This window comes from Saccharothrix isguenensis (genome assembly GCF_052936305.1).
Map to the genome: position 1 here is coordinate 3,658,860 of NZ_CP193626.1, position 57,671 is coordinate 3,716,530.

30 protein-coding genes (2 of these 30 cut by a window edge) are annotated in these 57,671 nt (G+C 71.9%); 10 read left to right on the forward strand and 20 right to left on the reverse strand.

Features of this window, described 5'->3' with window-relative positions; genetic code table 11:
• Both ACRAKI_RS16820 and ACRAKI_RS16825 read right to left on the reverse strand, forming a co-directional pair.
• Positions 1-1,466, reverse strand: partial view of a discoidin domain-containing protein gene (locus tag ACRAKI_RS16820; RefSeq protein WP_447008034.1) — the beginning only. 1,600 nt of this gene lie to the left of the window's left edge; the window shows 1,466 of its 3,066 coding nt (coding positions 1-1,466); the start codon lies at positions 1,464-1,466; its stop codon lies off the left edge, out of view.
• Between the two features lie 401 nt (positions 1,467-1,867).
• Complete coding sequence (locus ACRAKI_RS16825) at positions 1,868-2,812, reverse strand: GlxA family transcriptional regulator (RefSeq protein ID WP_447008035.1); 945 nt, start codon at positions 2,810-2,812, stop codon at positions 1,868-1,870.
• A gap of 71 nt (positions 2,813-2,883) precedes the next feature.
• Between ACRAKI_RS16825 and ACRAKI_RS16830 the strand changes: the two genes are divergently transcribed.
• Both ACRAKI_RS16830 and ACRAKI_RS16835 read left to right on the forward strand, forming a co-directional pair.
• Entirely contained in the window at positions 2,884-3,930 is a 1,047-nt protein-coding gene (locus tag ACRAKI_RS16830) for a saccharopine dehydrogenase family protein (RefSeq protein ID WP_447008036.1), read from the forward strand.
• A gap of 272 nt (positions 3,931-4,202) precedes the next feature.
• A complete protein-coding gene (locus tag ACRAKI_RS16835) occupies positions 4,203-4,535 on the forward strand; it encodes a YciI family protein (protein WP_447008037.1) in 333 nt (110 codons plus the stop codon).
• Between the two features lie 408 nt (positions 4,536-4,943).
• Here ACRAKI_RS16835 and ACRAKI_RS16840 read toward each other — a convergent pair whose 3' ends face one another.
• The 3 genes from ACRAKI_RS16840 to ACRAKI_RS16850 all read right to left on the reverse strand — a co-directional run bounded on the left by ACRAKI_RS16840 (position 4,944) and on the right by ACRAKI_RS16850 (position 8,479).
• Positions 4,944-5,804, reverse strand: coding sequence for an alpha/beta fold hydrolase (locus tag ACRAKI_RS16840; RefSeq protein WP_447008038.1), 861 nt, complete (start codon positions 5,802-5,804; stop codon positions 4,944-4,946).
• A gap of 66 nt (positions 5,805-5,870) precedes the next feature.
• A complete protein-coding gene (locus tag ACRAKI_RS16845) occupies positions 5,871-7,346 on the reverse strand; it encodes an amino acid adenylation domain-containing protein (protein WP_447008039.1) in 1,476 nt (491 codons plus the stop codon).
• Entirely contained in the window at positions 7,343-8,479 is a 1,137-nt protein-coding gene (locus tag ACRAKI_RS16850) for an acyl-CoA dehydrogenase family protein (protein WP_447008040.1), read from the reverse strand. The genes ACRAKI_RS16845 and ACRAKI_RS16850 overlap by 4 nt, the downstream gene beginning before the upstream one ends.
• 200 nt (positions 8,480-8,679) lie before the next feature.
• Here ACRAKI_RS16850 and ACRAKI_RS16855 point away from each other — a divergent pair, with 200 nt between their 5' ends.
• The 6 genes from ACRAKI_RS16855 to ACRAKI_RS16880 are packed head-to-tail and all read left to right on the forward strand — an operon-like array spanning position 8,680 to position 13,616.
• Positions 8,680-8,946 (forward strand): phosphopantetheine-binding protein, encoded by a 267-nt coding sequence (locus tag ACRAKI_RS16855; RefSeq protein ID WP_447008041.1) that lies wholly within the window; start codon positions 8,680-8,682, stop codon positions 8,944-8,946.
• A gap of 13 nt (positions 8,947-8,959) precedes the next feature.
• The gene (locus ACRAKI_RS16860) at positions 8,960-10,306 is read left to right on the forward strand and encodes an NAD(P)/FAD-dependent oxidoreductase (RefSeq protein ID WP_447008042.1); all 1,347 of its coding nucleotides are present in this window, start codon (positions 8,960-8,962) and stop codon (positions 10,304-10,306) included.
• 13 nt (positions 10,307-10,319) lie between these two features.
• Complete coding sequence (locus tag ACRAKI_RS16865) at positions 10,320-11,693, forward strand: TrpB-like pyridoxal phosphate-dependent enzyme (protein WP_447008043.1); 1,374 nt, start codon at positions 10,320-10,322, stop codon at positions 11,691-11,693.
• Positions 11,694-11,696: 3 nt separating this feature from the next.
• On the forward strand, positions 11,697-12,668 hold the full coding sequence (locus ACRAKI_RS16870; RefSeq protein WP_447008044.1) for an amidohydrolase family protein: 972 nt from the start codon (positions 11,697-11,699) through the stop codon (positions 12,666-12,668).
• Between the two features lies 1 nt (position 12,669).
• The gene (locus ACRAKI_RS16875) at positions 12,670-13,158 is read left to right on the forward strand and encodes a MaoC/PaaZ C-terminal domain-containing protein (protein WP_447008045.1); all 489 of its coding nucleotides are present in this window, start codon (positions 12,670-12,672) and stop codon (positions 13,156-13,158) included.
• Positions 13,155-13,616, forward strand: coding sequence for an aminoacyl-tRNA deacylase (locus ACRAKI_RS16880; protein ID WP_447008046.1), 462 nt, complete (start codon positions 13,155-13,157; stop codon positions 13,614-13,616). Before ACRAKI_RS16875 ends, ACRAKI_RS16880 begins: the two co-directional genes overlap by 4 nt.
• A gap of 60 nt (positions 13,617-13,676) precedes the next feature.
• Here the strand turns inward: ACRAKI_RS16880 and ACRAKI_RS16885 are convergent, their stop codons facing one another.
• From ACRAKI_RS16885 to ACRAKI_RS16900, 4 genes are all read right to left on the reverse strand, one after another.
• Entirely contained in the window at positions 13,677-14,579 is a 903-nt protein-coding gene (locus tag ACRAKI_RS16885) for a DMT family transporter (protein WP_447008047.1), read from the reverse strand.
• Positions 14,580-14,582: 3 nt separating this feature from the next.
• A complete protein-coding gene (locus ACRAKI_RS16890; protein ID WP_447008048.1) occupies positions 14,583-15,194 on the reverse strand; it encodes a LuxR C-terminal-related transcriptional regulator in 612 nt (203 codons plus the stop codon).
• 593 nt (positions 15,195-15,787) lie between these two features.
• Positions 15,788-16,384: a TetR/AcrR family transcriptional regulator gene (locus ACRAKI_RS16895; protein ID WP_447008049.1), complete on the reverse strand. Its 597-nt coding sequence runs from the start codon at positions 16,382-16,384 to the stop codon at positions 15,788-15,790.
• A gap of 127 nt (positions 16,385-16,511) precedes the next feature.
• Entirely contained in the window at positions 16,512-17,306 is a 795-nt protein-coding gene (locus tag ACRAKI_RS16900) for an SDR family NAD(P)-dependent oxidoreductase (RefSeq protein ID WP_447008050.1), read from the reverse strand.
• A 654-nt stretch (positions 17,307-17,960) separates the two neighbouring features.
• Here ACRAKI_RS16900 and ACRAKI_RS16905 point away from each other — a divergent pair.
• Complete coding sequence (locus ACRAKI_RS16905) at positions 17,961-20,186, forward strand: rhamnogalacturonan lyase family protein (protein ID WP_447008051.1); 2,226 nt, start codon at positions 17,961-17,963, stop codon at positions 20,184-20,186.
• 37 nt (positions 20,187-20,223) lie between these two features.
• Here the strand turns inward: ACRAKI_RS16905 and ACRAKI_RS16910 are convergent, their stop codons facing one another.
• From ACRAKI_RS16910 to ACRAKI_RS16925, 4 genes are all read right to left on the reverse strand, one after another.
• Positions 20,224-21,534: an RICIN domain-containing protein gene (locus ACRAKI_RS16910; protein WP_447008052.1), complete on the reverse strand. Its 1,311-nt coding sequence runs from the start codon at positions 21,532-21,534 to the stop codon at positions 20,224-20,226.
• A 35-nt stretch (positions 21,535-21,569) separates the two neighbouring features.
• Positions 21,570-23,045 carry an RICIN domain-containing protein gene (locus ACRAKI_RS16915; RefSeq protein ID WP_447008053.1) on the reverse strand — a complete coding sequence of 492 codons (1,476 nt, stop codon included), beginning with the start codon at positions 23,043-23,045 and terminating at the stop codon, positions 21,570-21,572.
• Positions 23,046-23,328: 283 nt separating this feature from the next.
• Positions 23,329-25,245, reverse strand: coding sequence for a glycosyl hydrolase 53 family protein (locus ACRAKI_RS16920; RefSeq protein ID WP_447008054.1), 1,917 nt, complete (start codon positions 25,243-25,245; stop codon positions 23,329-23,331).
• 50 nt (positions 25,246-25,295) lie between these two features.
• On the reverse strand, positions 25,296-27,503 hold the full coding sequence (locus tag ACRAKI_RS16925; RefSeq protein WP_447008055.1) for a carbohydrate-binding protein: 2,208 nt from the start codon (positions 27,501-27,503) through the stop codon (positions 25,296-25,298).
• 884 nt (positions 27,504-28,387) lie between these two features.
• Between ACRAKI_RS16925 and ACRAKI_RS16930 the strand changes: the two genes are divergently transcribed.
• Positions 28,388-29,695, forward strand: a complete 1,308-nt coding sequence (locus ACRAKI_RS16930; protein WP_447008056.1) for an RICIN domain-containing protein — start codon at positions 28,388-28,390, stop codon at positions 29,693-29,695.
• A 68-nt stretch (positions 29,696-29,763) separates the two neighbouring features.
• Here ACRAKI_RS16930 and ACRAKI_RS16935 read toward each other — a convergent pair whose 3' ends face one another.
• The 7 genes from ACRAKI_RS16935 to ACRAKI_RS16965 all read right to left on the reverse strand — a co-directional run.
• Complete coding sequence (locus ACRAKI_RS16935; RefSeq protein ID WP_447008057.1) at positions 29,764-30,726, reverse strand: alpha/beta fold hydrolase; 963 nt, start codon at positions 30,724-30,726, stop codon at positions 29,764-29,766.
• Positions 30,727-30,837: 111 nt separating this feature from the next.
• On the reverse strand, positions 30,838-31,416 hold the full coding sequence (locus tag ACRAKI_RS16940; RefSeq protein WP_447008058.1) for a TetR/AcrR family transcriptional regulator: 579 nt from the start codon (positions 31,414-31,416) through the stop codon (positions 30,838-30,840).
• Between the two features lie 111 nt (positions 31,417-31,527).
• On the reverse strand, positions 31,528-33,129 hold the full coding sequence (locus ACRAKI_RS16945) for an aminotransferase class I/II-fold pyridoxal phosphate-dependent enzyme (RefSeq protein ID WP_447008059.1): 1,602 nt from the start codon (positions 33,127-33,129) through the stop codon (positions 31,528-31,530).
• The gene (locus tag ACRAKI_RS16950; protein ID WP_447008060.1) at positions 33,126-34,460 is read right to left on the reverse strand and encodes an NAD(P)/FAD-dependent oxidoreductase; all 1,335 of its coding nucleotides are present in this window, start codon (positions 34,458-34,460) and stop codon (positions 33,126-33,128) included. Before ACRAKI_RS16950 ends, ACRAKI_RS16945 begins: the two co-directional genes overlap by 4 nt.
• A gap of 270 nt (positions 34,461-34,730) precedes the next feature.
• On the reverse strand, positions 34,731-36,176 hold the full coding sequence (locus ACRAKI_RS16955; RefSeq protein ID WP_447008061.1) for an NAD(P)/FAD-dependent oxidoreductase: 1,446 nt from the start codon (positions 36,174-36,176) through the stop codon (positions 34,731-34,733).
• Between the two features lie 47 nt (positions 36,177-36,223).
• Positions 36,224-52,108: an SDR family NAD(P)-dependent oxidoreductase gene (locus ACRAKI_RS16960; protein ID WP_447008062.1), complete on the reverse strand. Its 15,885-nt coding sequence runs from the start codon at positions 52,106-52,108 to the stop codon at positions 36,224-36,226.
• A gap of 50 nt (positions 52,109-52,158) precedes the next feature.
• A protein-coding gene (locus ACRAKI_RS16965; protein WP_447008063.1) for an SDR family NAD(P)-dependent oxidoreductase crosses the window boundary here: on the reverse strand, positions 52,159-57,671 show its 3' portion. The gene runs 4,957 nt beyond the window's last position; the window shows 5,513 of its 10,470 coding nt (coding positions 4,958-10,470); its start codon lies beyond the right edge, outside the window — the gene reads right to left on this strand; its stop codon occupies positions 52,159-52,161.

Here is a 57,671-nt window from a genome sequence, read left to right on the forward strand (position 1 = left end):
CACCCCGACCGGGGGAACGCTTGGGCGTTGTAGAACATCTGGTACGCCTTCTCTTCGAGCGTCATCCGCCCGAGCAGGTCGTTCACCCGCGTCTCCACGGGCTGCCGCCAGTCCTCGTACGGCTCGATCGTGCCGTTCCTGTTCAGGTCACGGCTGCCGTTCACCACCCGCACGCCGTCGTCCACGGTCGTCAACGTCGGCAGGTAGAGGCTGAACGTCCGGATGTTCGACGCGGTGGTCGTCCCCGAGCCGTCCACCGCGACCACGAACCAGCGGTACGTCCACCGGTCCGCGATGTCCCACGACGGGGTGTAGTTGGTGCCGGTGGGCTCGGCGACCTTGGTGTACAGGTCGATCAGGTTGCCCGGTGCGGCGAAGTCGTAGTCGGTGCGGCTGATGTTGAGCCAGACCTGGTAGCGCACCGCGCCCGGCACGGTGGCCCACGAGAACGCCGGACGACGGGTGCCGGTGATCATCGCGTTGTCGGCCGGGGCGGCCAGCGCGAACCGACCCGTCACCGCCGGTGCCCTCGTCGGCGGCGACAGCAGCGGCGGCGTGTTCGCGGAGGTGTCGACGGTGCCGAAGACCTGGAACTCCCAGAGCGAGACGCCGTAGCCGGTGGCGCGTGTGGTGGCGAACAAGCGCAGGTAGCGGCCCGTGCCGCCGACGGTGAGGCGTTCCGTGCCGCCCGCGCCGGTGGTGGTCGCGTAGACCTGGGTCCACTTCACCGCGTCGTCGGACAACTCGATCCGGTAGCCCTTGGCGTACGCGCCTTCCCAGGTCAGCTCGACCCGGTTCACGGTGGCGACGCCGCCGAAGTCCACGCGCAGCCACTGGTTGTCGGAGAACTGGCTGGACCAGCGGGTGTTCGCGCGACCGTCGAGCGCCGCGGCGGGCGCGTTGCCGCCCTCCCACGTGGAGGCCGCGACCTGCTTGTACTGGGAGATGGGCGTGCCGGTGCCGGTGTCCGTCGTGCCGTAGACCTGGAACTCCCACAGCGAGTAGCCGTAGCCCGTGGCGCGGGCGGTGCCCACCAGACGCACGTGCCGGCCGGTGCCCGTGACGGGGATGTCCTGCGTGCCACCGGCTCCGTTGGCAGTGGTGTGGACGGTGGTCCACGTAGTGCCGTCGGCGGAGGTCTGGAGCTGGAAGGCGGTCGCGTACGCGGCCTCCCACCTCAGCACCACGCGGTCCAGCGTCGCGGTGCCGCCCAAGTCGACGCTCAACCACTGCGGGTCGGTGAACGCGCTGGACCAGCGGGTGCCGGTGTCGCCGTCGGTGGCGGCGGACGCCGGGGTGCCGCCGTTCTCGACGGAGGACGCGGTGGTCGCCTTGCCCTGGGACAGCAGGACTCCGGCCGCCCGCGCCTCGGACGAGACCGCGGTGATCTGCCCCGCGATCAGCGCGGCGAGGATGGCGAGCAGGGGCAGGACCCGGCGGCGTTGCCGGGCGAGCGCTTCGGGCATGACGACTCCAGGCAGGGTTGGACCCGACGACCGGTGTGCCACCGGCCGCGGATCGTCGACATCCGGGAGAGCGCTCTCCCCCTAGCGAACTTCACCGGCCGTTCCACGGTCAAGAGGCAGGGGGACCGGTTCTGCCGGCCGAGCGGACCTGGTTCCGGTCAGGCCCGGGAGCCGGTGCGCCTGTCTGCTGAATCTCGGCGTTCCCGCGCCGGACTGCCGGCACGGCCATCTCCCGCAAGCGTCGGTAGTACACGAATGCGCCGCCTTCGTCGATGGCCCGACCGTGAGAGGGTAGAGGGAACGGCGCACGAACACCATGGCGGCACGGGGTGCGCTCGCGGGTGGTCGGTCTGCGGCGGATCCGGTCGTTGCTGCCCGGTGTCGCTTGGGGGCGCTTGGAGTCACTTGAGGCGGAACGTTGCCCGGTAGGCCGTGGGGGTGACGCCGAGGACGCGGTGGAAGTGGCGGCGCAGGGTGGTGGCGGTCCCCATCCCGCAGCTGGTGGCGATCTGGTCGATCGGGGCGTCGGTGCGTTCGAGGAGTTCCTGGGCGCGGGCGATCCGCTGGTGGTGGAGCCAGTCGAGCGGCCCGGCCTGGAGTTCCGCGTGCATCCGGCGGGCGAGTTGGCGGCTGCTGAGGTTGGCGTGTGCGGCGAGGTCGCGCACGGTCAGGGGTTGGTCGAGGCGGGCACGTGCCCATTCGAGGGTGGGTGCGAGACCGTCCGGGCTCCGCGGCTCGGCGGGCGGGGTGATGAACTGCGCTTGACCGCCGCTTCGGTGGGCCGGCACGACGAGCCGCCTCGCGATCCCGTTGGCGGCGGCGGCGCCGAGGTCGAGCCGCACCAGGTGCAGGCAGAGGTCGAGCGCCGCCGTCTTGCCTGCCGAGGTGAGCACGTCGCCCTCGTCGACGTAGAGCACGTCCGGCCGGACGTCGACCTGCGGGTAGCGGCGGGCGAGGTCTTCGGCGTGCATCCAGTGCGTCGTCGCGATCCGACCGTCGAGCACTCCGGCCGCCGCCAGGACGAACGCGCCGGTGCACAGGGAGGCGATGCGGGCGCCCCGGTGGTGGGCGGCGCGTAGCGCGTCGAGGAGTTCGTGGTCGGGGTTGTCGTCGAGGTCGTCGGACGACGGCACGACGACGGTGTCGACCTGGGCGATCGCGGCGTACGAGGTGGTCGGCAGGTGGGCCAGCCAGGGGTGCGGAGCGCCGTCGGCGGTGCAGACCACGAGGTCGTACCACGTGCCGGTGGGGGACAGGTCCGAACGGTCGACGCCGAAGACCTCGGAGGCGATGGCGATCTCGTAGAGCATCGCGGAGCCGTGCAGGACGAGGGCGACCCTGGGCATGTCGCATAGTGTACGGCCGACGTCGTTTCGGACACTCGTCGTGGACCGGCGTCGCGTCCGACGATGGTCTGGTGAACGCAACCGATCGAGTTCTCGTCTACGGCGCCACCGGTCACACGGGGCGCTTCGTCGTCGACGAGCTGCTGCGGCGAGGGCTCGTTCCCGTGCTTGCCGGCCGCAGCGCCGAGCGCCTGGCCGCCGTCCCGCCCCGACACGCGGGCCTCGACCACCGGGTGGTGGGCGTCGATGATCCCGACCTGCTCCGGCGGGCGGTGGCGGGTACCGGCGCGGTCGTCAACTGCGCCGGGCCGTTCCTCGACACGGCACTGCCGCTCGCCCACGCTGCGGTCGAGGCCGGAGCGCACTACCTCGACGTCACCGCCGAGCAGCCGGCCGTGCAGGCGCTCTACCGCGACCTCGACGCTCCCGCTCGGGCCGCCGGTGTCGCCGTCGTCCCCGCCATGGCCTTCTACGGCGGTCTCGCCGACCTGCTGGTCACGGCCGCGCTCGACGGTGGTTCGCGAGCCGACGAGGTCGAGGTCGCGATCGGTCTCGACCGCTGGTGGCCGACCGCCGGCACCCGGGTCACCGGGGAGCGCAACACCGCGACCCGCCTGGTGATCCGAGGCGGCGCGCTGACCGCGTTGGAGAGTCCCGCGCCGTCCGGTACGTGGTCCTACCCGTCGCCGTTGGGCGACCAGTCGGTCGTGCGGCTGCCGTTCTCCGAGGTGATCACGATCGATCGCCACCTCGACATCGGCGAGCTCCGTTCGTACCTCAACACCGCTCCGCTCGCGGATCTCCGTGACGCCGCGACGCCGGCACCGCCCTCGACCGACGAGTACGGACGATCGGCACAGCGGTTCGTCGTGGACGTCGTGGTGCGCCACGGCGTGGACACCCGGCGGATCAGTGCGTCCGGGCGCGACATCTACGCCGTCACCGCGCCGATCGTCGTGGAAGGCGCCGTCCGACTCCTCGACGGACGCCACCGGGGCGCGGGCGCTGCGGCTCCCGGCGAAGCGTTCGACGCCGCCGACGTCCTCGCCGTGCTGGAGCGGGAGGCGCGTGCCATCGACATCCGGTCCGACCTGACCGCGATGGCGACGAAGCGGTAGCCGGCTGCGCACGTTGGTCGGTGGTTCCGCGAACCATCAGCGGCAGCAGCGGATGTTCCGGTTCCCTGGTCATCCGGGCAGTGGCAAGCCCGACACCACGTGGGGACGGTCGTGTTGAGCTGTCCGGTGCGACGTCGGGTTCAGGAGCGACGGAGGTCCGTGCGTCCACGTGCCCTCGGCGCGAGCGCACGTTCGCCGCCTGCGACGAATCGCCGGAACGACTTGAGGTCAGTACCGTCGAGCACTTCGCACCAACGGGGAGAGGTTGCTCCATGCCGAAGTTCGTGACCATCGGGTACGGCGACCAGGAGGGGTACGACCGCACCGACGCGGTGGTGCGCGACGAGGCGCACGAGCACGACGCTCGCTTGCGTGCGAGGGGAGTCGTCATGGGGATCGCCGGCGCGCCCGTGCAGGTGCGGAACCACGCCGGTGCCGGCATGACCGTGGAGAGCGGAGCGTTCATGTCCTCGGCTCTCCCGGTCGCCGGGTTCGCGATCATCGAAGCCGCCACGATCGAAGAGGCCGTCCGACTCGCCTCGGCGAGCCCATGCGCAGTCGCGCACGGCGTCGTCGAGGTCTGGCCCTTGCAGGAGGCGTTGTAGGCCATGGGCTTGGTACGTCAAGACATCAGCCTTCCCTGAGGTCACGCCACCAGTCTGCGTCGGTGATCAACTGTCGTGCCGCCCGCACTGTCGCCGCGTTCCGCTGAGGTCGGTCGGCACCGGCGGAACTGCTTGGCGTGCGGTGATCGCGCATGCCACGGGCGGCGGTGATGCGTTGTGCGCGGTCTCTCGGGAGTCGGGGTTGGGTCGTGTCACCGGGTCCGGTGTTCCTGCGGGAAGAACCAGTCGTCGACCGGGTCACCGAAGCGGGCCCATCCTAAGTCGAGCAGGGCCGTGACGCTTCGACCGTGTGCGAGCCAGTTGCCCCAGTGACCGCCCGCTGAGCGGCACCTCGGGTGGTGGCTCGTCAGGGCGGTCGACGGTGCAACCGTGGGCAACGCTCGGCGGTCACCCGCTCGGCGGGATGGTGGGCAGGTCGAGCATCGCTGCGGCGACTTCGTCGGCTGCCGCGTCGGGAAGGGCTGTGGCCATGTCGTCGAGGACGAGCAGCCGCGCGCCGGGGATCTCGGCGGCGAGCGCTTCGCCGTTGCCCACTGGGAAGAACAGGTTCGCGCGGCCGTGCACGACGAGGGTCGGCACGGTCAGGTCGCCGAGCCTCTCGCGCCACCGCGGCGTGCAGTCGAGTCGGGCGAACACCATTCCGAGCTGGTTCGCCGCGTGCGCCGAAGGGGCGCTCGACGGTGTGCGGTCCCACGTCCGCGCCGCGGTCGTGCGCGCTTGCCCAGGGTCGTCACCGAGCAGCGCCGCCCGGTCGGCGGCGTACGCGGCGACGGCGGCCCGGTCGCTCCAATCAGGCGCCGGGAGTGAGAACAGCGCTCCCATCGCCTTCGCGTCGTGATCGGGCAGGTCGTCATCTACCGGCCCCGGCGCGACCGGGCGCGTCCCGATCAGCGTCAGCGCCGAGAACACCCCCGGGTGGTCGAGTGCGGCGACCTGGGCGACCATGCCGCCGATGCCGAGGCCGCCGAGGTGGGCGGTGGTGGCGCCGAGCGCGCCGACGAGCGCCGCCGCGTCGGTGGCGAGATCGCGGAGCGTGTAGCCGGGCGCCTCCGGGTCGACGGTCGTGGAGGCCCCGCAGTCGCGCAGGTCGTAACGGACCACTCGACGTCCGCCGGCCGCGAGCCGTTCGCACAGCGCGTCCGGCCAGGAGAGCATCGTGGCGCCGCCGGCCAGCAGCACGAGGGGATCGGCATCGCGACCGAAGACCTCGACACCGAGTTCGACACCGTTGGCGTGTGCGGAAAGCATGCGTCACCGTAGCAAGGGCGGACCTCGAACCGGCCTGGCCGGACCCGATCAACGAGCCGTTCGAGATCAGTCCGGTGCCGGACGGTCGAGATCAGGCGGTGGGGACGCCAGCGCTCGCCGGTCCACCTTGCCGTTCGCCGTGCGCGGCAGGTGGGGGAGCAGGTGCACCCGGTCCACGATCATGTGGTGGGGGAGCAGGGCGGCGCAGTGGCGTTTCGCGTCCAGGATGGTGAACGGGTGGCCTTCGGCCGGCACGACGTAGGCCACCAGCCTGGCTTCCACGCCGGTCCCGGTGATCGCCGCGGCCACTTCGCTCACGGCCGGGTGGGACTGGAGGGCCGCCTCCACGTCGCCGAGCTCCACCCGGTTCCCGCGGATCTTGACCATGTTGTCCCGGCGGCCGAGGTAGTGGTAGCCGTTGTCCCGCAGGACGACCCGGTCACCGGTCGCGTACGGCCCGGTGTGGGGTGGGGAACCGTGGTAGCCGAGCATCACCGTGGGTCCGTCCACGACCAGTTCGCCCTCCTCGCCCGGTGACGCGGGGGTGCCGTCGTCGCGGACCGCCCACACCCGGTCGCCGGAGCAGGCTTCGCCGATCGGCGCGGGGCGGGTCCAGTGGTCGGGGACGTCGGTGACCTCGTAGTAGGTGCACACGTTGGTTTCCGTCGGCCCGTAGAGGTTCAGCAGGCGCACGTCGGGGAAGTGGGCCCGCACCGCGCGCAGGTGGTCGACGGGGTAGGGCTCCCCGGCGAACAGCAGGGCGCGCAGGTGCGGCAGGTCGGTGGTGAGCAGGCCACCGTCGCGGGCCATCAGGATCAGCACGGACGGGACGGAGTACCAGACCGTGATCCGTTCCCGGACCAGGAACTCCACCAGCAGGGTCGGCGCGTAGGCGGTCTCCTGCGGGACGAGGTGGACCGACGCGCCGGCCAGGAACGACACGTACAGGTCGAGCACCGACAGGTCGAAGTGCAGCGGGGCGTGGTTGGCGAAGCGGTCCGCCGCCTCGGCCTTCAGCTCTTCCGCCGCCCACTCCACGAAGGCCAGCGCGTTGCGGTGGGAGATGCGGACGCCCTTCGGCACGCCGGTGGAGCCCGAGGTGTAGAGGATGTACGCCAGGTCGTCGGGTGACAGCCGGACGTCCGGCAACGGCTCCGCGGACCCACCACCCAGCTCCACGCCCATCGTGGTGAACTCGCCGCCCAGTGCCTCCGCTCCGTCGGCAGAAGTGATCACCACCGTCGGCGCGCAGTCGCGGATCACCCGCACGGCCCGGTCGACGGGACTCAGCGGATCGACCGGCACGTAAGCCGCACCGAGTCGGAGCACGGCTTGCATCCCGACCACGGCCGCGGTCGACTTCGGCAGCCACAGGACGACCCGGTCGTCCACGCCGACGCCCGCGGACGACAGCCGTCGCGCCAGCCGATCCGCCTCGGCGTCCAGCTCCGCGTACGTCAGCACGCCATCGGCGGCGGTCACCGCGATCGAGGAGCCGCTCTCCCGGGCGACCGACCGGACCGCATCGTGCAGGAGCCTCACAGCCCCAACTCCTTCGCGACCTGTTCGAGCTGCATCTCCGACGTCCCGGAGAACGTGGTGGACGCCATGGCGTCCAGCAACTCGTGCGACACCCCGGACGACACCCCGGACCCGCCGCGCACCCCGGCGCCGCCCAGCACCCGCATCGCGAGCGCCGCCGTGTCCACGGCCACTTCGCTGATCGCGAGCTTCGCGGCGGCCACGTCCAGCGTCGCCCGTTCCGCCCGGTCCAGCTTCCAGCACGCTTGCCACAGCAGCAGGCGTGCCGCCTCCAACCGGACGCGCAGGCGTGCCACCGCGTGCGAGACCGCCTGGTTGCGCCCGATCGGCCGGCCGAACTGCCGACGTCGCCGGGCGTGGTCCACGCACCGGTCGAGCAGGCGCGCCGCCTGTCCGAGGTAGGCGGCGAACAGGCAGGTTCGCTCCCACCGCATGGACGACTGGAAGATCGCCGCGCCCTGCCCCGGTCGGCCCAGCACGTGGTCCGCCGGCACGCGGCACTCCACCAACCGGACCTCACCGGCCGGGCAGCTCGCCAGCACGGTCTTGTCGAACGGCTCGACGGTCAGCCCCGGCGTTCCCGCCTCCACCACGAACGCGGTGACGCCGAGGTGGCCGAAGCCCGGGTCGGTGGAGGCGTACAGCACGAACACGTCGGCCACGGGGGCGTTGCTCACGAACGACTTCACGCCGTCGAGCACGTAGTCGTCGCCGTCACGGCGGGCCGTCGCGCGCATCGCCGTGACGTCGGACCCGGCGTCCTCCTCGGTGATGGCGTTCGCCCCGACCCACTCGCCCGACGACAGCAGCGGCAGCACCCGTTCGCGGAGCCGGTCGTCGCCGTGCTCGGCGATCGGCATGGCGCACGCGAACAGGTGGGCCAGCGAGGCGAACACCAGCCCCATGTCGTCGCAGCCCAGGCCGTACGCCTCCATGGTCCGCGCGGTGTCGAGGAACCCGCGTCCCGACCCGCCGAACCCGGTCGGCACGCTGTAGCCCAGCAACCCGGCGGCGCCGCAGCGCAGCCACCGGTCCCGGGTGAGGGTCGCCGGTCGGTCGTCCGGCCAGGTCCCGGTTTCCGCCAGGACGCGGTCGTAGTCGGCCTGCGCGGCCGGGAGCCATCCGAAGTCCACGCGACGAGAGCGTAAGCAGCCCCGGACGTCCTGTCCTCCGCCGGAATGCCGGTCCGGACCTGGCCGCACGGACGGGTCCACGTCACGCCGAACGGACGGCACCGCCCGCCATTCCGAAGGAAGACAGCAGTCTTCCACGCCTCATAGCATCCGATGGCACGTCCGGTGATGCGGACGCGGGACGGTTACGGGAGACGTCGATGGAACACGCTGAGGTCCTCGGCACGCTGACGGAGTTCATCCGGGAGAAGGTGCTCGACTCCACCGAGGTGGAGATCCTCCCGGACACCCCGCTGCTCGAATGGGGAATCCTGAACAGCCTGTCCACGACCGGTCTCGTCGTGTTCATCGGTCAGCGGTTCGGCGTGGACATCCCCGCCGAGCGGATGGTCGGCCGGAACTTCCGCGACCTGGACAGCATCACGCGGCTCGTGCTGGAGCTGGAGAAGGACATCCGGAGAGTCTGAGCTGGGAGCATCAGTGGTCGCAGACGTTGACTTCGACATCGGCATCATCGGCGGTGGGCCCGCCGGCTCCACGATCGCCTCGTACCTCGCCAAAGCGGGGCTGTCGTGCGTGCTCCTGGAAGGCGAGCTGTTCCCCCGCCCGCACGTCGGCGAGTCGCTGATCCCCGCGACCACTCCGGTGCTGGCGGACATCGGCGCGCTGGCCAAGGTGGACGAGGGCGGGTTCCCGCGCAAGTACGGCGCGGCCTGGACCTCGGCGACGCGCGGCAACATCTCGGCCATGGGCTTCCAGCTCTCCCACGGCTTCAAAGCCGCGGAGGTCGAGTTCCGCGAGCGCGACCAGAAGGGCGTGGACCAGGACTACACCTACCACGTGGACCGCGGCCAGTTCGACCTGCTGCTGTTGCAGCACAGCGAATCCCTGGGCGCCAAGGTCTACGAGGGCGTGCGCGTGCAGCGCGTGGAGCTGGAAGACGAGATCAAGCGGATCGTCTTCACCATGGGGCGGCGCGAGGTCGGCGTCCGGGTGCGGATGGTGGTGGACGCCAGCGGGCGCAGCACGCTGCTCGGCCGCCAGCTCAAGCTCAAGGTGCCCGACCCCGTGTTCAACCAGTACGCCATCCACACCTGGTTCGACGGCCTCGACCGGTCGGCGCTCGCCGTCGACCAGAAGCAGGCCGACTTCATCTTCATCCACTTCCTGCCCATCACCGACACGTGGGTGTGGCAGATCCCGATCACGGACAGCATCACCAGCGTCGGCGTGGTCACCCAGAAGAAGCACTTCACCGCCGCGAAGCAGGAGTGGGGCCCGTTCTTCGACCAGGCCATGGGATCCCGGCCCGAGCTGGCCGACGCGTTGCGCAAGAGCGAGCGCGTGCGGCCGTTCAAGCCGGAGGGCGACTACAGCTACGCGATGAAGCAGGTCTGCGGCGACGGCTGGATGCTGGTCGGCGACGCGGCCCGGTTCGTGGACCCGATCTTCTCCAGCGGCGTCAGCGTCGCCATGAACAGCGCGCGGATCGCGTCCTACGACATCCTCCAAGCGGCGGAGACCGGGAACTTCGGCAAGTCGTCGTTCGACCGGTACGAGACCAAGCTGCGCCGCGCGGTCGGCAACTGGTACGAGTTCATCTCCATCTACTACCGGCTCAACATCCTGTTCACCGCGTTCGTCGCGGACCCCCGCTACCGGCTGGACGTGCTGCGGATGCTCCAGGGTGACGTCTGGGACGGCGGCGAGCCGGTGGCGCTGACCAGGATGCGCGAGATCACCCGGGAAGTGGAGGAGAACCCGGACCACCTGTGGCACCAGCACCTGGGCACCTTGCGCGCGCCCAGCCAGGCGCCGATGTTCTGAGGGGACTTGTGACGTGAAGAAGTTGCTGCTGTCCGAAGACGAGATGCCCACGCAGTGGTACAACATCCTGCCGGACCTGCCCAGGCCGCTGCTGCCGCCGCTGCACCCGGTGACGCACGAGCCGATGCGCGCGGAAGACCTCCAGCCGCTGTTGCCGGACGAGGTCATCGCGCAGGAGTTCAGCCCCGAGCGCTGGATCGACATCCCCGACGAGGTCAGGGACGTCTACCGGATCTGGCGGCCGTCCCCGCTGTACCGGGCGGACCGGCTGGAGAAGGCGCTCGACACGCCCGCCAAGATCTACTTCAAGTACGAGGCGGTGTCGCCCGCCGGGTCGCACAAGCCGAACACGGCGGTGCCACAGGTGTTCTACAACGCCCGGCAGGGCGTGAAGCGGGTGACCACGGAGACCGGCGCGGGCCAGTGGGGGTCGGCGCTGTCGTTCGCGGGCAGCCTGTTCGGCGTAGAGGTCACGGTCTACATGGTGAAGGCGTCGTTCACCCAGAAGCCGCACCGCCGGTCGCTCATGGAGACGTGGGGCGGCGAGGTCTTCCCGTCGCCGAGCACCCGCACCCAGGCCGGGCGCGAGGTCCTGGAGCGCGACCCGGAATCACCGGGCAGCCTCGGCATCGCGATCAGCGAGGCCGTCGAAGACGCCTTGGCCCACGACGACACGAAGTTCGCGCTCGGTTCGGCGATGAACCACGTGGTGCTGCACCAGACCGTCATCGGCCTGGAGGCGAAGCGGCAGCTGGAGATGGCGGGTGACTACCCGGACGTCGTGGTCGGCTGCGTCGGCGGCGGCTCCAACTACTCGGGCCTCACCTTCCCGTTCCTCGCCGACACCCTCGCCGGCAAGCGCACCGGCACCCGGTTCATCGCCGCGGAACCGGCCGCCTGCCCGACCCTGACCAGGGGCGAGTACGCCTACGACTACCCCGACACCGCCGGCCTCGGCCCGCTGCTGCACATGCGCACCATGGGCCACGGCTTCATGCCGCAGCCCATCCACGCGGGCGGCCTGCGGTTCCACGGCGACGCGCCGACGTTGTGCCTGCTGCACGACGAGGGTTTCGTGGAGGCGCGGGCGTACAACCAGAACGAGGTGTTCACGGAGGCGGTGCGGTTCGCCCGCACCGAGGGCTTCGTGATGGCGCCCGAGTCGTCGCACGCGCTGCGCGGCGCGATCGTGGAGGCGCTGGCGGCGAAGGAGGCGGGGGAGGCGCGCACGATCCTGTTCGGGTTCTCCGGGCACGGCCACTTCGACATGGGCGCGTTCGACTCGTTCCTGGCGGGGACGTTGCAGGACTACGAGCTGCCGCAGGAGGAGATCGACGCGGCGTTGGCCGATCTCCCGCGCGTCGGCGTCGACGCGAGGACGGTCTGAGCAGTGGACTGGATCGACGTGCACCACCACGCTTACCACGGGCGGCTGGCCGACGCGCTGGCCGCCCGCGGCGTGACGCACATGGCGCCCGGCGTGCCGGTGCCGCGCTGGGAGGTCGGCGACACGGTGCGGGTGCTGGAGGACTGCGGACTGGACGCCGCGGTGCTGTCGGTGCTCATGCCCGACGCCGCCCTCCGGCTCCCGGACGCGGCGGACCTGGTGCGCCGGACCAACGGGTGGACCGCCGAGCTGGTGCGCGACGACCCGCACCGGCTCGGCCTGCTGGCGACCCTGCCGCTACCCGACCTCGACGCCTCCCTCGCCGAGGTCGGGCACGCGTTCGACGTGCTCGCCGCGGACGGGGTGGTGCTGCCGGCGAGCCTCGCCGACGGCGCGCTGCTCGGCGACCCCCAGCTCGACCCGCTGCTGGCGGAGCTGGATCGGCGCAACGCCGTGGCGTTCGTGCACCCCAACCCCCACTACCGGTGCTCGTGCACCGGCGCACCCGACTCCGCCGCGGTCGTGCCGCCGCCGCTGGTCGACTTCGTCATGGACACCACGCGGGCGGTGGCGAACCTGCTGTTCCGGGGCGCGCTGCGGCGGTTCCCCGGCATCCGGTTCGTGCTGGCCCACGGCGGTGGCACCATCCCGTTCCTGGCCGGACGGCTGGAGCTGGCCAAGACCTGGGTGTTGGCCGACCGCGACGGCGCGGGTGGGCACCCACCAGGGGACGACTCGGTGCGCGGCGAGCTGGGAAGGCTGTACTACGAGACCGCGCAGGCGTCCTCGCCGGGTGCGTTGACGTGCGTGGACTCGGTGGCCGAGCCAGGACACGTGCTGTTCGGCACGGACTTCCCGTTCATGACCGCCGCGGTGGTCGCGGCAACCCGCCGCGAAGTGGCGGAACACCGCCCGGACATCGGCGCGGCCGGGCTGGCGCTGTTCCCCCGCCTGCGGGCGGGGGCGAGGAGGTAGCGTGCGCTATTTCGAGGATTTTCGGATCGGCGACGTGCACGAATTGGGTGGCCACCGGATTTCCGAGGACGAGATCCGCGCATTCGCCGAGCAGTACGACCCGCAACCACTCCACATCGGCCGATCGGGTGAACCGCCCATCGCCAGCGGGTGGCACGTCGCGGCCACGTTCATGCGGCTGTACGTGAATTCCGTGATGAGCGGGACCGCCGCCGACGTGTCACCCGGGATCGACGAACTGCGCTGGCTGCGCCCGGTGCGCCCGGGTGATCTGCTGGTCGGCCGGATGACCGTGCTGGGCACGATCCCGTCACTGACGCGCTCGGACTGCGGCATCGTGCGGCAGCGCGGCGAAGTCCTGGACGAATCGGGCCTTCCGGTCATGCGGTTCGTGTTCTACGGTCTGATGCGCAGGCGTTCCGCCGATTCCGGCCCCGATCCGGACCCCGCCGTGGTGGGTGGTGCCAGGCCCGATACTCTCGCGCCATGAGCGGACCGACTCCCGCGCAAATCCTCGAAGCCGCCGGCGTGCGCTTCTCGTCTTTCACGCACGTGCCGATCCGGACGTACGAGGACATCGAACGCGAATTGCGGCTGCCCGCGGACCGATTGCTCAAGACCCTCGCGTTCCGCACCGACGAGGGGTTCGTGCTCGTGTCGATGCCGATGGTGATGCCCGCCGGCTACGGCAAGATCGCCAAGGCCGCCGGGGTGTCCCGGTCGAAGCTGCGCCGTGCGGGTGACGACGACCTCGCGGTGCTGGGCATGGAGCCGGGCGGTATCAGCCCGTTGACCACGCTGGACGGCACCACGGTCCTCTTCCACTCCACCGTCGCCGACATGGGCACCGTCTACTGCGGCAGCGGCCGTGCCGACGAGACCGTCGAGGTGGACGCGGCGAGCCTGGTGGACGTCGTGCGCCCGGTCGTCACCGACGTCGCGGCCTGACGCCCACCGAGACCCGGCTCGGTCAGGCCGCGCCCGAGGGCGAACGGCGTCAGCGCGAGTTCACGGGGCACTCGACCGTTCCGGGACGCGGACGCGCGCCGGGCGCAACCCGATCGCCAGCCCGATCAGCACCAGGCCCGCGCCGAGCAGGTCCGCGAGACGCGGCTGGCCGGTGCCCAGGACGACCGTGGACACCACCGCGCCGACCGGGATGAAACCCGAGAACAGGCCGGCTTTGTCCGCGCCGAGCTTGGGCAGGGCGTTGTACCAGCACAGGAACGCGAACACGGTGACCACCACCGCCAGGTAGCCCAGCGCCAGGGCCTCGGACGCGGTGGGCACCCGCAGCATGTCCGACCCGTCCACGAGGAGCCCGACGAGCACGAGTTGCGGCACGGCCAGCGCGGCGGAGTAGGCGGACACGCGGATCGCGCCGAGCCGGGTCAGCACCGGCAGCGCCAGCAGGGAGAACCCCGCCTCGCAGGCCAGCGCCCCGAACGCGAGCAGCAGCCCCAACGGCGTGCCGCCGCCGAACCCCGTGGTGATCGCGACGCCGATGACGACGATCACGGCGGCGAGCAGCACGCGCGGCGCCGGCTTGCGGCGTTCCATCATCGGCCCCGCCAGGGCGAGCAGGATCGGCACCGCGGCGACCACCGTGCCGACGGTCGCCGGGTCGGCGAACCGGGTGCTCTCGACGATCAGCACGTTGAACGCGGTCAGACCGGTCAACGCCAGCATGAGCAGGAAGAACACCTCACGCCCGCTGAGCCGGACGAAGCCCTTGCCGAACGCCTGCGCCAGCACGAGCAGCAGCAGGGCGCCGACGAGGTAGCGCACCGCCTGCCCGCCGTAGACGGGGAAGTCGTGCAGCGCGGGCGAGACGCCGGTGAGCGTGCCGACGCAGAACATGGCGGTAGCGGCGCCCAGCGCGCCACGCTGGGAGTTGGTCAGGGCGAGCACTGGTCAGGGCCTCCGTGCGGTCTCGGACAGTTCGCCCACGTTGATCAACCCGGTCTCGTAGGCGTAGGCGACGGCGCTCGCGCGGTTCGGCATGCGCAGCTTGCGCAGCAGGTTCTGCACGTGGAACTTGACCGTGCTCTCCGTCAGCGACAGCCCGCGCGCCATCTCCGAGTTGGTCTGCCCGCACACCAGCAGCCGCAGCACGTCGGCTTCCCGCCTGGTGATCCGCTCCACCGGGAGCCGGCCGCGTTCGGCGGTCCTGGGCTCGGGCAGCCTCGGGTGGTCCGGACGGGCGAAGAAGGCGTAGCCGGCGGCGAGCATCCGGATCGCGCTGAGGAACTCGTCGGGCCCGGACGACAACGGGAGGATGCCGACCCGCGGCGCGTCCGACTGCACGCGACTCGCCGTGTCCGGGCTGTCGTCCACGACGAGGACGCTCGCCGAGGGGTTGCCGTCCAGGAATCGGCGGGCCGCGACCGGCGGGCGCGTCACGTCGGCGAGGCAGCCGATCACGACCACGTCCGGCAGCTCACGGGTGTGCCGGACGAGATCCTGGTAGGTGTCGACCTGATTGGTCACCCTGATGCCGGGAGCCTCGTCGAGCACTGTGCGCATGCCGATCAGGAAAAGCGGCCTCCGTTCAGCGAGCACAATCCGCGTGCAGTTGCCGATGGGCACGTTACCCACAAGACCTTCCCCCAAGCGTGGTCTGCGTGCGATGGCGCCGGTGCCAGGCGAGGTGATCAGCGGAGGAATGCGTCCGCGGGCGGACTGAACCGGCCTCGGCGTTCAGTGCCGAAAACGCCCGGAGCAGGGCAGATCCTGCTGGCTCGCTCATGCATTCCCAGATCCCCCCAAGAATCACCAGGACTGTCCAAATTGGACGTATTCCCCCTTGCGAGTCAATAATTCATGAATACCACGATCAACTCAACCTGCAACCCTGGTATTGAGCCGAACGGTGGACAGGTCTGCCCCCTCCCCGGCCACTTCGCGATGCGGTTCCCCGATGTGCGTTGAGCCTTTTTCACCGTTGGTGTAGGGAAAGCGCGGTCGAGGACTGGCACGGCAGGGGCGACGACCTGACCGTGACGTGCGCCGACCTCGCCCGCCGGTCGCGCGGTCGGACCCCACGTGCCTGCCGCCGCCCTGCCCGGCGACATCCGCGTCCCCCGGTAAGGGCCTCGCACTGCTGAGCAACGCCGGTGTCAACCGCGGACGGCGGCGAGCATCTCTTCGTACAGGGCGAAGGGGTCTGCCTTGCCGCCGTGGCGCACCCACAGTTCCGACGCGGCGTCGACGCACGCGAACACCGTGGCGATGATGCCCACCGCGCGCGGGTCGGGCGCCGAACCCGGCTCGATGCCCATCCGGGCCTCGACGACGGGCACCAGCGCGGCCTGCCACTTCAGCCGCTTCTCGTGGTACCGCGACCGCAACGGCGGGTTGTCGAAGATCAGCGTGGTGATCTCCAGCACCCGTTCCGGCGTGTGGTTCGCCGACGAGATGGCGGCGAACCCGGCGCGCAGCGCGTCCCACGGCGACATCTCGGCGGGCTGGGCGTCGACGGTGTCGACCAGCAGCTGCCCGAGGCCGTCCTGGTCGCCGCAGACCAGGTCCTCCTTGGTGCCGAAGTAGCGGAAGAACGACCGCTGGGACACGCCCGCCTGCTTGGCGATCTGCCCGACGGTAACGGCTTCGTAGCCGTGCTCGGCGAACAGCGCCAGTGCGGTGTCGACGATTTCCGCGACGACGGCCTGTCGCGACCGGTCCCACAGCGTGGTCGGCTGGCGCGATGTGTCCATTGCTCTCAATCGTGGTCGACGGCAGTGGCAGCCCTGTCCCGCTCGCCAGGGCGAGTAGATGATGTCTTGGCCGGCGGTTGAAGTCGAGCGCGCCGTGGCACGGGCCGTCGGCGCGGGGGAGTCCGGCTCAGGTGGCGGGTGCGACCATGCGCGCGATGATCTTCGCGACGAAGGCGCGGGACATGAAGTGGCGGGTCACGAAGGCCGTCACCCTGTTGCCCCGGCCCACGATGACACTCGCCGGGGTGGTCTTGCGGTCGAGCGCCTTCAACGCGGTCGTCACGACCTCCTCCGCAGTTCGCAGGCGGGTGCCGCCGGCGGCTTTCCCGGTGCCGACGACGTCGAAGAACTCGGTGCGGGTGGCGCCTGGCGACAGAGCCATGACGCGCAGTCCGGTGCCGCGCGACTCCACCGACAGCGCTTCGGTGAAGCTCAGCACGAACGCCTTGGTCGCGCCGTAGACCGACATCAGGGGACTGGGCGCGTAGGCGGCCATGCTCGCGACGTTGACCAGGAACCCGTCACCCCCGGTGCGCAGCTGCCCGATGAACGCACGGCTGATGTCCACGACCGCGCTGACGTCGACCGCGATCTCCTGCCGGAGGCGTTCGGGGTCCTCCTCGTGGAACGGGCCGTACGTGGCGAAGCCCGCGTTGTTGACGACACCGGTGACCGTCACCCCGAGCCGGCGGACTTCCTCTGCCAGCCACGTTCCGACCCCTCGCCGGCTGAGGTCTGCGGCGATCACGTGCACCTGCACGCCGTGGGAAGCGCGCAAGCGGGACGCCAGCTCCTCCAGGCGAGCCTTGCGACGGGCGACCAGCACCAGATGGGCTCCTCGGCGGGCGAGGCGGTGGGCGAACTCTGAGCCGATGCCCGCGCTCGCACCGGTGACCAGCACTGTCTGCTTCTCGTAGTCCACGATCGGCACTGTACGCCACACTGGCAGTCACTGCCTGCGCGTCGTTCGATGCCTTGTGGAAGTGCGCCGAGCGGTAACGATATGGACGCTCTGAAGGTGCGATGACTTCAGTATTCGCTAAGATCGATCAGCTCTGCCCGCCGTGGTGCTGCGGAAAGCGCTTACCGCACTGCTGGTCAAGCGGTGGCCGTCGGGTCCGATTTCCGGTAGCGCTCCCGGAGCGAACGTCTGAGCACACTCGACCATTCGGAGGTAGAGCAGTTCGCCTTACCTGTCAGTACCATTCTGGCGGGGGATTCGTGACCTCCTGGTATCCCGCTGCGCGGGTCGAAAGTTTTTCGGCGAGACTGTTGACACCGGGACAGCGCCGTTCGTACGGTCTAGCTCACTGCCGTTGATGCTCCGAAGCGCCTGAGCACCAACAAGATGCGGCAGCAGCAAGGCACAATCGAGCAGCCGTACCGACTATGGGTTCGTCATCTGGATAGCGCTTTCCGTGGAGGCATCCAGACGGCCGATTGAATCGTTTCAGCGATGGTGTCAGCGTCATCGTCAGACCTCCGCGCCCAAGGGACACACCAGACCATTTCTGGGAGCGCTCCCAGGAATGCACTAGCGAATGGAGCAACGGTGCTCATAAACTCGCGGGTGCGCATGGTCGCCGCCGCTACGGCGATCAGCGCACTGACCGGCGGCCTCGTAGTGGCGGGAGTGGCCTCGGCCGCTCCGGGCTGCAAGGTCGACTACACGGTGCAGCACAAGTGGCAGGGCGGGTTCACCGCCAACGTGGCCATCACCAACCTCGGCGACCCGGTGGACGGGTGGCGACTCGCCTGGGCGTTCCCCGGCTCGGAGCGCTTCGGCCAGGGGTGGAACGCGACGTTCGACGCCTCCGGCGCGAGCGTGACCGCGTCCAATGTGGACTACAACCGGCAGATCCCCACCGGTGGCACGACGTCGTTCGGTTTCAACGGAACGATGAGCGGCAGCGATGTCGGCACGCCGTCGACGTTCACCCTCAACGGCACGGCCTGCACGGGTGGTGTCGACCCGACCACCACCACCACTACCACCACGACAACCACAACGACGACAACGACGACAACGACGACAACGACGGACCCAGGTCCCGGTCCGGAACCGGGTGATCCGACCGGCCGCAAGCAGGTCGAGCGGTTGGACCGGGGTGTGGTCAGCGTCCGCTCCGGGTCCGGCAACCTGGTCAGCTGGCGGCTGCTGGCGGGCGACCCGCAGAACGTCGGCTTCAACGTCTACCGGGGCAGCGCCAAGCTGAACTCCTCCCCGATCACGTCCTCCACGAACTACCTCGACGGTGGCGCGGCGGCGGATGCCTCCTACACCGTGCGCGCTGTGGTGAACGGGTCCGAGCTGGCGGCGTCCCCGGCGTCGCTGTCGTTCGGCTCCGGCTACCGGGACGTGCCGATCCAGCCGCCGGGCAGCACCTACGTGGCCAACGACGCGAGCGTGGGCGACCTGGACGGCGACGGCGACTACGAGTTCATCCTCAAGTGGGACCCGAACAACGCCAAGGACAACTCGCAGTCGGGTGTGACCGGCAACGTGTTCATCGACGCCTACACCCTCCAGGGCACGCGGTTGTGGCGCATCGACCTGGGTCGCAACATCCGTGCGGGTGCGCATTACACGCAGTTCCAGGTGTACGACTACGACGGTGACGGCAAGGCCGAGGTGGCGATGAAGACCGCCGACGGCACGCGTGACGGTCGCGGCACGGTGATCGGCAACGCGAACGCCGACCACCGCAACTCCGGTGGTTACATCCTGTCGGGTCCGGAGTTCCTGACCATGTTCAACGGTCAGACCGGTGCGGCGATGTCGACGGTGAACTACGACCCGCCGCGTGGCAACGTCTCCTCCTGGGGTGACAGCTACGGCAACCGGGTCGACCGCTTCCTGGCGGGCACCGCCTACCTCGACGGCGTCCGCCCGTCGCTGATCATGGCCAGGGGTTACTACACCCGTGCGGTGATCGCGGCCTGGGACTTCCGCAACGGCACGTTGACCAAGCGGTGGACGTTCGACTCCAACGCGTCGGGCAACGGCACCTACGCCGGGCAGGGCAACCACTCGCTGACCATCGGCGACGTGGACCAGGACGGTCGGGACGAGATCGTCTACGGCGCGGCCACCATCGACGACAACGGCCGTGGCCTGTGGAACACCCGGTTCGGTCACGGCGACGCCGGCCACCTGGGCGACCTCGACCCGTCCCGACCCGGCCTGGAGTACTACAAGATCTCCGAGAACGGCAGCCAACCCGGCACGTGGTTCGCCGATGCCCGCACCGGCCAGGTGCTGTGGCGGACCGCGCCGGCCGGTGACAACGGCCGTGGCGTGTCGGCCGACATCTACGCCGGCAGCCCCGGCGCGGAGTCCTGGTCCAGCGCGGACAGCCAGATCCGCAACACGAGGGGCACCGGTATCGCCCGCAAGCCGTCCTCGGCGAACTTCCTGAGCTGGTGGGACGGCGACCCGTCGCGCGAGCTGCTCGACGGCACCCGCATCGACAAGTACGGCACCGCCGGTGACACCCGGCTGCTCACCGGCAGCGGGGTCGCCTCCAACAACGGCAGCAAGTCCACGCCGGCGGTGAGCGCGGACCTGTTCGGCGACTGGCGGGAGGAGGTCGTCTGGCGCACCACCGACAACCGGGCCCTGCGCATCTACTCCACCCCGCACCAGACGGACCGGCGCATCCCGACGCTGATGCACGACACCATGTACCGGGTCGCCATCGCCTGGCAGAACACCGCCTACAACCAGCCGCCGCACCCGAGCTTCCACATCGGCGGCGGCATGGTCACCCCGCCGTGGCCGGACGTGCACTACGCCGGCTGACCGGCGCGAAAGCATCACCCAGTCCTCGACCGGCGCTTCAGCCACGCAGGCGGCTGAAGCGCCGGTTGGGGCTGCCGGTGTAGGTGTACTGGGAGATCCGCGCGCCGTCGGCGGTCGACTTCTCCCACACGTCGAGGGCGAGGCCGGACTGCCGGTTGACGAGGCTGATCACGTCGCCGCCGTGGTCGACGACGCGCCAGTGCTGGTTCGTGGCGCCGGTGTCGGGTTGCTGGGTGATGTCGGCGCCGTTGCCGTTGCCGGAGACCTGGAGGACGAGTCCGCTGTGCCGGGCTTTGACCCGGACGTGGCCGTCCCCGGAGTCGATGAACTCGAACTGCTGGTTGGGTCGGCTGGTGGCGGTCCACTGGACGAGCCCGGCCCCGGCGGCGGTGGACGCTTCGGCGATGTCAGCCGCTTTGCCGCTGTGCTGCGCGACCAGGCTGTAGGCGGCGGAGGTCGAACGCAGGGAGGAGGCGAGGCCGATGCCCTGGTCGCGCAGCGCCCCGGCGACGACCTCGGCGATGCGGGCCGCGCCGGCGGCTTCGAAGTGGGTGTGGTCGTTGCAGAAGAAGGCTCCGACGGCGCCTTGGCTGTAGTCGCCGTTGTTGGGGCACAGGCGCAGCGAGTTGTAGAGCGCGACGCTGCGCTGGTGCAGGTCGATGACGGGGACCTGGTCGGCCTGCGCTTGGGCGATCGTCTCGTTCACGAACCCGCGGTTGCCCACGGCGGTCGAGCCGGAGCACCTGATCGCGGCGACGGGTGTGGCGTACACCGGCTTGACGCCCCGCGCCTTGGCCTCGCGGGCCATGGTGGACAGCAGTTCGCGGTAGCGGGCGGCGCCGACGTGGCGGGGGCAGTTGGGGTCGCCGTCGTTGATGCCGAACTGGATGATCAGCCAGTCGCCGGCCCGCATGCCGTTGGTGGAGAGCATGCCGGCCCAGCGTGGGGCGTAGGTGCGGGGGCTGACCACGCACTCGCCGGCGGAGTCCTTGGTGCTCTTGACGTTCGACTCGTAGAGCCAGGTCTGGATGCTCCGGCCGCCGACGGCGTTGTTGACGACGGTGACGTCGTCGGTGAACAGCCGGTCGAACTCCCTGCCCCAGCCGACCGGGCAGGTGCTGCTGCCGTTGGCCATGGTCGAGTCACCGGCCAGCCACACCGTGAAGGGCGCGACGACGGCCGACGCCGCCGAGTCGTGCTGCGGTGCGGCGCACGGCGCGGGTGCCGGTGCTGCCTGTGCCGGTGCTGCCTGCGCGGGTGTTGCCTGCGCCGGCACGACCACGGCCGCCATCGCGGCGAAGATGGCCGCCGTGACCGCCAGGTACCGGTTCCGCGGTGATGTCCTCATCGGTCCTCCATGTCGTCTTCGGCGGAATCGCGGCGTCAGCGGACCTGCGTCGACCGGAGGACGCCCAACCGGAGGGCCTCGTCCAGCACCAGGTTCGACATGGTGGTCGCGCCGTGCTCGGAGAAGTGGGTGTTGTCGCCCTTCTCCCGGGTCAGGAACAGCTGTTCGGACGGCGTGGGGCCGAGTTGCTGGACGAGGGCGGCGGAGAGGGCGGTCAGGTCGATCAATGGTGCGCCCTGTGCCCGCGAGACGGTCTTCATCTCGTCGGGCAGGTTGACGCCGATCTCGTTGACGTGCCAGGCGGTGCCGGTGAGGCGTCCGGCCGAGTCGAACAACCGGCGGACCGGTGGCGTCACCAGCACGGGTGCGCCGCCCGCCGCGCGCACGTCGCGCACCATGCGGGTGAGGTTGTCGCGGAACGCGGCGGCCGAGGTCTGCTTGTCGTTGTGGCCGACCTGGATCATGACGGTGTCGCCCGCGCGGGTCTGCGACCGCACTGCGGGGAACAGCGCCGCGTTGGACAGCACCGAGCCGGAGCTCTCGCCGGAGTCGGCGTAGTTGGCCACCGACAGGCCTTCGCGCAGCAGGCGGGGGAGGGCTTGGCCCCAGCCGGTGTAGGGGGCGGTGGGTTGGTCGCACACGGTGGAGTCGCCGACCAGGAACAGCGCCGGCGGCCTGACCTGCCTGATCGTGATCGCCACGACCGCCGGCGAGCGGCCGTCGAACACGAGGGTCAACCCCGGCGTTCCGGTGCCGCCCTGACCCGTCGGCTGTCCCTCGGGCTGGCGCACGTTGACGGTGATGGTCCGCTCGGCGGTCTGGCCCGCGCCGGTGTCGACAGCGGTGAGCACCCGGCGGCGTGCCTCGGCGGTGATGCCGGTGCCGGCCGCGCGGGAGGAGCTGCCCAGCCGCACCGTCACGTCGTAGTGGCCCGGCGCCACGTCGTAGCGGCAGGTGATCGGGCCGGTTCCGGTGCAGCCGGCCGGCACGGGGTCGCCCGGGACGGCGCCGAGCCGGATGAGCTGCCACTGCTGGTTGGCGCCGCCGTTGACGTCGTACTGGGAGATCCGCGCGCCGTCTGCGGTGGACCTCTCCCACACGTCCAGCGCCTTGCCGCTGTTGCGGTTGACGATGCCGACGTGGCCGCTGTCGGTGTCGACCAGGCTGAACTGCTGGTTGGTGGCGTTCCGGTCGGTCCACTGCACGACGTTCGCGCCGTTGGCCGTGGAGGCGGAGGCGATGTCCACGACCTTGCCGCTGTAGCGGGACTTCAGCCGGTAGAACCCGCCGCCGGAGTCGACGAACTGGAACTGCTGCGCGGCCGAGTCCGTCCTGGTCGCCTGCACCAGGGCGCCACCGTCGGCCGTGGACTGCACCTGCATGGCCTTGCCGCTGTGCCGGGCGACCGCGACGTACGTGGCCGTGGTGTCGACGGTGGCGGCTTGAGCCGGGGGTGCGGTCGGCGCGAGCGCCGCGACCGCACCGATGACGAGCACCAGTGCCGATCGCATGATCGCACCGCATGACGACAATGGCATGTGCGTGCCTTTCGCCCGAGTGTGACGCAGCGGCCGGTCCGCCAGGTCGAGAGGTCGTTTCCAGCGAAAGAGTTGCGGCGTTCTCGGCGTGTGGTCAACGGTTGCATCTCGTATGGGAGTGCCCGTCGAACACATTCGAAAGAAGTGGCGCACACCGGATTGACCGGTATTCGAAGTACGCCGGGCATGGCGAACTCGCGTGTGCCCGAGCCGGTGTGAGGCTCGGGCACACGCGAGTGCTCGCGTCAGGACTTGGTCAGTGGTCGCCGCGTCTGGGGACGACGTCGACGACCGCGGTGACCGGTCCCGCGTCGGTCGTGCCGGTGACCGTCACCTCACCCGGCTCGTCAGTGGCGCCGGGTGGCAGCGGTTGCCAGCGGACGGGGATGTCGGTGGTGTTGTCGTCGGCGGTGGTGAGCAGGCGGACGGAGGAGGGCAGTTTCGGCGCGGTGCGCACTGCGGTGGCGGTGTGGACGGTGTCCTGGAGGATGTGCTTGGCGCGGCTGGCGTTGAAGACGTTGATGGACGCGTGCGGCTCCCAGGTGTTCGCCAGTCCGGGGACGGCTCGGAACATCGTCTGGTAGCCGGCCGGCTCCCACACCAGCACGCCGACGCCCTTGTTGTCGACCACGTCGTTCGCGGCCTGGAAGACCCGCTGGATGGCGTCCGCCTGCCCCTGGATCGTCCGGGGGAAGGGCGAGTTGGGCATCGGCGAGCCGTCGCCGCCCGAGGCGGGGTAGGCGGTCTCGGCGATGTCGATCTTGTAGTCGGGGTAGGTGGTGGCCATGGTGTTCAGGTTGACGTCCAGCGCCTCGGGCGTGCCGTGCCACTCCGAGTAGTACGAGATGGCGAGCACGTCGGGGTTCTGGCCCTTCGCCTTCACCCGGGTGAGGAACTGGTGCCAGAACTCCATGGTCTTGGCGAGCCGGTCCTTCGCGACGATCACGTGGATCTCGACCTCGGACGTCGGCGACGCCTCGCGGACCGCCTTGATCCCGGACGCGGCGAGGGTCGTGAACCGGTCCCACGCCTGGTCGTAGAGCTGCTGTTCGACCGGGTCGGTCGACCCCCAGTACTGCCACAGCAGGCCACCGCCGGGCTTCGACTGGTAGACGTCGGCCTGGTCCACGAAGTACTGCGGGCTCGTCGTGCCGATGAGGGCGGCCTCGCTGCCGTACAGGAAGCCGTTGATGATCTCGTTGCCGACGGCGACCTTGTCCGGAGTGGTGCCCTGCCGGACCAGTTGGCGGAGGTGGTCGGCGGTGAAGTCGTGCACCGCCCGGTTGAGGTCCTCGAAGTCCAACTCGGCCCAGGCACGGGGTTTCGGCTGCTTGCCGGGGTCCGCCCACGAGTCCGCGTAGTGGTAGTCGATGCCCAGGCCCATGTCGCGCTGCTTGATCCACTGGGCCGAGGTCAGGGTGCGCTGCGGACCCTGGCGCGGCACGGCGGTCGGGTGGCCGGTGCTCTCGCTGCGCGGCTCGTTCCACACCCGCAGCCGGGCGTGCTGCATGCCCCGGTCCTTGACCACGTCCAGCTGGTGCGGCCCGGCGCCCCGGTCCGCCGCCAGGGGGTCGACCCAGTACTCCCGGGACTGGTGGTCGTCCACCCAGGACAGGTCGGCGCCGAGGACCACGTCGTCGCGCAGGTAGTTCATGACCTGGATCTCGCTGACACCAGCCCGCGCACGGCCCGGCACACCGGTGAACGTCAGCCGGACGTAGCGCGTCCCGGGGCGGGTGAACAGGTGCACCTCGCCCCGCGACGCGATCCTGTTGTGGGACCTGTCGGCGATCGTCTTCCACCGGCTGCCGTCGGACGAAACCTCGACGACGTACCGGTGGACCACGCCCCGCTCGGGGAACACGACCTTGACCTTGCGCAGGTTGTCGTAGGCGCCACCGAGGTCGACGGTGAGCCACTGCCGGGCGCCGGCGCGATCGGGGTTCCAGGATGTCGTCGGGTCACCGTCGATGGCCAGTGCGGCGGTCGACGTGCCGCTGCCCGCCGTCGCCGAGGACCAGGGCTTGGCGGCGATGTTGCTCTCGATCGGCTTGATGTCGGCGGTCCCGAACGTCGCACCGGCCGGCGCGGCGACCGCGAGCAGACCCGCGGACACCATGGTGGCGACCGTTGTCAGGCCCGTGATCACCCGGGCCGGACGCTTGTTGTCCATCTCTTCTCCTGACCTCGTCCCGAGAACGCGATTCGCTCCCCGACGGAGGGCTAGCGGGCTGGTGCTCCGACGTCGAGGTGGTCGATGTTGGGCAGGCCGTCCGCGGTGGTCGGTTCGAGGCGGACGGTGTTGCTGCCGGCGTTCAGCGACGCGGTGAGGGCCTTGGTGGTCCAGGTCGTCCACGCGCCGGTGGACTCGAACGACACCGTGCCCACCACGGACCCGTTGACCACGAGGTTCGCCGGTCGCGCGGTCCCGCTGCTGTGGCCGTTGGCGAACCGGACGCCCAACGCCGCCGTGCCCGACTGCGTCGCGTTGACGGTGAACTGGGCGTACGCGCCCACGGCGGAGTTGCCGTTGCAGAACCCGGAACCGGTGAAACCGGCCTGGTTCGAGTCGATGGTGCCCTGGCACACGGCGGGCGCGTTCTCCGCTTCGTAGCGCTGCCCCACCGGCGTCCCGCCGTCGGTCCTGACGAGGGCGAGCTGGTCGACGGCGAGGTAGCCGTTGCCGCCGGCCGCGCGGATGGTGACGGTGGCGGTTCCGGCGGAGAGCGGGATGTTCGCCAGTTCGCGGCGGGTCCAGCCGCTGGAGGCGGGGACGGTGAGCGTGCGGGAGCTGCCGGCGGCGTCGGTGACCGTCACCTGGGCGGCGCTGAGCGACCCGGAAGTCCTCGCGAACAGGGACAGCTTGTAGGTTCCGGTGGGGACCGTGATCCGCTGCCGCACGCCACCGGCGTAGGACTGCGCGGCGCCGATCTGCAGCGCGAAGCGCGAACCGTTGGCACCGCCGACGTTGGTCACGAACGACGACGGTCCGGACTCGCGGAAGTTGGTCCAGCCGGTCAGCGTGGAGGTGGTGATGCGGTCGGCCTGGAAGTCGGGGTTGAGGATGTGGTTGTTGTCCGGGCCGACGCGCCACTCACCGGTGGTGGCGTTGAACTGCCACTGGCTGAGGGAGTGGAACTGGGGCCGTGCGCCGGTCTTGGTGATCGGCAGCCACTGGTTGTAGCCGATGCCGTTCCAGGCGAAGTCGGCCCAGCGGTCGCCCGCGTAGATCACCGTGTTCTGCTTGGTGCCCTTGACGGTGACGAAGAACCCGGTCTGGGTCACGTGGCTGTAGTCCATCTCGGTGCCGGGCAGGACGTACTCGCCCGAGTAGGATCCCTGGACGGTGCCGCCGGTCGATTCCAGGACGTAGTTGACCGAGGTGTTCCAGCCGTGCAGGTCCGACGCGGCGTGGTAGTACCTGCCGTCGAGCTTGAACATGGCGTTGCCCTCGCGGCCGGAGGGGTTGCGGCCGATCTCCACCCCGGGCTCGATCCGCAGCGAGTCGGACTCGCGGAACTTGCCGACGAAGGCGCGGGAACGTCCTTCGCGGTTGGAGAAGATCAGGTAGTCCTTGCCGTCGTCGTCGGTGAAGACGGTCTGGTCACCGGTGCCGGTGGTCGGTGAGTTGACGATCTGGGTCTGGAAGTAGCCGTAGGTGAAGGTGCTGGTGGGGGTGTTGCCCTGGAGGAACAGGACCCCGTGCCCGCCGCCGACGTAGGCCTGGGTGGCGAGCACGTACTTGCCGGTGTTCTCGTTGTAGGAGACCCCGAGCCGCCCGACCCAACCGGCCTGGCCGAGGGTGGCGCCGTTGTTGATCGGGGTCGAGCGCGTCGCGACGCGGTTCTCGAACTTCCAGTTCACCAGGTCCCGGGACGAGTACACCGGGATGGAGACGAAGGAGACCTCGTTGTCGTACTTGCGCGTCGGGTTGGCGCGGTAGCTCTCGGCGCCGAGGTAGTGCACGCCGTACCAGTAGTAGGTGTCGCCGAACTTGAAGACCCCGCCGCCCTGCGAGTAGATCGGGTTGCCGCTGGTGTCGTTCCAGAACGTGTTGTTGGTGATGGTCTGGAACGTGCCCTCGTCGGCGGCCTCCAGGTCGGCGGCGGCGGTGATCAGGGCCGTCTTCGCCGCGGTGACTTCCGCCTCGGACGCCGTGGCCGCCTTGGTGACGTCGTCCGCCTTGGTCAGCGCCTTGGCGAAGGGCTTCCAGGAGTCGGCGGTGTACTTGGAGGGGACACGCGTGCGGTAGTCGGCGACCGTCGTCTTGAGGCCGTGGGGATCGGCCGCCGCGGCTTCGGCGACCGGGGCGGCTCCGGCGACGGGCTGCGCGGCGGCCGCCACCGATTGCGGCGCCAGCACCGACGCGAACAGCAGTGCGGCCACGGTCAGCGCGCGCCGCTTCGGCGAGGTGCGCGGTATACGGGTCATCTTGGTGCCTTCCGCAGGGGGAGGTGATCGATGTCGGGCGGGCGGGTTGTCGCCGCGTCGACGGTGAACTGGGCGCAGGCGCCTACGGCGGCGTCGCTGGGGTCACGCGTTGAGGAGTGCAAGGACGTGCCGAGGTCACCGGCCCGTGCGACCTGCGCCGCAGTGGACCGGTCGTCTCGTCCGACCGGAGCTGCTGGTGAGGTAGCGTGTTAAAACGCTTTCACGCTGGCTGCCAGCTTAGAGGTTCGGCCGCTTCTGTCAACGTGCTGGCAAGTGACCATATCCGTGCTGCCGGATGGCGGCATCACCGGTGACTCGTCCCGGTTTGAGCACTTGCGAGTAAACGTTTCCACAGCGGGCCGCCGGGTTGCGGTTCGCTGGGTGTGCTGGAGGCGTTGGCGACTGTCGCGTCGCTGCGCCGACGATGCTGGGGGAGACCGTACGAACGCCGCCGTCCCGGTGTCAACGGCCTCGGCGAAAGAGTCCGCCGTGCGGCGGGGTTGTCGCCCGAATGGTCGAGTCGGGCCTCGGGGCACTGTGGACAGTGGTGGGATCGGGGGACCTGGATCGGTCAATGTACCGGCGTCCAGGCCTGGGCGCTCGTCCGTCGAACATTCGACGCAGGACGCCGTTCACCACGGCGGGACCCTGTCGAACGCCGATCGAATGGGAACGTGCACAGCTATGTGCTCCGCTGTTATCACGCAATATCCGCGAAGTCGGCGTGTTTACATCCCAGATGTAGCGAGCTACTGTGCACGTTCACAGCCCTTCGAGAGCTATCCGCCTGCCGCACATCCCCGTTCGGCTCCGCCTCGATCGGGTTCGTCGCGACACCGCGGTCGGGCAGTCCTCTGTAGATCCCTGCATCGAAGGAGTCATCCATGACCATGCAACGGCGGACGTTCCTCAGGGCGGGCACGGCCGGAGCGGCGGGCGTAGGCCTGTCCCTGCTCGGCGTGGGGCAGGGGCTCGCGGCCATCGGACCGCTGGGAACGTCGCCGACGACGCCGTTCGCGGTCGGTGTGCGCCGGTACGACTGGACTCGTGGCAGCCGCCCGTGCACCACCTACGTCTACTACCCGGCCGCCGGCGCCTCCGGCGGCAACCCGGTGACGAACGCCCCGGCCGCCGACGGGGTCTTCCCCGTCTACAACTTCACCCACGGCTTCCAGAGCAGCCCGCAGGGCTCCCTGTTCATCATCCGGGCACTGGCCGCGGCGGGCTTCATCGTCCCAGCCCCGCACTTCAACCACAGCTTCGAGGACGTCAACAACGGCAACACCTCCAGGGACGTCTCGCAGGTCCTCACCAACACCCTCGCGCTCAACGCGAGCGGCCCGCTGGCCGGGCGCGTCAACACCGGGATCGGCGTCGGCGTCTCCGGTCACTCGCTGGGCGGCATGATCACCCACGGCCTGCTGACCTCCTGGCCGGACAGCCGGATCATCTCCGCCAACCCGCAGTCGTGCACCGACATGGGCAACCCGTCGAGTTCGGTCTCGGCCAAGGTCCTGTTCGTCCACGGCGACCGGGACTCGACCACGCAGTACTCCTCGGCCCGCCAGGCGTACGCGGAAATGACCTGGCCCAAGGCGTTCCTCACGTTCGTGGGCGGCAGCCACACCAGCTTCTGGAGCGACAACCGCTTCCCGAGGACCGTCGTCGACTGGGCCCGCTGGACCATGTACGACGACACCGCCGCGCGCGACCGCCTCCCCACCGACGCCGCCGGCTCCAACACCAGGTGGGAGGCCCAGCTGGGCGGCTCGCCCGGCGGTCCGGCCGCCTACACCCTCACCGCCCAGCACAGCGGCAAGGCCGCCGACGTCAACGAGGCCTCCACCGCCGCCGGCGCGCGGCTCATCCAGTGGACCGCCGGCAGTCGCCCCAACCAGCAGTTCGAGTTCGTGGACGCCGGCGATGGCCACGTCCGCGTCAAGGCCCGCCACAGCGGGTTGTTCCTCCAGGCCGCCGGCAGCGGCTCCGACGTCACGCAGCAGGCCGACACCGGCGCGACCAGCCAGCAGTGGCGCGTGGTCGACCACGGTGGTGACGTGATCAGCCTCGTCAACCGGGGGTCCGGCCTGGCCATGGACGTCTGGGAGCACTCGACCGCCGACGGCGCGCGCATCGCCCAGTGGACCTACACCGGTGGTCCCAACCAGCGCTTCACCCGCCGCCGGGTCTGACACGAGGCCTGACGGGTCACCGCCCGGGAAGGGGGCGGTGACCCGTCAGTCCACTGTGGATCGAGGTGTCAGATCAGGTGCGGGATGATGTGGGCGAGGGCTTGGGCGGGTTGTTCCTCGATGAGGTAGTGGCCGGTGTCGTCCACCTCGATCAGTCGGTGGTCGGTGGCCCTGGTGGGGAGCAGCTGGGCGAGGTAGGGGTGGTTGGGCTCGGCGGCCAGGGCCAGGAGCGGCGCTGTGACCGGGGCGTACGTGTCGTCGTCGGCGATGTCCTGTCCGAACGTCTGGTACCAGCCGTTGCCGGCGCGGATGGCGTCCGGGGTGTCGTAGGCACGGGCGAAGATCCCGCGGTCCTGTTCGGACACCGCGTCCTGGTCGACCAGCGCGTTCTCGCACAGGTAGTCGATCAGCGCGCGGGAGCGGCCGGCGAGCAGCTGCTCCGGTAGGCCGCGCACCTGGTTGAACGCGAACCACCACAGGTGGGACGTCTGGCCGGGCTGGGGTAGCAGCGGCAGCCGGTACATGCCCTGTTCCGGGTGCGCGACGTCGAGCAGCACGACTCGGCGGAGCAGGTCCCGGTGGTTGGCGGCGAAGCTGAACGCGACCATCGCGCCGATGTCCGAGCCGATCACGTCCACCTGGTCGTAGCCGAACCACCGCACCAGCGCCGCGATGTCCGCCGCCATCGTCTTCTTGTCGTAGCCGTCGGCCGGCTTGTCGGATCGGCCCATGCCGCGCATGTCCACGGCGATCACCCGGTGGTCGCGCGCCAACTCCGGCATCACCTTGCGGAACTCCCACCAGGTGCGCGGCCAACCGGGCAGCAGCACCACCGGCCTGCCCCGGCCACCGACCACGAAGTGCAGTCGCACCCCGTTGACCGTGGCGTAGCCGTCCCGGAACCCGCTGCCCAGCGAGTTCACCAAGGCGCGGTCGTCGGGTGCCGAACCGGCGGAAGCGGCCGGCGGCGAACCACCCGCCACCAACAGCCCACCGACAGCACTCGCGCCGAGGACCGTCCTCCTGCGCATCGTCATGCTTCCCCCAAATATTGAATGATCATTCCAGTATGACCGCAGCCGACCAGGGGACCGGAAGTGTGGAAGCTCGGGAGCCCCGGGGTGGCGGTACGGCGGCGTGGCTCAGTCGAGCAGGGTCAACGCCTGGTCGACGGCGTCCCGCACCCTGTTCGGGTCCGGCACCTTGGACAGCACCTTGAGCCCCTGCACCAGGGTGACGATGAGCCTGGCCAGCGTGCGCGGGTTCTTGTCCTCGGCCAGCTCACCCTGGCTGCGGGCCCGGACGAGCGCGCCGGCGATGGCCGTCTCGAGCCCGTCCAGGCTGGACTGGACGCGCCGGGTGAGCGCCGCGTCTCCCGGCAGGCACTCCACCGCCGTGTTGGTGACCAGGCAACCCCTGCGCTCCGTGTCGGACAGCGCGTGCTCCGCGAAGGACCGCACCAGTGCCCGCACCGCGGGCAGTGCCGGGCCACCCCGGGAGAACTGTTCCAGCACGTCATGGTCGGTCTGCTCGGCGTACCGGTCGAGCGCGAGCAGGTACAGCTCGTACTTGCTGCCGAACGTGCCGTAGATGCTTCCCCTGCCGATGCCCAGGTGGTCGACCAGGTCCTGCATCGACGTGGCCTCGTACCCCTTGCGCCAGAACAGCTCCATCGCCGCGCGCACCGCGACGTCCGGGTCGAACTCCTTGGTCCTGGCCACGGGGCAACCCTAGCCGTTAATGGAACGGCCGGTCAAGAAATGGGGTCGGTGCGACCGGGCGCTGCTGCGCGGGGAGGGGCGCTCGTGTTCGCCGCGAGCGCCCCGTCCCGGCTAGAACGAGTTGCCGAACGCGCTGGACAGGTGCGCCTTCGCGTCCCGGAGGGCCTCGTCGATGATGCGGGCCGCTTCCCTCGCCTGCTCCGGCTCGTGGGCGGCCTGGACCTGCAACCGGAAGCGCGAGGCGCCGGTCGGGGTGACGGGGAACTCGACCATGAACGCGAGAACCCCCCGGTCGAACAGCAGGCGGTTGACCGTCCGGGCGAGCTTCTCGTTCCCGATCAGGACCGGCACGATCGCGCTCGGCGAGCCCATGCAGGTCAACCCGCGGGTCGTCAGCTCGTCGCGCAGGGCGTGGATGGCGGAGAACAGCCGCCCGCGCAGGGCGTCGCCCTCGTCGGTGCGGATGATCTGGGCCGCCTTGAGCACCACCGCGGTCTGCATGGGGGACAGGGCGTTGGAGAAGAAGTGCGGCCCGGCGAACATCTTGATGTACTGCTTCACCGCGGGCGACCTGGCCGCGACGAAGCCGCCGTTGGAGGCGAAGGTCTTGGAGAACGCGCCCATGACCAGGTCCACCTTGCCCAGCATGTCCTGCATGCCGAGGACGCCGGTGCCGCCGGGGCCCATCGAGCCGAGGTCGTGGGCGACGTCGACCAGCAGGGTCGCGTCGTGGGCGTGGCAGACCTCCTGCAGGGCGACGACGTCCGGCCAGTCGGAGTCCACCGAGAACAGGCCGTCGGTGATGACCATGATGCCGTTGTGGGTGTCGGTGGCCCGGATCCGGGCCAGGTGGGTCCGCACGGCCTCGACGTCGAGGTGGGTGTAGCGGGTGATGTTCCTGGTCGCCGCGCGCGCTCCGGACTGCAGGCACGAGTGGGCGAGGCGGTCGATGACGATGTGGTCCTCCTGGCGGACCAGACCGGTGACGGTGCCGAAGCCCGCCGACCACCCGTTCGAGAACAGCGTCACGTGCTCCAGGCCGACCAGCTCGCCGAGGGCGGCCTCCAGGTCGTCGGAGATGCGGGTGTTGCCCAGCACCATCGGCGACCCGGCGCTGTGCGGGCCGAAGTCGCGCATCGCCTTGACCGCCGCCTCCCGGATCTCCGGGTGGGCGTTGAACGACAGGTAGTCCTGGGAGTTGAAGTTGATGCCCCGGGCGGGCTTGCTCAGGTCGTTGGTGATGGTCGCGACCCCGCCGGGCGCCGCCTCCAGGACCCGGGAGTACTGCCAGGTCTCGGTGCGCCTGCGCGCCTCCACCCAGCCGTGGAACTCCTCGGTCCGGTCGAGCAGGTTGGCCCCGACGGGCCGGAAGAAGTCGTAGGCGTTCTTGTCCAGCGCGTAGTCCTCGTCGGGGTCGATCGCGGGCGCGGCCGTCGTCGCCGGTTCCCACATCGGTTCCAGGTCGGCCCGGACCGCCGGGTAGTCCTCGCGGAAGAAGCGGACCACCTCGTCCGCCGGGAGGGCGTCCAGCTCCTCCAGGTCCTCCCACGGGATGTGGCTCGCCCAGTTCCGCATCATGTCCGACACCTCGCGCGCGGCCTCGGCGACCGCCTTGGCGGCGGTGCTCGGGTCCGCGCCGGCCGCGTCGGCCGCGGCGATGAGCGCGGCGACGACCTCGCCGTCCTCGCGCTGGTGTGCCAGGGTGCCGGTCATCGGGTCGCCTCCACTGCCACGCGCAGGAACGGGTTCTGCTGGTGCTCGCGGTAGGTGGCCTCGAAGTCGGTGAACGCGCTGTGGTCGAGCGAGGACTCCTTGGCCGTGTCGTTGAGCAGGTACACGTTGGACGGGTCGAAGAACTCCGACACCGGCGCCACGTCGACGTGGGTGGCGATGAACCGGTCGATCTCGGCCTGGTTGCCCCGCAGGATCGCGAACAGCTGCAGCTCGTCGTGCCGCAGCGGCTTCATCTCCGCGAGCGTGCACACGTAGTCGTAGTAGGCCGCGGCGGTCTGGCTGCGCCGCTTGGCGGCGTACCCGGCCATGGCGGTGTCCCGGTCGGTCTCGCCGCCGAGCCACCGGCCGACCGCCTCCGCGGCCAGCTCCGCGTCGCGCAGGGCGTGGGTGATCCCGAGCGCCGTGCACTGGTCCTTGAACGACGCGGCGTCGCCGACCAGCACCCAGCCGGGCCCGTGCAGCTGCCTCAGGTACGCGGCCTGGTCGAGCGTCCCGTAGAAGCGCTCCTCGCGGCGCGCCCCCGCCACGGTGTCCGCCACGTCCTCGCTGATGAGCCCGAGGGCGCGGTGGAAGTTGCCCTCGACGTCGGCCCGGAACTCCGCGGCCCACTCGCTCGGACCCCACGTCAGCACCATGGTCTGCCCGTTGTTGGTCGAGGCCATCGCCATGCCGAGCCTGCCCCGCCGGTGGATCTGCGCGTCGGCGTCGGGGATGCCGCTGAAGTAGCTCCAGTAGGCGAAGGTGCACCGTGGCCGTTCGTCGAACTTCTCGACCCCGAGAGCGCGCGCTACGAAAGAGTTTCGCCCGTCGGCCCCGATCACCACCTGCGCGTGTTCGACCGTGCCGTCCCGTCCCTTGATGCCGATGACAGTTCCGTTTTCGTCCTGCAGGAGTTCTTTGACGGTGTATCCCTCGCGGAACTCGACACCGGCCCGCACCGCGTTGTCGACCAGGATCTTGTCCAGCACGTGCCGGCGAACGGAGAAGTAGTCGGTGGTGATGCCGCTGTCGTCGTCGTGCAGCAACCGGAACTGGTTTCGCAGCAGCTCATCGGGGACGCTGCCGCGCAACACGATCCCGTTGTTGACCATTGTGACCTCGGTGTGCGCGGGCGTCACGGCCCTCACCTCGTCCAACACGCCCAACCGGTTCAGGTAGGAAGCCCCGTGCGGCCACACGAAGTGCGTCGACAGCACATCGCTGGGGAACCGCGACCGGTCCACCACCAACACACGGAGCCCGCGCCGGGCCAGGTGCGTGCCGAGAGCCGCCCCGGCACACCGACCGCCTATCACAATGGCGTTGTACATGCGGGCATCCCAACAGGACTCCCAGACCCTGTACAGAGCCGAACGGCCGAGCAATGCCTTATGCCCACGGCGCTGACCACTTCCGACAGTGATTGGGCAAAAGTGGGTGTCTGAATCAGGTGGACGTTTCATAGATCCCTGATCGGCGTACTCTTCCCCGCCCGCCGTCCTTTGTGGAGTGGTGCGTGCGGCTGCGGTGTCGTGGTCGAGGTCCGCCGTCGTGTCCGTCCGGGTCGGCGACGGACACGACGGCACTTCGGGACCTCACGCTCAGGAGGACGCGTCCTCGCTCTGCGACGCGGCGGGGACGGTGGCCCCACCGCCCGCGCGCGGCGCCAGGGCCGCCTTCTCCTCGGGGGTGAACGGGGGCTCGGTGAGGGCGGGGGCGGGCTTGGCCCGCCGCGCGTCCAGGAGGATCCCCGGCTTCACCAGCTCCGTCGCCGGGGCCGACAGCGTGATCACCGCCATCTGCGCGTCCGCGACCTTGCGGCGGGTCGCCCCGGCGCGGCCCAGCCAGTCCTGGAGGCGGTAGGCGAGCTTCGCCGCGGCGCCGCCCCGCTTGCCGGTGGTCTGCGGGTAGCGCAGGTCCTCGCCGGTGGCGATCGCCCAGGCGTCGTCGGCGGTCTTGCCGATGGCGCGCTGGATGGCCCGCGTCCCCTCCGGGCCGGACTTGAGCAGGCCGTCGCGCAGGACGACCGCGGACTTGGCCGCGACCGCCATGCCGTGACCGAAGATCGGGTTCAGCGTGGTCTGGGCGTCCCCCAGGACGATGAGCCCCGTCGGCCACGACGGCAGCCGCTCGAAGTGGCGCCGGCGGTTGGCGTGCGCGGCGAAGCCGAGGACCGGGCCGACGGGCTCGGCGTGGGCGATGGCCTCGGCGATCACCGGGTGCGGCAGGCCCGCGGCGAACTCGCGGAAGCCCTCGTCGTCGACCGGGGGGTGCCCGCCGGGCGCCCCCGACAGGGTCACGCTCCACAGGCCGTCCTCGATCGGGAGGAGCATGCCGGTGGCGCGCACCCGCTCCGCCCACGGGTTGCCCTGGATGTTCACGGCGGGGAAGTTCTCCCCGACGCCCTCCACCGCCCGGAAGACGCGGGTCGCGTAGAAGATCCCCGGATCCACCGTGACCTCGGGGGTCTCCGGCAGGCCCAGCGCGGTGAGCCACTCGGTGATCGACGAGCCCCGGCCGGTGGCGTCCACCACGAGGTCGGCCTCGACCGTCGAGACCGCCTTGGTGGCGCGGTCGCGCAGCCGCGCCCCGGTGACCCGCTCCGCGTCACCGGTGAGGCCGAGCACGTCGGTGCCCTCCAGGTGCGTCACGTTCGTCGCGGCGGCGAGCCGCGCGCGCAGCGTCCAGTCGAGCAGGGCACGGCTGCACCCGACGACGTAGTGCCCGCTGTCGTAGCGCGGGAACCAGCCGTTCGGACCGAGCGCCATGTACCGGCCGGGGATGTCCAGGCGCTGGGCGCCGGCCCGGTACAGGTCGGCGGCGACGCCCGGCATCAGGTCCTCCAGGGCGAGGATGCCGCCGGACACCATGGCGTGGGTGTGGCGCGCCTGCGGCACGCCCTTGCGGACGCCCGGCCCGTCGGGGAAGTGGTCGCGGTCGACGACGGTGACGGTGTCGGCGAGCCTGCTCGCGACCGCGGCGGCCAGCGTGCCCGCCAGTCCGCCGCCCAGGATCAGCGCGTGCCGGACCGGTCCGGAGTCAGTCATGGTCGAGGTGTCCTTTTCGGAGGTCAGGGGTGGTCGTCCGGTGCGGTTCACGAGATCCCGTACCGCTTGTCGAGCAGGTCGAACATCTCCTCGTCGGAGACGCCCGCGAGGTCGGCGGAGCCGTTGGAGCCGTTGGAGCCGTTGGCACCGTGGGAACTCCCGGCCGTGCGCACGGTCTCGTGCCAGGTTGCGAGCAGTGCCTGGAGCCGTTCGGTGATCTCGTCGCCGACGGCCCCGTCGAGCTGAGCCCGGTGCAGGCCCGCCTCCAGCCGGTCGATCTCGGCGAGCAGCGGCGAGACCTGCGCGGTGGCCGACTCGCTCAGCTCGTCGTGCAGGAACCGGGCCATCGCCTCCGGCGTGGGGTAGTCGAACAGCAGGGTGACCGGAAGCCGGGTGCCGGTCAGCGCGCCCAGCCGGTTGCGCAGCTCGACCGCGGTCAGCGAGTCGAACCCGACGTCGAGGAAGCCGCGGTCGGCGCTGACCGCCTGCGTCTCCCGGTGGCCGAGCACGGTGGCCGCCGCCGACAGCACGAGGTCGAGCAGCACCCGGTACCGGTCGGCCTCGCCGAGCGCCGCCAACCGGGTCCGCAGCGCGCCGGCGGAGTCCTGCTCGCCGGCGTCGGCCGCCGCGGCCCGCCGGCTCTGGCCCTGCGCCAGGTCGCGGAACAGTGCCCGCACCCCGGTCGGCTGCGACCGCAGCGCCGCGAAGTCCAGCCGGGTCGGCAGGACGACGGCCTCGCCGAGCGCGCACCCGACGTCGAACAGCTCCAGCGCCTCGGAGGTGGACAGCGGCACCACGCCCTCGCGGGCCATCCGCCGCAGCAGCGCCCCGTCGAGCTTGGCGGTCATGCCGCTGGGGTCGGACCACAGGCCCCACGCCAGCGACACCGCCGGCAGGCCGAGCGACCGCCGGTGCTGGGCCAGCGCGTCCAGCGCCGCGTTGGCCGCCGCGTAGTTGGCCTGCCCCGCGCTGCCGAACGTCCCGGAGAACGAGGAGAACAGCACGAACGCCGACAGGTCCAGCCCGCGGGTCAGCTCGTCCAGGTGCACCGCCGAGTCCACCTTGGACCGCAGCACCCGGTCGAGCCGTTCCGGGGTCATCTCCGCCAGCATCCCGTCGTCGAGCAGCCCGGTGGCGTGCACGACGGCGGTCAGCGGCCGGCCGGCCGGGACGCGTCCCAGCAGGCCCGCCACCGCGTCCCGGTCCGCGACGTCGCAGGACTCGACCACGACGTCCGCCCCGGCCGCGACCAGCTCGGCGCGCAGCTCGTCGGCGCCCTCGGCGTCGAGCCCGCTGCGGCTGGCCAGCACCAGGTGCCGCACACCGCGCTCGGCGACCAGGTGCCGGGCGAGCGAGGCGCCCAGCCTGCCGGTGCCGCCGGTGATCAGCACGGTGCCCTCGGCGTCCCACACCGGTCCGCTGTCGGCGGCCTGCGCGGACGCCACCCGTGCCAACCGGGCCTGGAACGCGCTGCCGGCCCGGAAGGCCAGCTGCGGTTCCCCGGTGGCCAGCGCCCCCGGCAGGTGGCGGAAGAAGCGGGCCTCGTCGTCGAGGTCGAGCAGCGCGAACCGCTCGGGGTGCTCGGCCTGCGCGGACCGCACCAGGCCCCACACCGACGCGAGCGCGGCGTCCGGTGCGCTGTCCCCGTCCCGCACCGACACGGCGCCCCTGGTCGTGAACACCAGCAGCGACCCGTCGAACCGGTCGTCGGCGAGCCATTCCCGCAGCAGCGCGAGCGCCCGCCCCGAGGCCGAACGGACCCGGTCGGGCAGGTCGCCCGTCCCCGGGTCGACCAGCGCCAGCACCACGTCCGGCACGTCCGCACCGTCGTCGACGGCCTCGACGAGCGACCGCAGGTCGAGGAACTCGGAGGGCTTGACCCCCGCGGCCCCCACCCCGGCGCCGAGGTCGCCGGTGTCGGTGCCGAGCACCGCCCAGGACCCGGACCCGGCGCCGGCGATGTCGACCGGCTGCCACCGCACCTGGAACAGCGAATCCCGCTGCCCGACCCGGGCCCGGCCGAGCGCGTCCGCCGAGAGCGGGCGCAGGAACAGCGAGTCCACCGTGGCCACCGGCTGCCCGTGCCCGTCGGCGACGGCCAGCTCGATGCTGTCCGGTCCGGTCGGGCGGACCCGCACCCGCAGCCTGGTCGCGCCCGTGCGGTGCAGCCGCGCCCCGGTCCAGGAGAACGGCAGCAGGCCCTTGTCCGCCTCGCGCAGCCCGCTGAACGGGAACGCGTGCAGCGCGGCGTCCATCAGCGCCGGGTGCACCCCGAACAGGCTGGCGTCGGACTGGAAGTCCGCCGGCAGGACCACCTCGGCGAAGGTCTCCTCACCGCGCCGCCACAGCGACCGCAGGCCCTGGAAAGCGGGCCCGTACGCGAACCCGTTGCGCGCGAAGAACTCGTACACGTCGCCGACGTCCACCGGCTCCGCGCCCGTGGGCGGCCACACGCCCAGGTCCGGCGCGGGCGAGGTGGCACCCGTCGACAGCACGCCGTCGGCGTGCCTGGTCCACTCCCGGTCGGCCGGTCCACCGTCGAGCCGGGAGTTCACCGTGACCCGCCGCCGGTCGGACGCGTCGGGCGCGCCCACCCACACCTGGACGGACACGGAACCCTTCTCCGGCAGCAGGAGCGGCGCCTCGATGGTCAGCTCCTCCACCACCTGGTGGTCGGTGTGACCACCGGCGTGCAGCGCCAGCTCCAGGTAGGCCGTGCCGGGCAGGAGCACCGTGCCGTTCACGGCGTGGTCGGCCAGCCACGGGTGGGTGGCCGGGGACAGCCTGCCGGTGAGCAGCAGGCCGTCGGCGTCGACCAGGTCGACCACCGCGCCGAGCAGCGGGTGGTCCGCCGTGCGCAGGCCCGCCGACGCCACGTCCGCGCCCTCGGTCCGGTTCTCCAGCCAGTACCGCTCCCGCTGGAAGGCGTAGGTCGGCAGGTCGGCCGGACGGGTGGAGTGGCCGAACATCCCCGCCCAGTCCACCTCGACCCCGGCGGCGAACAGCTCACCCGCCGACGTGAGCAGCCGGTCGAGACCGCCCTCGTCGCGGCGCAGGCTCCCCACCACGGTCAGGTCGGCGTCCTCACCGGTCTGCTCGACGCCCATGGTCAGCACCGGGTGCGGGCTGACCTCCAGGAAAGCGGTGTGGCCCTGCTCGACCAGCGCCGACGTGGCCTCCGCGAAGCGCACGGTCTCGCGCAGGTTCCGGTACCAGTAGTCGGCGTCCACGGCGGTGGTGTCCAGCCAGGACGCGGTGACCGTGGAGAAGAACGGCACCCGGGACCCGACCGGTGTGATGCCCTCGGCCGCGGCCAGCACGTGCTCGCGGATGCCCTCGACGGCGGGGGAGTGCGACGCGTAGTCGACCGCGATCCGCTGCACGCGGACCCCGTCCCCGGAGAGCCGCTCCGCCCACGCGTCCAGGACGTCCCCGTCGCCCGCGACGACCACCGAGCCCGTGCTGTTCCGGGCGGCCACGGACAGGTCGACGCCGTCGCGCCGCATCCACTCCGCGACCTGCTCGGCGGACGCGACGACGGACATCATCCCGCCCGGTCCGGCCAGGTGCTCCGCGATCGCCTGCGACCGACGCGCGACGACCTGCGCGCCGTCGGCGAGCGACAGCGCACCGGCCACGACGGCGGCGGCGATCTCACCCTGCGAGTGGCCCACGACGGCGTCGGGCTCCACACCCCAGGAGCGCCACACGGCGGCCAACGACACCATCACCGCGAACAGTGCGGGCTGCACCACGTCCACCCGGCTCAGCGCGGCCGGATCGGACGACGTCACGACGTCGCGCAACGACCAGGACACCCACTGCCCCAACGCCTGCTCGCACTCGGCGAACCGCTCGGCGAAGGCGGGCGAGGTCTCCAGCAGCTCGCGGGCCATGCCGGTCCACTGCGAACCCTGGCCCGGGAACACCCACACCACCCGCGGCTGCCCGGCGCTGCCGGGAACCGAAGCGGTGGTGAGCCCGTCGAGCCCGTCCAGCAGCCCCTCACGGGTGCTGCCGACGACCACCGCGCGGTGGTCGTGCACCGCCCGGGTAGCGACCAGCGCCGCGCCCACGTCCGCGGGTCCGGCGTCCGGCCTGCGCTCCAGGAAGTCCCGCAGCCGCGCCGCCTGCTCGCGCAACGCGGACTCGCTGCGCGCCGACAGCACCCACGGCACCACCGGCGACGCGCTCGACGCGGGCGGTGCGGACGGCTCGTCCGGTGCCTGCTCCAGGATCACGTGGGCGTTCGTCCCGCTCACGCCGAACGACGACACCCCGGCGCGGCGAGGCCGCCCCGTCTCCGGCCACGCCACCGTGTCCGTCAGCAGCGACACCGCGCCCGAGGACCAGTCGACGTGCGAGCTGGGCTCGTCCACGTGCAGCGTCGCGGGCAGCACCCCGTGCCGCATCGCCATCACCATCTTGATCAGGCCCGCCACGCCGGACGCGCCCTGGGCGTGGCCGATGTTCGACTTCACCGACCCCAGCCACAGCGGGTCGCCGCCGTCGGCGCGGTCCTGGCCGTAGGTGGCGAGCAGCGCCCCAGCCTCGATCGGGTCGCCCAGCTTGGTGCCGGTGCCGTGCGCCTCGACCGCGTCCACCTCGCTCGGCGCCAGCCGGGCGTCGGCCAGCGCGGCCCGGATGACCCGCTGCTGCGACGGCCCGTTCGGCGCGGAGATGCCGTTGGACGCGCCGTCCTGGTTGATCGCCGAGCCGCGCACCACGCCGAGCACCCGGTGCCCGTTGCGCTTCGCGTCCGACAGCCGCTCCAGCAGCAGCACGCCGACGCCCTCGGACCAGCCCGTGCCGTCCGCGGCCTCGGCGAACGGCTTGCACCGCGCGTCGGGCGCCAGCACGCCCTGGCGGCTGAACTGGCTGAACGCGTTCATGGTCGACATCACGACCACACCGCCGGCCACCGCCATGGAGCACTCCCCGCTGCGCAGCGACTGCACCGCGAGGTGGGTGGCCACCAGCGACGACGAGCACGCCGTGTCCACCGTGACCGCAGGACCCTCCAAGCCGAACACGTAGGACACCCGGCCGGAGATCACGCTCGCCGCGCGGCTGGTCAACAGGTAGATCTCCAGGTCCTCGGGCACCGCGTAGGACGAGTAGTCCTGCCCGTTGGAGCCGATGAACACCCCGGTCCGGCTGCCGTGCAGGGTGGCCGGGTCGATGCCCGCCCGTTCGAACACCTCCCACGAGGTCTCCAGCAGCACCCGCTGCTGCGGGTCCATCGCCAGGGCCTCGCGCGGGGAGATCCCGAAGAACGCGGCGTCGAACTCGTCGAAGTCGTGCACGAACCCGCCCTCGCGGACGTAGGTCCGGCCCGAGGCGCCCGTGTCGGCGGCGAACAGGCTGTCGGGGTCCCAGCCGCGGTTGGTCGGGAACGGCGACATCGCGTCGCCCCCGTTCGACACCAGCTCCCAGTAGTCCTCGGGCGACCGGACGCCGCCGGGGAAGCGGCACGCCATCGCCACGATCGCGATCGGCTCGTCGTCGGTGACGGACGCGACCGCCACGGCGGGCTGACCGGTGTCGGCCTTGCCGAGCAGCTCCTCGCGGAGGAACCCGGCCAGGACGGTCGGCGTCGGGTAGTCGAACACCGCCGTGGTGGCGAGCTTGAGCCCGGTGGCGCGGTTGAGCCGGTTGCGCAGCTCCACCGCGGTCAGCGAGTCGAACCCGACGTCGCGGAACGCCCGGGTGGCGGCGATCCCGCCCGCCGAGTCGTGCCCGAGCACGGCGGCAGCCTCGGTTCGGACCACGTCGACCAGGGCGCGCAGCTGCTCGCCCTCGGCCAGGCCCAGCAACCGCTGGACCAGTGCCGCGTCACCGCTCCCGGCGTCCGCCGCCGCGGCCCGCCGGGTGGGCACCCGGACGAGGCCGTGCAGCATCGGCGGGACGAGACCGGCCTGGGCCTGGACCCGCAGACCGGGCAGGTCCAGCCGCACCGCCGCGACCACGGCGGGTTCGTCGCGCACCGCCGCGTCGAACAGCGCCAGCCCGTCCTCCGAGCTGAGCGCGCCGACCCCGGCCCGGGAGATGCGCTGGATGTCGACGGCGTCGAGCGCGCCGGTCATGCCGCTGCGCTCGGCCCACAGGCCCCACGCCAGCGAGTGCGCGGGGCGCCCCTGGGCGCGCCGGAACTCGGCGAGCGCGTTGAGGAAGGTGTTCGCCGCCGCGTAGCTGCCCTGGCCGGGGTTGCCCAAGGTGCCGGAGTAGGACGAGAACACCACGAACGCCGTCAGGTCCGCGTCGGCGGTGAGCCGGTGCAGGTTCCAGGCCGCGTCGACCTTCGGGTGCAGCACCGGGTCGACCCGCTCCGGGGTCAGCGACTCGATCACGCCGTCGTCGACCACGCCCGCCGTGTGCACGACCGCAGTGAGCGGGTGCTCGGCCGGGACCGCCGCCAGCAGCGCGGCCAGGGCGTCCCGGTCGGCCGCGTCGCAGGCCACCACGGACACCTCGGCGCCCAGGGCCGTGAGTTCGGCTCGCAGTTCCGCCGCGCCTGGGGCCGACGGGCCGCTGCGGCTGGTGAGCAGCAGGTGCCGGACGCCGTGCTCGGTGACCAGGTGCCGGGCGAGCAGCGAGCCGAGGCCGCCGGTCGCGCCGGTGACCAGGACGGTGCCGCCCGGCGTGAAGACCGGCGCCTCCGTCTCGACGACCCGAGGGTCGCGGCGCACCAGGCGCGGCACGTGGAGCCCGCCGTCGCGGACGGCGACCTGGGGTTCACCGCACGCGGCGGCATCGGCCACCGCGGCGCCCGACCCGCCGTCCACGTCGACCAGCACGAACCGGCCGGGGTTCTCCGACTGCGCGGACCGCAGCAGACCCCACACCGGCGCGACGACCAGACCGCCGGCGTCGGTCGGGTCGACCGCGCCACGCGTGACCACGACCAGTCGCGAGTCGGCGAACCGCTCGTCGGCCAGCCACCGCTGGACCAGGTCCAGCGCCTCGTGCACGACGGTGTGGGCGACGCCCGGGACCTCGTCCGGGGAGTCCACGCGCCGCAGGAAGGCCGCCACGACCACGTCGGGCACGTCGGGCACGTCGGGGGCGTCGGCGAGGTCGGCCCAGGTCTCGACCACACCACCGGCCGTCCGGAGCGAGGACGCCACGTCGAGGTCGTCGGCGCCCAGTACCGCCCACTTCGCCGGCAGCGCGGTGGTGGTCTTGGGCAGGGCGGGCCAGGTCAGCGTGAACAGCGAACCCCGCCGGCCGGGGCTCGCGGTGTCGCCCGCCTCGGCCGCCCGCAGGGTGACGCCGTCGATCGAGGCGACCGGCTGACCGGTGCCGTCCGCGGCGGCCACCGCCACGTCCGACCCGGTCACCACCAAGCGCACCCGCAGCTCCGTGCTCGCCGCCGCGTGGAGCGCAAAACCCTTCCACACCACCGGGACCACGCGCTCGCCGGTGTCGAGGACGGCGGCGTGCAGCGCGGTGTCGAGCAGCGCCGGGTGCAGACCGTAGGCCTCGGCCTCACCGCGCAGGTCCTCCGGTAGCGCCACCTCGGCGAAGACCTCGCCGTCGCGCCGCCAGACGGCGGTCAGGCCCAGGAACGCGGGCCCGTGCTGCACGTCGTGGTCGGCGAACCGGCGGCGGACCTCCTCGACGTCGACCGCCTGCGCGCCCGCCGGCGGCCACTCGGTGAAGTCGAACGAGGGAGGTGGCAGCACCGCCGTCACCACGCCGGTCGCGTGCCGGGTCCACGGTTGCTCGGAACCCGCGTCCCTGGCGTAGATGTGCACCAGGCGCCGCCCGGACCCGTCGGTCGACTCGGCCACCACCTGCACCTGCACGGCGCCGTGCTCCGGCAGCACCAGCGGCGACTCGACGGTCAACTGCTCGACGTACTGGTGGTCGGTCCGCATCGCCAGTTCGACGAACGCGCTGCCGGGCACCACGACCGTGCCCGCCACGGCGTTGTCCGCCAGCCACGGGTGGGTGGCCGCTGACAGCCTGCCGGTGAACAGCACGCCATCGCCATCGGCGAGCCCGACCGTGGCGCCGAGCAACGGGTGGTCGATCGACCCCATGCCCGCCGACGTGACGTCGGCGACCGAGGTACCCGGCTCCAACCAGTAGCGCTGCCGCTGGAAGGGGTAGGTGGGCAGGTCGAGCGTTGTGGTGGATGGGGTGAACAGGTTTGTCCAGTTGACGGGTACGCCTGCGGTGAAGAGGTGTCCGGCTGAGGTGAGGAGTCTGTGGAGTCCGCCTTCGTCGCGTCGGAGGCTGCCGGTGATGGTGAGGTCGGTGTTGCTGGTTTCGGCGGTTTGTTCGATGGCCATGGTGAGCACCGGGTGCGGGCTGATCTCGACGAACGTGGTGTGGCCCTGGTCGATCAGCGCCTCGGTGGCCTCGGCGAAGCGGACGGTCTGGCGCAGGTTCCGGTACCAGTAGTCGGCGTTCATGTCGGTGGTGTCGGCCCAGGTGTTCGACACGGTGGAGTAGAACGGGATCGCCGAGTGCCGCGGCGTGATGCCGTGGGCGGCGGCGAGGACGTGGTCGCGGATGCTTTCGACGGCGGGGGAGTGGGAGGCGTAGTCGACGGCGATGCGGCGGACTCGGATGTCCTGTGTGGACAGTTGTTCGCCCCAGGAGTCGAGCGCCGCGCCGTCGCCGGAGACGATGACGGTGGCGGGTCCGTTGATGGCGGCGATGGAGAGTTCGACGTTGTCCCGTGCGATCCACTCCGAGACGTGGGTGGGTGAGGCGGCGACGGACATCATGCCGCCGGGTCCGGCCAGGTGCTGTGCGATGGCTTGGGATCGTCGGGCGACGACCTGTGCGCCATCGGCGAGGGACAGTGCTCCGGCGACGACGGCGGCGGCGATCTCGCCTTGGGAGTGGCCCACGACGGCGGCCGGTTCCACGCCGAGCGACCGCCAGACGGCGGCCAGCGACACCATCACCGCGAACAGCACGGGCTGGATGACGTCGACCTTGTCCCAGACCTCGGGGTTGCCGGTGGTGACCACTTCGCGCAGTGACCACGAGACCCACGGCTCCAAGGCCAGCTCGCACTCGGTGAACCGCTCGGCGAAGACAGGGGAGGTCTCCAGCAGCTCCCGGGCCATGCCGATCCACTGCGAGCCCTGACCCGGGAACACCCACACCACCCGTGGCGCCCCGCCCGCGACACCGCCGGTCAACTCGGACAGCCCGGCCAGCAACTCGTCCCGGCTCCCGCCGACGACAACGGCCCGGTGGTCCAGCACGGCGCGGCGCGTCACCAGGGCGGCACCGATGTCGGCCACCCCGACCTCGGGCGACTGCTCCACGAACGCCCGCAGCCGCTCGGCCTGCTCCGCCAACGCCGCCTCGCTGCGGGCGGACAGCACCCACGGCACCACTCCGGTGTGCTCCGACACCGGAGTGTCCTCTTCGGGCGGTGCCTGTTCGACGATCACGTGCGCGTTGGTCCCGCTGACGCCGAACGACGACACCGCCGCCCGGCGCGGACGCCCCGTGTCAGGCCAGTCCCGGGTGTCGGTCAGCAGCTCGACCGCGCCCTCGGTCCAGTCCACGTGTGGTGTCGGTTCGTCGACGTGGAGCGTGCGGGGCAGCACCCCGTGGCGCATCGCCATGATCATCTTGATCACACCGGCGACGCCCGCGGCGGCCTGCGTGTGGCCGATGTTGGACTTGACCGAGCCGAGCCACAACGGCTCGTCGCGGTCCTGGCCGTAGGTGGCCAAGAGCGCCTGAGCTTCGATCGGGTCGCCGAGCCTGGTGCCGGTGCCGTGCGCTTCGACGGCGTCCACGTCCTGCGTCCGCAACCGCGCGTTGGCCAGCGCCGACCGGATCACCCGCTGCTGCGACGGCCCGTTCGGGGCCGAGAGGCCGTTGGAGGCGCCGTCCTGGTTCACCGCCGAGCCGCGGATCACCCCCAGCACCCGGTGCCCGTTGCGCCGCGCGTCCGACAGCCGCTCCAGCAGCACCACGCCGACGCCCTCGCTGAACCCGGCGCCATCGGCGGCACCCGCGAACGACTTGCACCGGCCGTCCGGGGACAGCCCGCGCTGCCGCGAGAAGTCCACGAACAGCCCCGGCGTCGCCATCACGGTCACACCACCGGCCAGCGCCAGCGAGCACTCACCCGAGCGCAGCGCCTGCGCGGCCAGGTGCATGCCGACCAGCGACGACGAGCACGCCGTGTCCACGGTGACCGCCGGCCCCTCCAGCCCGAACACGTAGGACACGCGGCCGGACAGGACGCTGGCCGAGTTCCCCATGCCGACGAAGCTCTCGACCTCCTCCGGCACCGACCCCGGCTGGGCGGCGTAGTCGCGGTACATCACCCCCGCGAACACGCCGGTCTGGCTGCCGCGCAACGAGGTCGGGTCGATGCCGGCCCGCTCGAACGCCTCCCAGGACACTTCCAGCATCAGCCGCTGCTGCGGGTCCATGGCCAGCGCCTCGCGCGGGGAGATGCCGAAGAACGCCGGGTCGAAGTCGGCGGCGTCGTGCAGGAAGCCGCCGTGCCGGGTGTAGGAGGTGCCACGGCCCGTCAACTCCGGGTCGTAGAGCGCATCGGTGTCCCAGCCGCGGTCGGCGGGGAAGTCCGAGATCGCGTCGCCCCCGTCCGTGACGATCCGCCACAGGTCCTCCGGGGAGCGCACGCCGCCCGGGTAGCGGCAGCTCATCGCGACGATCGCGATCGGCTCGTCCGCCGGGGCGGTCCGCGCCACCGGGACCTGGGCCACCGCCCGCGACGGGTCCAGCAGCTCCTCCCGCAGCAGCCTGGCCAGCGCCAGGGCGTCCGGGTAGTCGAACACCAAGGTCGGGGGCAACCGCAGCCCGGTCGCGGCGTTGAGCCGGTTGCGCAGCTCGACGGCGGTCAGCGAGTCGAAACCGAGGTCCTTGAACGAACGCCGCTCCTCCACCGCCTCGGTCGAACCGTGCCCGAGGACGGTGGCGACCTGGGCCCGGATCAGCCCTAGCAGCGCGCGGTCCTGCTCCTCCGGCGACAGCCCGGCCAGTCGGGAGACCAGCGCCGAGACCTCCTGCCCGCGTGCCGCGGACCGGGCGGTGGGCCGCACCAGCGCCCGGAACAGCGAGGGCACCGTTCCCTGCCCGAGGGTGGCGCGCAGGGCGGCCAGGTCCAGCCCGATGGGCAGGACGACCGCACCCCCGGACGCGGCGGTGTCGAACAGGGCCAGCGCGTCCGCGGACGCCAGCGGGGTGATGCCGCTGCGGGCCATGCGCCGCAGGTCGGCTTCGTCGAGGTGGGCGGTCATGCCGCTGCGCTCGGCCCAGAAGCCCCAGGCCATCGACACGGCGGGCAGGCCTTGACCGCGCCGCCGCTGGGCCAGGGCGTCCAGGATCGCGTTGGCCGCGGCGTAGTTGCCCTGGCCCGACCCGCCCAGCGTCGCCGAGGCGGAGGAGAACAGCACGAACGCCGAGAGCCCGAGGTCGCGGGTGAGGTCGTGCAGTGCGAGCGCGGCGGCGGCCTTGGGCCGGAACACCCGCTCCACCTGCTCCGCCGTCAGCGACTCGACCACACCGTCGTCCAGCACGCCCGCCGAGTGCACGACCGCGGTCAGCGGGTGCTCGGCCGGGATGTCCGCGAGCACGGCGGCCAAGGCGTCGCGGTCGGCGGCGTCGCAGGCCACGGCGGTCGCCGACGCACCGAGGCCCGCCAGCTCGTCCACCAGCTCCGCCGCGCCCGACGCCGCCGGGCCGCCGCGGCTGACCAGCAGCAGGTGCCGGACGCCGTGCCCGGTGACCAGGTGCCGGGCGATGGCCCCGCCGACCGTGCCGGTCCCGCCGGTGACGAGGACCGTGCCCTCGGGGTCGACGGTGAAGTCCGGTCCCGCCGGAGCGGTGGTCCGGACCAGCCGGGGCGCGAGGACGTGGCCGTCGCGCACCGCCACCTGGTCCTCGGCGGACAGGGTGGCGACGTCGGCCAGGTCGCCCCGGCCGTCCCAGTCGAGCAGGGTGAACCGGCCGGGGTGCTCCGACTGCGCGGACCGGAGCAGGCCCCACAGCGACGCCTGCACCAGGTCCACCCGGTCCTCGGGCGCGGCCACCACGGCGTCCCGCGTCACGAGGACCAGCCGGGAGTCGGCGAACCGCTCGTCGGCCAGCCACTCCTGGACCAGGCCGAGCACCCGCGTCACGGCGGCGGTCGCGTCGTCGCCGGCCGGTGCGGCGACCAGGACCACGGACGGCACGGCGTCCACCGACGCGAGGTCGGGGTGGTGGGTCGCGCCGAGCGCGGTCTCACCCACGGACGCCCAGTCCGAAGCCGGGGCGGAAATCTCCAGGCCGGGAACCCACTCCACCGCGAACAGCCCGCCCCGGGCCGGTCCCGCGGTGCGGATCTCCTTGTCGTCCACCGGTCTGACCGCGAGCGCCCCGACCGAGACCACCGGCTGCCCGGATCCGTCGGCCGCGCTGATCGCGACGGACTCGCCGAGCACGAGCCGCACCCGCAGGTCGGTCGCGCCGGACGCGTGCAGGCTGACCCGGCCCCACGAGAACGGCAGGCTCCTCGGCGCGTCCGCGTCGAGCATGCCGAGCGCGGCGGCGTGCAGCGCGGCGTCGAACAGCGCCGGGTGCAGGCCGTAGGACGCGGCGTCGGCGCGCTGGTCCTCCGGCAGCCGGACGTCGGCGAACACCTCGTCGCCGCGCCGCCACACCGCGCGCACGCCCTGGAACGCCGGGCCGTAGGCGAAACCGATCTCCGCGAACCGCTCGTACAGCCGGTCGGTGTCGACCGGGTCGGCGTCGGCGGGCGGCCACTGGGTGAGGTCGAACGGAGCGACCGGCGTCTCGGGGGCGAGCGCCCCGGCGGCGTGCCGGGTCCACGGCGCGTCGAGCGCGGCGTCCTCGGGCTGCGAGAACACCCCGACCGAGCGGCGTCCGCCGTGGTCGGGCGCGCCCACGGCGAGCTGCACCACGACCGCGCCCCGCTCGGGCAGCACCAGCGGCGCCTCCAGGGTCAGGTCCTCGACCTGGTGGAAGCCGATGTGGTGGTTGGTCTGGAGGGCGAGTTCGAGGAAGGCGGTGCCGGGCAGGATGACCGTGCCGTTCACGGCGTGGTCGGCCAGCCACGGGTGCGTGGTCAGCGAGAGCCTGCCGGTGAAGAGGACACCGTCGCCGTCTGCGAGGCCGACCGTGGCGCCGAGCAGGGGGTGGTTGGCAGCGGCCAGGCCCGCGGACGACACGTCGCCGGTCTCGGCGGGCAGGTCCAGCCAGTAGTGCTGCCGCTGGAACGGGTAGGTCGGGAGGTCGAGCGCCCGCGTCGGCGTGGTGAACACGGTCGTCCAGTCGACCCGCACACCGGACGCGAACAGCTCGGCGGCGGACGTGAGCAGCCTTGGCACGCCGCCGTCGTCGCGCCGGAGGCTGCCCACGACGGTCAGCTCCGCCCCGGTCGTCCCACCGGTCTCCTCGATGCCCATGGTGAGCACCGGGTGCGGGCTGATCTCGACGAACGTGGTGTGGCCCTGGGCGATCAGCGCCTCGGTGGCCTCGGCGAAGCGGACGGTCTGGCGCAGGTTCCGGTACCAGTAGTCGGCGTCCATGCCGGTCGTGTCGCACCAGGAGTTCGACACGGTGGAGTAGAACGCGATCGCCGAGTGCCGCGGCCTGATGCCCTCGGCGGCGGCGAGGACGTGCTCGCGGATGCCTTCGACGGCGGGGGAGTGCGAGGCGTAGTCCACCGCGATCCGGCGCACGCGGACGTCGTCGGCGGTCAGCCGCTCCGCCCAGGCGTCCAGCACGGCGCCGTCCCCGGCGACCGCCACGCTGCCCGGACCGTTGACCGCGGCCACGGACACCGCGACCCCGTCCCGCGCGATCCACTCCACGACCTGGGCGGGGGAGGCGGCGACGGACATCATGCCGCCGGGTCCGGCCAGGTGCTGTGCGATGGCCTGGGATCGTCGGGCGACGACCTGTGCGCCATCGGCCAACGACAGCGCCCCGGCGACGACGGCGGCGGCGATCTCACCCTGCGAGTGGCCCACGACGGCGGCGGGTTCCACGCCGAGGGAGCGCCATGCTGCGGCGAGGGAGACCATGACCGAGAACAGCACGGGCTGGATGACGTCGACCTTGTCCCAGACCTCGGGGTCGCCGGTGGTGACCACTTCGCGCAGTGACCACGACACCCATGGCTCCAAGGCCAGCTCGCACTCGGTGAACCGCTCGGCGAAGACAGGGGAGGTCTCCAGCAGCTCCCGGGCCATGCCGATCCACTGCGAGCCCTGACCCGGGAACACCCACACCACCCGCGACGGGGACGCGGTGCCCGTGATCGCGGCCGTGCCCTCGGTCAACGCGCCCTCGGCCACCGCGCCGAGCCCGTCGAGCAGGTCTTCCCGGGTGTCGCCGAGCACCACGGCCCGGTGGTCGAGCACGGCGCGGGACCGCACCAGCGAGGCGCCCACCTCCGCCGCCGACACCTCGGGCGACTGCTCCACGAACGCCCGCAGCCGCTCGGCCTGCTCCGCCAACGCCGCCTCGCTGCGGGCGGACAGCACCCACGGCACCACTCCGGTGTGCTCCGACACCGGAGTGTCCTCTTCGGGCGGTGCCTGTTCGACGATCACGTGCGCGTTGGTCCCGCTGACGCCGAACGACGACACCGCCGCCCGGCGCGGACGCCCCGTGTCAGGCCAGTCCCGCCTGCCGGTCAGCAGCTCGACCGCGCCCTCGGTCCAGTCCACGTGGGGAGTGGGCTCGTCCACGTGCAGGGTCTTGGGCAGGACGCCGTGGCGCATCGCCATGACCATCTTGATCACACCGGCGACGCCCGCGGCGGCCTGCGTGTGGCCGATGTTCGACTTGATCGACCCAAGCCACAGCGGATCGCCCTCGGACCGGTCCCGCCCGTAGGTGGCCAGCAGCGCCTGAGCCTCGATCGGGTCACCGAGCCTGGTGCCGGTGCCGTGGGCCTCGATGGCGTCCACGTCCTGCGCCTTGAGACGCGCGTTGGCCAGGGCGGCGCGGATCACCCGCTGCTGCGACGGCCCGTTCGGGGCGGTCAACCCGCTGCTCGCGCCGTCCTGGTTCACCGCGGAACCGCGCACCAGGCCCAGCACCCGGTGCCCGTTGCGCCGGGCGTCGGACAGCTTCTCCAGCAGCAGCACACCGACGCCCTCGGACCAGCCGGTGCCGTCAGCCGCTCCGGCGAAGGACTTGCAGCGCCCGTCCGCCGCCAGACCCCGCTGGCGGGAGAACTCGACGAACAGGCCCGGCGTCGCCATCACGGTCACACCACCGGCCAGCGCCAGCGAGCACTCACCGGCGCGCAGCGCCTGCGCGGCCAGGTGCAGCCCCACCAAGGAGGACGAGCAGGCGGTGTCGACGGTGACGGCCGGACCCTCCAGCCCGAACACGTAGGAGATCCGGCCCGAGGCGATGCTCGCGGCCGACCCGTTGACGATGCTGCCCTCGAACGTCTCCGGCACCTTGTGGAACCGCGAGCCGTAGTCGTTGTACATCACGCCGATGAACACACCGGTCTTGCTGCCGCGCAGCGACGACGGGTCGACCCCGGCCCGTTCGAACACCTCCCAGGACACCTCCAGCAGCAGCCGCTGCTGCGGGTCCATCGCCAGCGCCTCACGCGGCGAGATCCCGAAGAACGCCGGGTCGAACTCCGCGGCCTGGTGCAGGAACCCGCCCTCACGGGTGTAGGAGGTGCCGTATCGCTCCGGGTCGGGGTCGTAGAGCCCGTCGAGGTCCCAGCCGCGGTTCACCGGGAAGCCGGTCACCTCGTCCCGCTCGTCCGCCACGACGTCCCACAGGTCCTCGGGGCTGCGCACCCCGCCCGGGTAGCGGCAGCCCATCGCGACGATCGCGATCGGCTCCTGCTCGGCCTCCTCGATCCTGCGGATCTTGTCGTGGGCCGCGTCCAGGTCGGCGGTGACGCGCTTGAGGAAGTACCGAAGCTTCTCTTCGTTCGACATCCGAAAGTTCTCCAGACCGGAAGTGAAGATGGGGACGATGGCGTCGGGTGTCAGGAAATGCCGAACCGCTTGCCGATGAGGTCGAACATCTCCTCGTCACTCGCTGAATCGAGGTCACCGGACCCGGCCGCGACTGCGCCGTCGCCCGCCGCGTCCCTCCACGCGCGAAGCAGTTCCTCCAAGCGCTCGGTCACCTCGGCGCCCAGGTCGCCGGCCGGGCTCAGCGCCGCGAGGCTCGACCGCAGGCCGTCGATCCCGGACAGCACCGCGTCCGCAACCGCGCCGTCGGCGTCCCGGACCAGGCCGGTGCGCAGGTGGCCCGCGATGGCGGCCGGGGTCGGGTAGTCGAACAGCAGCGTGGCCTGCAACCGCAGGCCGGTGCCCGAGCCCAGCCGGTTGCGCAGCTCGACCGCCGTGAGCGAGTCGAAGCCCGAGTCGAGCAGGCCCCGGTCGGGTGCGACGGCCCGCGCGTCGGTGTGGCCGAGCACGGCCGCCGCCTCGGCGCTGACGAACTCGAGCAGGATCTTGTGCTGCTCGGTGTCGGACCTGCCCGCCAGCCGACGCGCCCAGCCCCCGTCCTCGACCCCGGCCGCTGCACGCGGTGTGCCCGCCACCGAGCGCAGCAGCGGCGACTGCCCGCCCGCGGCGTCGAGCTTCACCGGGACCAGCAGCGGCTCGTCGCCGGCCGTCGCGGCGTCGAACAGCGCCAGGTTGTCCTCCGAGGACAGCGGGACGACACCGCTGCGGGCGATCCGCCGCAGGTCGGCGGCGTCCAGCTTCGAGGTCATCCCGCTGTCCTCGGCCCACAGGCCCCACGCGAGCGAGACCGCCGGCAGGCCCAGCAGCCGCCGTTGCGCGGCCAGCGCGTCCAGGAACGTGTTGGCCGCCGAGTAGTTGCCCTGCCCGGCCGAGCCGATGACCCCGGCGACCGAGGAGAACAGCACGAACGCGGTCAGGTCCGCGTCCTTGGTCAGCTCGTGCAGGTTGAGCGCGCCGTCGACCTTCGGGCGGAACACGCGCTCGACCCGCTCCGCGTCGAGGGACTCCACGACACCGTCGTCGATCACCCCGGCGGTGTGCACCACCGCCGTCAGCGGGTGTTCGTCGGGCACACCGGACAGCACGGCCGCCAGCGCCGCGCGGTCGGCGACGTCGCAGGACTCCGCCCGCACCTCGGCGCCCAGCGCGGTCAGCCCGTCCACGAGGTCGGTGTCGGCTCCCCGCCTGCTCACCAGCAGCAGCCGCCGCACACCGTGCGCCGTCACCAGGTGCCGGGCGACCGCCCGACCCAGGGTGCCGGTCGCGCCGGTGACCAGGACCGTCCCGTCCGGGCCGAACACCGGCCGCGACCGCTCCGCGACCCGCCTGCGCACGAGGCGCGGCACCAGCACCTCGCCGTCCCTCACCGCCGCCTGGGGCTCGTCAGCGGCGGCCGAGTGGTCGCCGTGCTCGTCCAGGTCCACCAGGGCGAACCGGCCCGGGTGCTCCGACTGGGCCGAGCGCAGCAGGCCCCACACCGGCGCGTGCGCCAGGTCGACGCCGCCCTCGCGGCCGGTGGCGACCGCGTTCCTGGTCACCACGACCAGTCGGGACGCGGCGAAGCGCCCGTCGGCCAACCACTCCCGCACCGTGGCGAGCACCTGCCCGGTCACCGCAGCGGGTCCGCCGTCCCCGGGAGGGCACTCGAAGACCACCGACGCCGGGACGGGCGTCCCCGCCTCGACGGCCTCGCCCAGCGCCGTCAGGTCGACGTAGTCCGCCCGGGCGCCTCCGATGGCGACCTGGTCCGCACCCGTGGCCGCCCGCTGCGCGGGCACCCAGTCCACCCCGTACAGCGAGCCCTGCCCGGCCCCCGCCAGGCGCGCCGGCACCGGCCGCATCACCAGCGACGCCACGGACAGGACCGGCCTGCCCAGCTCGTCCGACGCCGTCAACGCGACGGTGTCGCCCGCCGTCCGGGACAACCGCACCCGCAGCCGCTGCGCCCCCGTGCGGTGCAGCGACACCCCGCCCCAGGTGAAGGGCATGATGCCGCTGTCGACGCCGTCCACGCCCGCGTAGACCATCGTGTGCAGCGCCGCGTCGAGCAGCGCCGGGTGCACGCCGAAGCGGTCGGCCTCCTGCCCGGCGGGCAGCGCGACTTCACCGAAGACCTCGCCCTCCCGCCGCCACGCCGCCCGCAACCCCTGGAATACCGGCCCGTACTCGAACCCGCTCTCGGTGAACCGCTGGTACAGCCCGTCCACGTCGACGGCCTCGCCGCCCACCGGCGGCCACTCGCCGAGGTCGTGCGCGTCAACCGGTCCGGTGGGGGCGAGGACGCCGCTCGCGTGCCGGGTCCAGGGGTCGGACCCCGCCTCCCGCGAGTACACCTCGAACGTCCGGCGGCCGTCCGGGTCCGCGTCCGCCACCGCGGCCTGCAGCACGACGTCGCCGTCCTCCGCCACGACCAGCGGCGCCTCGACCACCAGCTCCTCGACCAGACCGCACCCGAGGCTCCCGCCGACGTGCGTGGCCAGTTCCAGGAACGCGGTCGCCGGGAACAGCGCCCGGTCGCGCACCACGTGGTCGGCGAGCCACGGGTGGGTCCGCCGCGACAGCCGCCCGGTGAACACCCGCCCGTCGCCCGAGGCCAACCCGAGCGCCGCACCCAGCAGCGGGTGGTCGGCCGCGCTCAGCCCGGCCGCGGTGACGTCGCCGCTCCCGGACCGGGTCAGCCAGTACCGCTCCCGCTGGAACGGGTACGTCGGCAGCTCGACCGGCCGCGTCGTCCGCCCACCCTGGACGGAGGCCCAGTCGACCCGGGAGCCGCGCACGAACACCGCCGCCAGCGCGGCGGACAGCGTGTCGACCTCGGGGTGCTCCCGGCGCGTGACGGGAACGGCCACCACACCGTCGTCCAGGCCGTTGCGGACCGCGGTGGTCAACGCGCCACCTGGCCCCACCTCGATGAACGTGGTCACGCCGCGCCCGGCCAGGTCCGCGAGGCCGTCGAAGAACCGGACCCGCCCCCGGACGTGCTCGACCCAGTGCGCCGGATCGCACAGCCGCTCCGGCCCGACGACCGCGCCGCTGACGTTCGACACGACCGGGATCCGGGGCGGCTGGTACGAGATCCCGGCGGCGACCCGGTGCAGCTCGTCCAGCACCCCGTCCATGTGCGCGGAGTGGAAGGCGTGGCTCACCTTCAACCCGCTGGTCTTGCGGCCCCGCTCCGCCCAGTGCGCGGCGACCTCCGCGACCGCGTCGGCGTCACCGGACACCACCACCGACGCGGGCCCGTTGACGGCGGCGATCTCCACGCCGTCCACGAGGGACTCGGCGACCTCGTCGGCGGTGGCGGTGACCGACAGCATCGCGCCACCGGCAGGCGCGGCCTGCATCAACCGGCCCCGCGCCGCCACGAGGACGCAGGCGTCGCGCAGGGAGAACACCCCGGCGACGTGCGCGGCGGCGATCTCACCGACCGAGTGCCCGATGAGGAAGTCCGGCCGCACGCCCCACTCGCGCAGCACCCGGGCCGTCGCCACCTCGAAGGCGAACAGCGCTGGCTGGGTGAACTCCGTGCGCTCCAGGACCTCGGCGTCGGACCCGAACACCACCTCGCGCAGCGGCCGGTCCAGCAGCCCGTCGAACGCCTCGAAGACCTCGTCCAGCGCCCGCGCGAACGCGGGGACGCCCTCGTGCAGCCCGGCGCCCATGCCGGGGTACTGGCTGCCCTGACCGCTGAACAGCAGCGCGACCTTGGGCCGCGCCGACGCCTCGCCGACCACCACCCCCGGCAGCGCCCGGCCGGCGGCCAGCGCCTCCAACCCGGCCACCAGGTCCGCACCCGTGCCCCCGTGCACCACCGCCCGGTGGTCGTGCACCGCCCGGGTCGTCACCAGGGACGCCCCGATGTCGGACCACGCGACGTCGGGCGACTCGCGGACCAAGGCCAGCAGCCTGTCCGCCTGCTCCCGCAGGGCGGACGCACTGCGCGCCGAGAGCACCAGCGGCACCACACCCGCGTCCGCGTCCGGCTCGGCGTCCGGCTCCGCGTCGGGTTGTTCGAGGATGACGTGCGCGTTCGTCCCGCTGATCCCGAACGACGACACCCCGGCCCGGCGCGGCCGACCGGTCCGCGGCCAGTCCACCGCCGCCGTCGCCAACGACACCGCGCCCGCGTCCCAGTCGACGTGCGGGGTGGGCTCGTCCACGTGCAGCGTCGCGGGCAGCACGCCGTGGCGCATCGCCATGACCACCTTGATCACGCCCGCCACGCCCGCGGCGGCCTGGGTGTGGCCGATGTTCGACTTCACCGATCCCAGCCACAGCGGCCGGTCCCGGTCCTGGCCGTAGGTCGTCAGCAGCGCCTGGGCCTCGATCGGGTCACCCAGCCTCGTGCCGGTGCCGTGCGCCTCCACCACGTCCACGTCCTGCGGCGTCAACCGGGCGTTGGCCAGGGCGGCGCGGATGACCCGCTGCTGCGACGGCCCGTTAGGGGCCGAGAGGCCGTTGGAGGCGCCGTCCTGGTTGACCGCCGAGCCGCGCAGGACGCCGAGCACCCGGTGCCCGTTGCGGCGCGCGTCGGACAGCTTCTCGAGCAGCAGCAGACCGAGACCCTCCGACCAGCCGGTGCCGTCGGCGGCCCCGGCGAAGGACTTGCACCGGGCGTCCGGCGCCAGGCCGCGCTGACGGGAGAACTCCACGAAGGTGCTCGGCGTGGCCATCACGGTCACACCGCCCGCCAGCGCCAGCGAGCACTCGCCCGCCCGGAGCGACTGCGCGGCCAGGTGCATGCCCACGAGCGACGACGAGCACGCCGTGTCCACCGTGACCGCAGGACCCTCCAGTCCGAACACGTAGGACACCCGGCCGGACAGGACGCTGCCCGCGCCGCCGGTCAGCAAGTACCCCTCCGCGCCGTCCGGCACCCGCCCGGACCCGCTGGCGTAGTCCTGCCCGTTGGTGCCGACGAACACCCCCGTCGCGCTGCCCCGCAGCGCTGTCGGGTCGATCCCGGCCCGCTCGAACACCTCCCACGACACCTCCAGCAGCAGCCGCTGCTGCGGGTCCATGGCCAGCGCCTCGCGCGGGGAGATGCCGAAGAACCCGGCGTCGAACCGGCCCGCGTCGTGGACGAACCCGCCTTGCCGCACGGAGGACTTGCCGACCCTGTCCGGGTCGGGGTCGTACAGGGCTTCGGTGTCCCAGCCGCGGTCGTCGGGGAACTCCGAGACCGCGTGGCGGCCGTCGAGCAGCAGCTCCCAGAACCGCTCCGGAGTGTCCGCGCCGCCGGGGAAGCGGCACCCCATCGCCACGATCGCCACCGCGTCGTCGTCCGAGGCGATCCCGAGCGAGGCGCCGGTGGCCACGGCGGTCGCGGTGTCCAGCAGCTCATCGCGCAGGTACTCGGCGAGGGCTCCGGGCGTGGGGTGGTCGAACACCACCGTGGCGGGCAGCCGGATGCCGGTGGCGTCGGCGAGCCGGTTGCGCAGCTCGACCGCGGTCAGCGAGTCGAAGCCGAACTCGCGGAACGCCCGGGAGTCGACGATGCCGTCCGCGGAGGCGTGCCCGAGGA

Excerpts from the sequence above, each read along its gene's own strand:
- ACRAKI_RS16825 (WP_447008035.1), bottom strand. The coding sequence starts at position 2,812 with ATGCCCAGGGTCGCCCTCGTCCTGCACGGCTCCGCGATGCTCTACGAG.
- ACRAKI_RS16835 (WP_447008037.1), top strand. The coding sequence starts at position 4,203 with ATGCCGAAGTTCGTGACCATCGGGTACGGCGACCAGGAGGGGTACGAC.
- ACRAKI_RS16840 (WP_447008038.1), bottom strand. The coding sequence starts at position 5,804 with ATGCTTTCCGCACACGCCAACGGTGTCGAACTCGGTGTCGAGGTCTTC.
- ACRAKI_RS16855 (WP_447008041.1), top strand. The coding sequence starts at position 8,680 with ATGGAACACGCTGAGGTCCTCGGCACGCTGACGGAGTTCATCCGGGAG.
- ACRAKI_RS16880 (WP_447008046.1), top strand. The coding sequence starts at position 13,155 with ATGAGCGGACCGACTCCCGCGCAAATCCTCGAAGCCGCCGGCGTGCGC.
- ACRAKI_RS16890 (WP_447008048.1), bottom strand. The coding sequence starts at position 15,194 with ATGCGCACAGTGCTCGACGAGGCTCCCGGCATCAGGGTGACCAATCAG.
- ACRAKI_RS16895 (WP_447008049.1), bottom strand. The coding sequence starts at position 16,384 with ATGGACACATCGCGCCAGCCGACCACGCTGTGGGACCGGTCGCGACAG.
- ACRAKI_RS16905 (WP_447008051.1), top strand. The coding sequence starts at position 17,961 with ATGGTCGCCGCCGCTACGGCGATCAGCGCACTGACCGGCGGCCTCGTA.
- ACRAKI_RS16910 (WP_447008052.1), bottom strand. The coding sequence starts at position 21,534 with ATGAGGACATCACCGCGGAACCGGTACCTGGCGGTCACGGCGGCCATC.
- ACRAKI_RS16915 (WP_447008053.1), bottom strand. The coding sequence starts at position 23,045 with ATGCGATCGGCACTGGTGCTCGTCATCGGTGCGGTCGCGGCGCTCGCG.
- ACRAKI_RS16920 (WP_447008054.1), bottom strand. The coding sequence starts at position 25,245 with ATGGACAACAAGCGTCCGGCCCGGGTGATCACGGGCCTGACAACGGTC.
- ACRAKI_RS16925 (WP_447008055.1), bottom strand. The coding sequence starts at position 27,503 with ATGACCCGTATACCGCGCACCTCGCCGAAGCGGCGCGCGCTGACCGTG.
- ACRAKI_RS16930 (WP_447008056.1), top strand. The coding sequence starts at position 28,388 with ATGACCATGCAACGGCGGACGTTCCTCAGGGCGGGCACGGCCGGAGCG.
- ACRAKI_RS16935 (WP_447008057.1), bottom strand. The coding sequence starts at position 30,726 with ATGCGCAGGAGGACGGTCCTCGGCGCGAGTGCTGTCGGTGGGCTGTTG.
- ACRAKI_RS16945 (WP_447008059.1), bottom strand. The coding sequence starts at position 33,129 with ATGACCGGCACCCTGGCACACCAGCGCGAGGACGGCGAGGTCGTCGCC.
- ACRAKI_RS16950 (WP_447008060.1), bottom strand. The coding sequence starts at position 34,460 with ATGTACAACGCCATTGTGATAGGCGGTCGGTGTGCCGGGGCGGCTCTC.
- ACRAKI_RS16955 (WP_447008061.1), bottom strand. The coding sequence starts at position 36,176 with ATGACTGACTCCGGACCGGTCCGGCACGCGCTGATCCTGGGCGGCGGA.
- ACRAKI_RS16960 (WP_447008062.1), bottom strand. The coding sequence starts at position 52,108 with ATGTCGAACGAAGAGAAGCTTCGGTACTTCCTCAAGCGCGTCACCGCC.